At 62.0% G+C, this 56,897-nt stretch carries 52 protein-coding genes and 1 tRNA gene (2 of these 53 only partly in view); 24 read left to right on the forward strand and 29 right to left on the reverse strand.

The window, feature by feature from the left end; translation table 11 throughout:
• A protein-coding gene (locus tag FHS64_RS11545) for a M1 family metallopeptidase (protein ID WP_167178430.1) crosses the window boundary here: on the reverse strand, positions 1 to 676 show its 5' portion. Its footprint begins 1,307 nt before the window's first position; only the first 676 of its 1,983 coding nucleotides appear in the window; the start codon lies at positions 674 to 676; the stop codon falls past the left edge of the window.
• 95 nt (positions 677 to 771) lie between these two features.
• On the reverse strand, positions 772 to 2,016 hold the full coding sequence (locus FHS64_RS11550) for a multidrug effflux MFS transporter (protein WP_167178431.1): 1,245 nt from the start codon (positions 2,014 to 2,016) through the stop codon (positions 772 to 774).
• Positions 2,017 to 2,172: 156 nt separating this feature from the next.
• On the opposite strand from FHS64_RS11550, the gene FHS64_RS11555 reads away from it, so the two are divergent.
• Positions 2,173 to 3,132, forward strand: a complete 960-nt coding sequence (locus tag FHS64_RS11555; RefSeq protein WP_167178433.1) for an MBL fold metallo-hydrolase — start codon at positions 2,173 to 2,175, stop codon at positions 3,130 to 3,132.
• On the opposite strand, the gene FHS64_RS11560 is transcribed toward FHS64_RS11555, so the two are convergent.
• The gene (locus tag FHS64_RS11560; RefSeq protein WP_167178435.1) at positions 3,129 to 3,548 is read right to left on the reverse strand and encodes an META domain-containing protein; all 420 of its coding nucleotides are present in this window, start codon (positions 3,546 to 3,548) and stop codon (positions 3,129 to 3,131) included. The two genes, FHS64_RS11555 and FHS64_RS11560, sit on opposite strands and share 4 nt — an antisense overlap.
• 51 nt (positions 3,549 to 3,599) lie before the next feature.
• Positions 3,600 to 4,154, reverse strand: a complete 555-nt coding sequence (locus FHS64_RS11565) for a PadR family transcriptional regulator (RefSeq protein WP_167178438.1) — start codon at positions 4,152 to 4,154, stop codon at positions 3,600 to 3,602.
• Positions 4,155 to 4,295: 141 nt separating this feature from the next.
• Between FHS64_RS11565 and FHS64_RS11570 the strand changes: the two genes are divergently transcribed.
• The 7 genes from FHS64_RS11570 to FHS64_RS11600 all read left to right on the forward strand — a co-directional run bounded on the left by FHS64_RS11570 (position 4,296) and on the right by FHS64_RS11600 (position 19,024).
• The gene (locus FHS64_RS11570; protein ID WP_167178440.1) at positions 4,296 to 6,311 is read left to right on the forward strand and encodes an NADPH-dependent 2,4-dienoyl-CoA reductase; all 2,016 of its coding nucleotides are present in this window, start codon (positions 4,296 to 4,298) and stop codon (positions 6,309 to 6,311) included.
• Positions 6,312 to 6,337: 26 nt separating this feature from the next.
• Complete coding sequence (locus FHS64_RS11575) at positions 6,338 to 6,778, forward strand: nuclear transport factor 2 family protein (protein WP_167178442.1); 441 nt, start codon at positions 6,338 to 6,340, stop codon at positions 6,776 to 6,778.
• A gap of 187 nt (positions 6,779 to 6,965) precedes the next feature.
• Positions 6,966 to 8,288, forward strand: a complete 1,323-nt coding sequence (locus FHS64_RS11580) for a TolC family protein (protein ID WP_167178444.1) — start codon at positions 6,966 to 6,968, stop codon at positions 8,286 to 8,288.
• Between the two features lie 2 nt (positions 8,289 to 8,290).
• Positions 8,291 to 10,414 carry a type I secretion system permease/ATPase gene (locus FHS64_RS11585; RefSeq protein ID WP_167178446.1) on the forward strand — a complete coding sequence of 708 codons (2,124 nt, stop codon included), beginning with the start codon at positions 8,291 to 8,293 and terminating at the stop codon, positions 10,412 to 10,414.
• On the forward strand, positions 10,407 to 11,594 hold the full coding sequence (locus FHS64_RS11590) for a beta-barrel domain-containing protein (RefSeq protein WP_167178448.1): 1,188 nt from the start codon (positions 10,407 to 10,409) through the stop codon (positions 11,592 to 11,594). The genes FHS64_RS11585 and FHS64_RS11590 overlap by 8 nt, the downstream gene beginning before the upstream one ends.
• A gap of 26 nt (positions 11,595 to 11,620) precedes the next feature.
• On the forward strand, positions 11,621 to 13,522 hold the full coding sequence (locus tag FHS64_RS11595; RefSeq protein ID WP_167178450.1) for a LuxR C-terminal-related transcriptional regulator: 1,902 nt from the start codon (positions 11,621 to 11,623) through the stop codon (positions 13,520 to 13,522).
• A 330-nt stretch (positions 13,523 to 13,852) separates the two neighbouring features.
• Entirely contained in the window at positions 13,853 to 19,024 is a 5,172-nt protein-coding gene (locus FHS64_RS11600) for an Ig-like domain-containing protein (protein WP_167178452.1), read from the forward strand.
• A 52-nt stretch (positions 19,025 to 19,076) separates the two neighbouring features.
• Here FHS64_RS11600 and FHS64_RS11605 read toward each other — a convergent pair whose 3' ends face one another.
• The 8 genes from FHS64_RS11605 to FHS64_RS11640 all read right to left on the reverse strand — a co-directional run bounded on the left by FHS64_RS11605 (position 19,077) and on the right by FHS64_RS11640 (position 23,543).
• Complete coding sequence (locus FHS64_RS11605; protein WP_167178454.1) at positions 19,077 to 19,598, reverse strand: rhodanese family protein; 522 nt, start codon at positions 19,596 to 19,598, stop codon at positions 19,077 to 19,079.
• Positions 19,595 to 19,921: an ArsR/SmtB family transcription factor gene (locus FHS64_RS11610; RefSeq protein ID WP_208380932.1), complete on the reverse strand. Its 327-nt coding sequence runs from the start codon at positions 19,919 to 19,921 to the stop codon at positions 19,595 to 19,597. The genes FHS64_RS11605 and FHS64_RS11610 overlap by 4 nt, the downstream gene beginning before the upstream one ends.
• A gap of 148 nt (positions 19,922 to 20,069) precedes the next feature.
• Positions 20,070 to 20,154: transfer RNA gene (locus FHS64_RS11615), tRNA-Leu, on the reverse strand.
• Between the two features lie 120 nt (positions 20,155 to 20,274).
• Entirely contained in the window at positions 20,275 to 21,282 is a 1,008-nt protein-coding gene (locus FHS64_RS11620; protein ID WP_167178458.1) for a fumarylacetoacetate hydrolase family protein, read from the reverse strand.
• 84 nt (positions 21,283 to 21,366) lie between these two features.
• Positions 21,367 to 21,636 (reverse strand): hypothetical protein, encoded by a 270-nt coding sequence (locus FHS64_RS11625; RefSeq protein ID WP_243862955.1) that lies wholly within the window; start codon positions 21,634 to 21,636, stop codon positions 21,367 to 21,369.
• A 43-nt stretch (positions 21,637 to 21,679) separates the two neighbouring features.
• Positions 21,680 to 22,153: a methyltransferase family protein gene (locus FHS64_RS11630; protein WP_167178462.1), complete on the reverse strand. Its 474-nt coding sequence runs from the start codon at positions 22,151 to 22,153 to the stop codon at positions 21,680 to 21,682.
• Positions 22,154 to 23,284: an isoaspartyl peptidase/L-asparaginase family protein gene (locus FHS64_RS11635; RefSeq protein WP_243862956.1), complete on the reverse strand. Its 1,131-nt coding sequence runs from the start codon at positions 23,282 to 23,284 to the stop codon at positions 22,154 to 22,156.
• Between the two features lie 52 nt (positions 23,285 to 23,336).
• Positions 23,337 to 23,543, reverse strand: coding sequence for a hypothetical protein (locus FHS64_RS11640; protein WP_167178464.1), 207 nt, complete (start codon positions 23,541 to 23,543; stop codon positions 23,337 to 23,339).
• A gap of 164 nt (positions 23,544 to 23,707) precedes the next feature.
• Here FHS64_RS11640 and FHS64_RS11645 point away from each other — a divergent pair, with 164 nt between their 5' ends.
• Genes FHS64_RS11645 through FHS64_RS11655 form a run of 3 tightly spaced genes read left to right on the forward strand, consistent with a single transcriptional unit; the run spans position 23,708 to position 25,490 of the window.
• The gene (locus FHS64_RS11645; protein WP_167178466.1) at positions 23,708 to 24,286 is read left to right on the forward strand and encodes a YqaA family protein; all 579 of its coding nucleotides are present in this window, start codon (positions 23,708 to 23,710) and stop codon (positions 24,284 to 24,286) included.
• Positions 24,287 to 24,333: 47 nt separating this feature from the next.
• Positions 24,334 to 24,873, forward strand: a complete 540-nt coding sequence (locus FHS64_RS11650) for a disulfide bond formation protein B (protein ID WP_167178468.1) — start codon at positions 24,334 to 24,336, stop codon at positions 24,871 to 24,873.
• Between the two features lie 26 nt (positions 24,874 to 24,899).
• Positions 24,900 to 25,490, forward strand: a complete 591-nt coding sequence (locus tag FHS64_RS11655) for a demethoxyubiquinone hydroxylase family protein (RefSeq protein ID WP_167178470.1) — start codon at positions 24,900 to 24,902, stop codon at positions 25,488 to 25,490.
• Here FHS64_RS11655 and FHS64_RS11660 read toward each other — a convergent pair.
• The 4 genes from FHS64_RS11660 to lepA form a co-directional block, all read right to left on the reverse strand.
• Positions 25,487 to 26,485, reverse strand: a complete 999-nt coding sequence (locus tag FHS64_RS11660) for an esterase-like activity of phytase family protein (protein WP_167178472.1) — start codon at positions 26,483 to 26,485, stop codon at positions 25,487 to 25,489. The two genes, FHS64_RS11655 and FHS64_RS11660, sit on opposite strands and share 4 nt — an antisense overlap.
• Positions 26,482 to 28,356, reverse strand: a complete 1,875-nt coding sequence (gene cobT / locus FHS64_RS11665; protein ID WP_167178474.1) for a cobaltochelatase subunit CobT — start codon at positions 28,354 to 28,356, stop codon at positions 26,482 to 26,484. The genes FHS64_RS11660 and cobT overlap by 4 nt, the downstream gene beginning before the upstream one ends.
• Positions 28,357 to 28,458: 102 nt before the next feature.
• A complete protein-coding gene (locus FHS64_RS11670) occupies positions 28,459 to 31,308 on the reverse strand; it encodes a M16 family metallopeptidase (protein WP_167178476.1) in 2,850 nt (949 codons plus the stop codon).
• A 169-nt stretch (positions 31,309 to 31,477) separates the two neighbouring features.
• The gene (lepA, locus tag FHS64_RS11675) at positions 31,478 to 33,286 is read right to left on the reverse strand and encodes a translation elongation factor 4 (protein WP_167178478.1); all 1,809 of its coding nucleotides are present in this window, start codon (positions 33,284 to 33,286) and stop codon (positions 31,478 to 31,480) included.
• A gap of 179 nt (positions 33,287 to 33,465) precedes the next feature.
• Between lepA and FHS64_RS11680 the strand changes: the two genes are divergently transcribed.
• Together FHS64_RS11680 and FHS64_RS11685 are read left to right on the forward strand one after the other, a co-directional pair.
• Entirely contained in the window at positions 33,466 to 33,882 is a 417-nt protein-coding gene (locus tag FHS64_RS11680) for a TadE/TadG family type IV pilus assembly protein (protein ID WP_167178480.1), read from the forward strand.
• Positions 33,882 to 35,522, forward strand: coding sequence for a TadG family pilus assembly protein (locus tag FHS64_RS11685; RefSeq protein ID WP_167178482.1), 1,641 nt, complete (start codon positions 33,882 to 33,884; stop codon positions 35,520 to 35,522). Before FHS64_RS11680 ends, FHS64_RS11685 begins: the two co-directional genes overlap by 1 nt.
• 87 nt (positions 35,523 to 35,609) lie before the next feature.
• Here FHS64_RS11685 and FHS64_RS11690 read toward each other — a convergent pair whose 3' ends face one another.
• Positions 35,610 to 36,962 (reverse strand): M23 family metallopeptidase, encoded by a 1,353-nt coding sequence (locus FHS64_RS11690; protein WP_167178484.1) that lies wholly within the window; start codon positions 36,960 to 36,962, stop codon positions 35,610 to 35,612.
• Between the two features lie 377 nt (positions 36,963 to 37,339).
• Here FHS64_RS11690 and FHS64_RS14375 point away from each other — a divergent pair, with 377 nt between their 5' ends.
• The 4 genes from FHS64_RS14375 to FHS64_RS11710 all read left to right on the forward strand — a co-directional run bounded on the left by FHS64_RS14375 (position 37,340) and on the right by FHS64_RS11710 (position 41,893).
• Positions 37,340 to 40,651: an intermembrane phospholipid transport protein YdbH family protein gene (locus tag FHS64_RS14375; RefSeq protein ID WP_167178486.1), complete on the forward strand. Its 3,312-nt coding sequence runs from the start codon at positions 37,340 to 37,342 to the stop codon at positions 40,649 to 40,651.
• Between the two features lie 106 nt (positions 40,652 to 40,757).
• A complete protein-coding gene (locus FHS64_RS11700; protein WP_167178488.1) occupies positions 40,758 to 40,949 on the forward strand; it encodes a YnbE family lipoprotein in 192 nt (63 codons plus the stop codon).
• A gap of 15 nt (positions 40,950 to 40,964) precedes the next feature.
• Positions 40,965 to 41,321, forward strand: a complete 357-nt coding sequence (locus FHS64_RS11705) for a YdbL family probable chaperone protein (RefSeq protein WP_167178490.1) — start codon at positions 40,965 to 40,967, stop codon at positions 41,319 to 41,321.
• Between the two features lie 125 nt (positions 41,322 to 41,446).
• Complete coding sequence (locus FHS64_RS11710) at positions 41,447 to 41,893, forward strand: COG3650 family protein (RefSeq protein ID WP_167178492.1); 447 nt, start codon at positions 41,447 to 41,449, stop codon at positions 41,891 to 41,893.
• Positions 41,894 to 41,929: 36 nt separating this feature from the next.
• On the opposite strand, the gene FHS64_RS11715 is transcribed toward FHS64_RS11710, so the two are convergent.
• Entirely contained in the window at positions 41,930 to 42,067 is a 138-nt protein-coding gene (locus FHS64_RS11715; protein WP_167178494.1) for an entericidin A/B family lipoprotein, read from the reverse strand.
• Positions 42,068 to 42,197: 130 nt separating this feature from the next.
• Between FHS64_RS11715 and FHS64_RS11720 the strand changes: the two genes are divergently transcribed.
• From FHS64_RS11720 to rplS, 4 genes are all read left to right on the forward strand, one after another.
• Positions 42,198 to 43,862 (forward strand): thiamine pyrophosphate-dependent enzyme, encoded by a 1,665-nt coding sequence (locus FHS64_RS11720; protein WP_167178496.1) that lies wholly within the window; start codon positions 42,198 to 42,200, stop codon positions 43,860 to 43,862.
• A 79-nt stretch (positions 43,863 to 43,941) separates the two neighbouring features.
• Positions 43,942 to 45,792: a DUF885 domain-containing protein gene (locus FHS64_RS11725; RefSeq protein ID WP_167178498.1), complete on the forward strand. Its 1,851-nt coding sequence runs from the start codon at positions 43,942 to 43,944 to the stop codon at positions 45,790 to 45,792.
• A gap of 88 nt (positions 45,793 to 45,880) precedes the next feature.
• Positions 45,881 to 46,591 (forward strand): tRNA (guanosine(37)-N1)-methyltransferase TrmD, encoded by a 711-nt coding sequence (gene trmD / locus FHS64_RS11730; RefSeq protein WP_167178500.1) that lies wholly within the window; start codon positions 45,881 to 45,883, stop codon positions 46,589 to 46,591.
• 16 nt (positions 46,592 to 46,607) lie between these two features.
• Positions 46,608 to 47,015 (forward strand): 50S ribosomal protein L19, encoded by a 408-nt coding sequence (gene rplS, locus FHS64_RS11735; protein WP_167178502.1) that lies wholly within the window; start codon positions 46,608 to 46,610, stop codon positions 47,013 to 47,015.
• 72 nt (positions 47,016 to 47,087) lie between these two features.
• Here rplS and FHS64_RS11740 read toward each other — a convergent pair whose 3' ends face one another.
• The 5 genes from FHS64_RS11740 to FHS64_RS11760 all read right to left on the reverse strand — a co-directional run bounded on the left by FHS64_RS11740 (position 47,088) and on the right by FHS64_RS11760 (position 50,840).
• A complete protein-coding gene (locus tag FHS64_RS11740; protein ID WP_167178504.1) occupies positions 47,088 to 47,534 on the reverse strand; it encodes a PA2169 family four-helix-bundle protein in 447 nt (148 codons plus the stop codon).
• Between the two features lie 66 nt (positions 47,535 to 47,600).
• The gene (locus FHS64_RS11745) at positions 47,601 to 48,446 is read right to left on the reverse strand and encodes a tryptophan 2,3-dioxygenase (RefSeq protein WP_167178506.1); all 846 of its coding nucleotides are present in this window, start codon (positions 48,444 to 48,446) and stop codon (positions 47,601 to 47,603) included.
• Between the two features lie 47 nt (positions 48,447 to 48,493).
• On the reverse strand, positions 48,494 to 48,985 hold the full coding sequence (locus FHS64_RS11750) for a YciI family protein (RefSeq protein ID WP_167178508.1): 492 nt from the start codon (positions 48,983 to 48,985) through the stop codon (positions 48,494 to 48,496).
• Positions 48,986 to 49,126: 141 nt separating this feature from the next.
• Positions 49,127 to 49,648, reverse strand: a complete 522-nt coding sequence (locus tag FHS64_RS11755) for a CHAP domain-containing protein (RefSeq protein ID WP_167178510.1) — start codon at positions 49,646 to 49,648, stop codon at positions 49,127 to 49,129.
• 139 nt (positions 49,649 to 49,787) lie between these two features.
• A complete protein-coding gene (locus FHS64_RS11760) occupies positions 49,788 to 50,840 on the reverse strand; it encodes an acyltransferase family protein (RefSeq protein WP_167178512.1) in 1,053 nt (350 codons plus the stop codon).
• Between the two features lie 182 nt (positions 50,841 to 51,022).
• On the opposite strand from FHS64_RS11760, the gene FHS64_RS11765 reads away from it, so the two are divergent.
• Positions 51,023 to 51,457, forward strand: a complete 435-nt coding sequence (locus FHS64_RS11765; protein WP_167178514.1) for a YidB family protein — start codon at positions 51,023 to 51,025, stop codon at positions 51,455 to 51,457.
• Here FHS64_RS11765 and truA read toward each other — a convergent pair whose 3' ends face one another.
• The 5 genes from truA to FHS64_RS11790 form a co-directional block, all read right to left on the reverse strand.
• On the reverse strand, positions 51,458 to 52,207 hold the full coding sequence (truA, locus tag FHS64_RS11770) for a tRNA pseudouridine(38-40) synthase TruA (protein ID WP_167178516.1): 750 nt from the start codon (positions 52,205 to 52,207) through the stop codon (positions 51,458 to 51,460).
• An 8-nt stretch (positions 52,208 to 52,215) separates the two neighbouring features.
• Positions 52,216 to 53,181, reverse strand: coding sequence for a methionyl-tRNA formyltransferase (fmt, locus tag FHS64_RS11775; RefSeq protein ID WP_167178518.1), 966 nt, complete (start codon positions 53,179 to 53,181; stop codon positions 52,216 to 52,218).
• Between the two features lie 63 nt (positions 53,182 to 53,244).
• Complete coding sequence (locus FHS64_RS11780) at positions 53,245 to 53,457, reverse strand: hypothetical protein (protein WP_167178520.1); 213 nt, start codon at positions 53,455 to 53,457, stop codon at positions 53,245 to 53,247.
• Positions 53,457 to 54,020, reverse strand: a complete 564-nt coding sequence (def, locus tag FHS64_RS11785) for a peptide deformylase (protein WP_167178522.1) — start codon at positions 54,018 to 54,020, stop codon at positions 53,457 to 53,459. Before def ends, FHS64_RS11780 begins: the two co-directional genes overlap by 1 nt.
• 93 nt (positions 54,021 to 54,113) lie before the next feature.
• The gene (locus FHS64_RS11790; protein ID WP_167178524.1) at positions 54,114 to 54,527 is read right to left on the reverse strand and encodes an acyl-CoA thioesterase; all 414 of its coding nucleotides are present in this window, start codon (positions 54,525 to 54,527) and stop codon (positions 54,114 to 54,116) included.
• 143 nt (positions 54,528 to 54,670) lie between these two features.
• On the opposite strand from FHS64_RS11790, the gene FHS64_RS11795 reads away from it, so the two are divergent.
• Positions 54,671 to 54,994 carry a YnfA family protein gene (locus tag FHS64_RS11795; RefSeq protein WP_167178527.1) on the forward strand — a complete coding sequence of 108 codons (324 nt, stop codon included), beginning with the start codon at positions 54,671 to 54,673 and terminating at the stop codon, positions 54,992 to 54,994.
• On the opposite strand, the gene FHS64_RS11800 is transcribed toward FHS64_RS11795, so the two are convergent.
• Positions 54,984 to 55,685: an NAD-dependent deacylase gene (locus tag FHS64_RS11800; protein ID WP_167178529.1), complete on the reverse strand. Its 702-nt coding sequence runs from the start codon at positions 55,683 to 55,685 to the stop codon at positions 54,984 to 54,986. The genes FHS64_RS11795 and FHS64_RS11800 overlap by 11 nt on opposite strands.
• Positions 55,686 to 55,738: 53 nt before the next feature.
• On the opposite strand from FHS64_RS11800, the gene FHS64_RS11805 reads away from it, so the two are divergent.
• Positions 55,739 to 56,897 carry the 5' portion of an amidohydrolase family protein gene (locus FHS64_RS11805; RefSeq protein WP_167178531.1) on the forward strand. It continues 323 nt past the right edge of the window, so 1,159 of the gene's 1,482 nt are visible here — the first part of the coding sequence; its start codon is at positions 55,739 to 55,741; the stop codon falls past the right edge of the window.

Consider the following 56,897-nt stretch of genomic DNA (forward strand, 5'->3'; position numbering starts at 1 on the left):
CTTGGGCCGACATCACAGCGCGCAGATTGGCGGGAGTGACAATACGGGCGGTGTAGGTCTGGCGGATGCCGGGGCTGTCCTGCGTCGGGATCCATGTGCGGGTCAGGATGGCCTGACCTTGGCTGAACAGATAGGGCAGTTCACCGCCCGCCGTCTGTTGCGGGGTCAGCCATTGCAGCGCCGCCGCATCGGGGCGGGTGGCATAGGTGATGACGACCTTCTGGGCCTCGTTGCCACGGAAGGCGGGCAGGGTAATGCTCAGCGGCTGGCCCTTGATGGCGTCCGATGCACCCTGTGTGAAGGGCAGGGCGCGGCCCGAGGCATCGGTCACCGAACGGATGTCGAGGTTTTTGACATCCAGCACGACCTGCGTGGCACCGGCGCGGCCCGTGACATCCAGTGTCGCCTTGCCCGACAGGGTCTTGGCGGCAAAGTCGGCGGTCAGGTCCAGATCGACATGGGTGACACGCGCCTCGGCGGGTCGGGCATAGGAGTGGACGTCGTTCACATAGTCCGTGGCCATCGCGGTCTCCGGTGCGGCGGGCTGTACCGCCGGTGTGCCCGGGGTGAAATCACCCGTCACCAGACTGGAGGACGTGGCACAGGCACCGAGGCTGGTGGCCAAAGCGGTTGCAAGGGCAAGGGCGGATACCTTGCCTGCCAGATTGAAGGTCATCGGCAGCTCCGTAAATCAGATGCTGCCGAAGTGCCCCCGTTCTGTACTAAAGATCAAGCGTGGCGCGCGGGAGCGGCCCAAGATTAGGCCCAAGATCAAGCATGGTGCGCGGGCGCGGCGTGCTTCGCCTTGAACAGCTTGCCCTTCTCGGCCCACAGGACCAGCAACAGCGCGACCACCGACAGCACCGCAAAACCGCTGGTCAGCGGCACGGTGGTGCCATTGAACAACTGGCCGATAGTAAAACCGGCCAGCGCACCGATAATGGTCGAGATAAAGCCCTGCGCCGAGGACGCCGTGCCCGCAATATGGCCCATCGGCTCCATGGCCATCGAGCCGAAATTACCGGCCACCAGACCAAAGCAGAACATCTTGCAGCCCTGCAGGATCGAGAAGGTCCAGATGGTGTCATGGCCCGACAACGAGATCGCGGCATGGATGAAGCTGAAGACAATAAAGCCCATCAGCGCCGAGTGCGAAATCAGGCGCGAGCCCAGACGTTCGACCAGATGCGAGTTAATCAGCGACGACACGGCAATCCCGCCCGCCACCAGAGCAAAGACGGTGGTGAACAGGTGCGGGGCCTTGAACACGTCAAAGAAGATCTGCTGTGACGAGTTGATAAAGCCGAACAGGCCGCTGACGATGGCGGTCATGGCCAGCGTATAGCCCATGGCCTGACGGTTGGTGACGGCCTGACGGAAGGCATCAAGAATGGGACCGGTCTCGATGGCACGGCGATCTTCGGGATGCAGGGTCTCGGGCAGACGAAGCGCGGCCCAGATCAGGAAGCTGGTGCCGAAAATGGCAAAGACCCAGAAAATCCACTGCCACGGCCCGACCAGCAGCACCAGCTGCCCCACAGTCGGGGCCAGAATGGGCACACCCAGAAACACGAGGAAGCTCAGCGACATGACCCGCGCCATGGTGCGCCCCTCATAGCGGTCACGCACGATGGAAACGGCCAGAACCCGTGTCGCCGCCACGCCAATTCCCATGCCGATGCGCGCCAGCAGCAACAGGGTAAAGGTGTGCGAAAACGCCGCCACTACCGAAAAGGCCACATAGATGCCCACTCCGGTCAGCAAGACCGGCTTGCGCCCGAAACGGTCCGACAGCGGGCCATAGATCAGTTGCGTGACGCCAAAGCCCAGCAGATAGGCGGTGATGATCCACTGGCGGCTATTCTCGTTGGCAATGCCGAGGTCCTCACCAATGGCGGGCAGGGCGGGCAACATGGCGTCGATGGCCAGTGCGTTCAGCGCCATCATGATTGCGATTAGACAGACGAACTCGGCAAAGCCGGGGCCATTGCGAACAGTGGTCGAGGTTTGGGTCATGCCTATGCTGTGCCGCCTGCGTCCCTCTGACGCAAGCAATCAGGCCGAAGTGACGCGGAATTTGATCGGCCTGTCACACTGTTCAATGTTTATATTGATGTTAGTATCTATCGTATGGGGCACAAGAAACAGATAGGGCGCAGGTGGGTCAGGCGTTTGCTGGCGGGGCTGGCAATATGTCTGGTGCTGGTCCTTGTGGCGGTACTTTTGCTCAACCTGCGACCTTCACTGGCGCAGTGGCCCCAACTGCCGGTCAGTACAAAGCCTTCCGCCAGCGGGGTGGACATGCGCTTTATCGGCACATCGGGTGTGGTCCTGGCCGATGGTGAAACGACATTGGTGATCGACGGCTTCGTGACGCGTCCGTCCCTGTTGCAGGTGCTGACCTCGCGCGTGACGCCGGATGCAGATCGCGTGCGCAAGGTCAGGGCGCGCACCGGCGTATCGCGTCTGGATGCGGTGATGGTCACCCACAGCCATTATGACCACGCCATGGATGCGCCCGAATGGGTGAAACAGGCGGGCGGCGAGGTATGGGGCACGGCCTCCACGCGCCAGATTGCGCGGGCCGAAGGGGTAGGCGCGGTGCGGGTCGTGTCGCCCGAAGAAGATATCCGTGTTAGCCGGTTCAATGTGCGCTTTTTCCAACTGGACCATGGCCCGCCGGAAAAGATGCGCGGCGTGATAACCGAGGACTTCACCGTCCCCGCCCGCGCGACCGACTATAAGACCGGCGGTGGTCTGGGCTTTTATTTCACCCACGGATCATGCCGTATCCTGGCGGTGCCCAGCGCGGGCAAGGCCCATGCCGACCTGTCGCAATATCCTGCCGACGTCATCCTGCTGTCGATAGGCCAACTGGGGCTGCAAAGCCCCGATCATATCCGCCGCTATTGGCGTGATACGGCAGAGGCCAGCGGGGCACGGCTGGTCATCCCTGTGCATTGGGACGATTTCAGCCGCTCACTGGACCAGTCCCTTGAGCCCCTGCCCTATGCCGTCGAGCGGACAGATGTGGCCATGCGCGAGATCATGGCTCTGGCAGGAGACAAGGTGCGTGTGGCCCTGCCGGTGCTGTACGAGCCACTGGACCTGTCTGCCTCGGGGGCCTGTTAGCCGCCCGCAACCATCAGGGCGATACGCTTGCCGTCCTTGTCCAGCAGTTCCAGACCGTCCGCCGAGGTCTGGAAACGGTCGGCCTTTTCCAGCGCCAGCAGGAAGCGGTTCACGTCAGGGGCCGCATCGCAATCGAAAGCCCCCGTCTGGACATTGGTGATTTCGATATGCGGGAAGTGCACCTTGGTATCGGCATTCCAGTCATTGCCGCATTGGGTCTGGCCGATGACGATCTTGTTGTCGTCGTCCATGCGGAAAGTCGGCAGTTCGCTATTGATCTGCTTGCCTTCGAAGTCGCTGACGACCCAGCTGTATTGCAGCAGTTCGGGGGTCATCGGGACAGCCTGCTGGGCCATGGCCTGAACAGGCAAAAGAGCGGCCATCAGACCGGCAACGGCAAACATTCTGGTGTGCATCAACGCCATATTCCTTGGTTGTGGCCGATTGGTTGCGACAAGGCGACGAACTTAACTGTTTTGCACCTTAAGCCGTTCCAGCGCCTGTTCCAGTGTTTCCACCCATCCGCTTTCGTGGCGCAGACCGGCTTGCAGGATCAACTGGCGGATACGCACGGCGCGGTCGGGATCGGGATGGGCCATGTCGCGCACGGCAAAGCTCTCATATTGCGCCAGCTTGTCGCGGTGCTGGGTCAGCCGGTCTTCGATCGCGGCGATCAGGGCGGGCGTGTCGGACCGTTCCGGCCCCAGCACGGCATCGGCCCTCAGTTTCACCATCAGCGTATCGCGCAGAGGCGTGCTGGCATCGGCCTCGCCCAGCCAGTCACGCAGGGCTTGCTCGCCCGCAGGCAGGACATGATAGTTGCGCTTGCGCCCCCGCGCCTCGGCTTCGGCCTCCGACGCGATCAGGCCATCGGCTTCCAGCCGTCCCAGTTCGCGGTAAATCTGCTGGTGTGAAGCCTGCCAGAAATGGCCGATCGACTTGTCGAACCGGCGCGCCAGTTCCAGCCCCGAAGAGTGGGGGCGTTCGATCAATGCGGTCAGCAGGGCATGGGGCAGGGACATGCGATTTTCCCTAGGGGCAGCTTCTTAAAGACCGGAGAACAGCGCAGAACAATTGTTTTTGCAACCCGTTGCAAAACATCGAAAGCGATGTTCTAGATGCGGTGAAAGACCCCATTGGGGACACGGGTAAGAGCTATGGGCATGTCGCATTTTCCGCTGTTGAACCGTCCGCTGGACCTCGGCTTCACCACCTTGGCCAACCGGGTGCTGATGGGCTCCATGCACGTCGGCCTTGAAGAAGCACCGGACGGTTTCAACCGCATGGCCGCCTTCTATGCAGAGCGTGCTGCCGGTGGTGTGGGCCTGATTGTGACGGGCGGCATCGCCCCCAATGCCCGCGCGGCCCCATGGCCGGGTGCCTCCAAAATGACCACCGAAGAAGAGGCCGATCACCACAAGATCGTCACCAAGGCCGTTCACGATCATGACGGCAAGATCGCCATGCAGATCCTGCATTTCGGCCGCTATGCCTATTCGTCGGAACTGGTCGGACCGTCTGCGATCAAGGCCCCGATCAACCCGTTCGTGCCGCACCCCCTGTCGGGTGAAGAGGTCGAACAGACCATTGCCGACTTCGTCAACTCGGCGCGTCTGGCCCAGTATGCGGGTTATGACGGTGTCGAAATCATGGGTTCCGAAGGCTATCTGATCAACGAGTTCATCGCCGCCCGCACCAACCAGCGCGATGATGAATGGGGCGGCTCCTATGAGAACCGCATCCGCTTCCCGATCGAGATCGTGCGCCGTGTGCGCGAGGCGGTCGGTGCGAACTTCATCATCATCTACCGCTTGTCGATGCTGGATCTGGTCGAAGGCGGCTCGACGCTGGACGAGGTGATCCAGCTGGCGCGCGCTATCGAGGCGGCAGGGGCCACCATCATCAATACAGGCATCGGCTGGCACGAAGCCCGCATCCCCACCATCGCCACCAAGGTTCCCCGCGCGGCCTTTGCATGGGTGACGCAGAACCTGATGGGCAAGGTCAACATCCCGCTGGTGGCCACCAACCGCATCAATACGCCCGAAGTGGCCGAACAGGTGTTGGCCGATGGTCAGGCCGACATGATCTCTATGGCGCGGCCCTTCCTTGCCGACAGCCAGTTCGTCAAAAAGGCCCGCGAGGGTCGCTCTGCCGATATCAATACCTGCATCGGCTGTAATCAAGCGTGCCTGGACCACACCTTCTCGTTGCAGATCACGTCCTGCCTCGTGAACCCGCGCGCCTGCCACGAAACCGAGATCGTCATTACGCCCACGCCAGCGCCCAAATCTCTGGCCGTGGTCGGGGCCGGACCGGCGGGCCTCGCCTTTGCCACCACGGCGGCCGAGCGCGGCCACAAGGTCACTTTGTTCGATGCCGACGACAAAATCGGCGGCCAGTTCAACATCGCCAAACAGGTGCCGGGCAAGGAAGAATTCTACGAGACCCTGCGCTATTTCACCGGCCATGTAGCCAAGACCGGCGTCGATCTTCGCCTGAACACTCGCGCCACAGCCGACGACCTCAAGGGCTTTGACGAAGTGGTTCTGGCCACCGGCATCAATCCGCGCAAACCGGGCATCGAGGGCGAGGATCGCGCCAATGTCCTGACCTATCTGGATGTGCTGCGCGACAAGAAGCCGGTCGGTGAAAAGGTCGCCATCATCGGTGCGGGCGGTATCGGTTTCGACGTGGCCGAATACCTCGTCCATGAGGGCGTCAGCCCGTCTCAGGATATCGACCTGTTCTTTGAGGAATGGGGCGTCGATCAGGACTATGAAACCGCCGGTGGCCTGACCGCCCCGCAACCGCATGCCCCCGCCCGACAGGTGGCGTTGCTACAACGCAAGACCTCAAAGGTCGGGGCGGGCCTTGGCAAGACGACTGGCTGGATTCATCGCGCGGGTCTGGTGGCCAAGGGCGTCAACATGATCCCCGGCGTCACCTATGAGCGCATCGACGATGACGGCCTGCACATCACCTTGAACGGCGAAGCGCAAGTCGTCCCTGCCGATACGGTGGTGATCTGTGCCGGACAGGAACCGAACCGCGACCTGCAACAATCCCTGCTGGATGCCGGTGTGACGGTTCACCTGATCGGCGGGGCCGATGTCGCCGCCGAACTAGATGCCAAGCGCGCCATCAATCAGGGCACGCGCCTTGCGGCCCAAATCTGACGCTTGAAGGGAAGGGAGGCCCGCACATGCTGACAACCGAAACCAAACTGCACCCCAAGGCTCTGGACAGCCTCAACCGCTGGCACCGGCTGGTCGAGGAAAAGAACATGGACGAACTGGATGCCATCCTGCATCCCGACGCCGTGTTCCGCTCGCCCATGGCCTTCAAGGGCTATGCCTCGGCACCGGCGGTAAAGCTGGTGCTGGGCACGGTCATCCAGGTGTTCGAGAACTTTGCCTATCACCGCAGTTTCGCGGGCGATGACGGCCACAGCATCGTGCTGGAATTCAGCGCCGATGTCGGCGGCAAGTCCCTCAAGGGCATCGACATGATCCGTTTCGACGACGACGGAAAGATTGTTGACTTCGAGGTGATGGTGCGTCCGCTGAACGGGCTTCAGGCCTTGGGCGCAGAGATGGGCGCACGGCTTGGCCACCTGCTTCCGGCCTATAAGGGCGCGGGATAATCCCTGCCAAAATCTTGTCTCATCAAGGCCGCCGGATCCGTCCGGCGGCTTTTTTGTTTCGCGCGAGAGGGGAACCTTGGCCGGTTACTAAAGTTAAGCTGCAAACCGAAAATTGAGATTTCAGTGTTATTCATTGTGTTCGAATCACTTGTAACGGTGCGTCCAAGGGGAACCCATGAACCGGAATATGCGGAATATAGCGGGGGCTTCGACGGCCGTTCTGGCCTTGTTATTGACCGCGTCTCACGGGCTGGCCGCTACGTCTTCGACCGTTCAGGCCACAAGCGCCGCCGCCCGCGCACAGGATAATACGGGCGATATCGAACTGGCCGCTGCCGTCCGCGAAGCCCTGATGCGTGACCCCGATGTGCGCATGGCCCGCGCCGAAATAGAGGTGGCCGAGGTCGAGGGCAGTATCGCCCGCAACGGCTACCTGCCCGCCATCAATGCCTCGGCAGGACCGGAATCCTCGGGTGTCGGCTATGACGTGACCGTCTCGCAGACCCTTTATGACTGGGGACAGGTCCGCTCGAATGTGGACCGCACCGATGCCCTGACCTCGCGCCAGCAAACCCAAATGCTGATTACCCGCGACGATGTGGCCCTTCAGGTCTCCGAACAATGGCTGGATATTGCCGGTGGTCGCGCCCAACTGGCCCTGATCCACGACCATCTGGAACGCCTAGGTCGCCTCCAGAACATGGCGCAGGAACGCGTCACGGGCCGCTTCTCCGATCAAGCCGAACTGGGGCGGGCCAATCTGGCCGTCTCGATCGCATCAGCCCTGCGCGCGCGTCTGAACGGCGAACTGGCCGAGGCCGAGGAAATCTTCCGGGTTCTGGTCGGACGCGAGGCGGGCAGTGTGCGCCTGCCGCAACCCACCACCTTCCTGATCCCTCTGCGGGCACCGGCTGCACTGGAACAGTCGATTGTCGCCTCGCCCCTCTATCGCCGCTCGGTGCTGGAAGCCGAGGCCGCCGATGCCACCTTCCGCGAGTCACAGGCCGCCCGCTATCCGCGTCTGGTCCTCGAAGGCTCTGTCATGCGCCGCGAGATCGGCGGGCGACTGGTGGATGACAGCGCCATCGGCCTTCGTCTGCGCATGAACACCCAGCAGGGGTTCAGCACCTTCCAGCGTCCGCGCCTCGAAGCCGCCCGCCGTGATGCCGCCCGCCTCGGGGCCGATGGCACGGCGCGTGATCTGAAACGCACCCTTGGCTCTCTGGTCGTGAATGACCGCGCTCTGGAAGACCGGATTTCGGCCTTGTCCGATCAGGTCACCCAGTCGGGCGCGGTTCGCACCGCCTATGCCGAACAGTTCATTGTCGGGCGTCGCGACATTCAGGACCTGATCGTCATGGAGAGCGAATATTTCGAGGCCGAGCGCCAGATACTGGAACTGACGGTCGAGCGTCTTCGCAACCAGTACAGGGCGGCGGCGCAACTGGGGCAACTGGCCGACAGCTTCGTCAGCGGCTCCGGTTCTGGCAGTAATACCGTGGCGCAATAGCCATGACCCGCCCTCTTCCCCCAGAGGTTGATCCACTCAGAGAAGGCCTCAGCCTGCTGGCTGCCGAACTGGGCGTTACCGCCTCGGCGGCCATGCTGGGGGATGGTCTGCCGCTGGATGATGGCCGCCTGCCACTGGATCAGGTGCGCCGTGCCATGCGTCGTGCGGGGTTGTCGGCGCGGGTGGTGCCGATGCCGCTGGACGATGTGCCCGACGATCTGTTCCCTACCCTGATCCTGTTACGCAATGGCCGCTGTCTGGTGTTTGCCGCCCGCGAGGACGATGTGGCGGTGGTGCTCAGCCCCTTCACCCATGGCGGGGCGCAGAAAGTCTCCATGGAGAAACTGCGGGCGGCCTATGCAGGCGACATGGTGTTTGCCCGCCCCGTCTATAATGGCGACACCCGCGCCGGGGGCTATGCCCAACCCAGGAAACGCCACTGGCTAAAATCGACCGTCATCGAGGCGTGGCCAGCCTTTATCGAGGTCGGGGCCGCAGCGATCTTTGCCAACCTTCTGGCGGTCGCCTCTTCGCTGTTTGTCATGCAGGTCTATGACCGCGTGGTGCCGACCTCCAACTTCCCGACCCTGTGGGTGCTGACCACGGGCGTGGTGGTGGCGATACTGGCCGAACTGTTGCTGCGAACCTTGCGCTCGCACCTGCTGGAGGCCACCGGCAAGACGCTGGACCTGAAACTGTCCTCGCGCCTGTTTGAACAGGTCATGTCAGTGCGTCTGTCGGCCAAGCCCGCCTCGACCGGCGCCTTTGCCAGTCAGGTCAAAGAGTTCGAGACAGTACGCGAGTTCTTCACCGCCTCGACCGTCGCCGCCATCAGCGATGCGCCCTTCATCATCTTCTTCATCACCATCATCGCCATTCTGGGCGGCCCCGTGGCCATCGCGCCTCTGGTCGGCGTGATTGTCATGCTGGTTCCGGCCCTGCTGCTACAGGGCAAGATGGCCGAACTGTCGCGGGCCAATCTGCGCGAAGGGGCGGTCAAGCACGGCCTGCTGCTGGAAACCGTCGACAATCTGGAAGGCCTGAAAGCCGCGCGTGGCGAAGGCCGCAATCTACGCCTGTGGGAAGTGCTGTCCAACCAGCTGGCCGATAGCGGGCTGAAAAACCGCAACCTGTCCACGGCCATTGCGTCGCTGGGATCGTCGGTCCAGCAACTGACCTATGTCGGGGCGGTGGTCATTGGCGTCCATCAGATCGCGGCGGGCAATATGACCATGGGTGCCTTGGTGGCCTGTTCGCTTCTGGTGTCGCGCGCGGTGTCACCCACGGCCCAGTTCACAGGCATCATGTCGCGCTGGCAGCATGTGAAGGTGGCGCTGGAAGGGCTGGACCAGTTGATGCAGGCACCAACCGAGCGCCCGCAGGAACGCCAGTTCACCCGCAAAAGCGACCTTGTCGGCGACTATCAGCTTCAGGATGTCGAGGTGCGTTTGTCACCCGATGGCCCGCCGGTACTGACCCTGCCCAAGCTGAAAATCAGGGCGGGCGAAAAGATCGCCCTCATCGGCGGCAATGGCGCGGGCAAGTCCACCCTGTTGCGGCTTCTCTCGGGCCTTGGCGATGTAACAGCAGGCAGCGTGCTGCTGGACGATGTCAGCCTGCTGCAAATCGAGCCGGCGGATCGTCGCCACGCCATCGGCTTCCTGCCGCAGGATGCGGTGTTGTTCCACGGCACCTTGCGTGAAAACCTGACACTGGACGGTGGCCGCCATACGGATGCGGAACTGATCGACGCGCTGGATGCGGTGGGTCTTGGCACCTATGTCCGCGCCCACCCGCAGGGGCTGGACCTGCAACTGGTCGGACGCGGCAGTGTCTCGGGCGGCCAGCGTCAGGCCATCGCCATGGCCCGCCTGATCCTTCAGGACCCGCGCATTGTCCTGATGGACGAGCCGACCGCCGCCTATGACCAGAATAACGAACGCCGCCTGATCGAATATCTGGCGAACTGGCTGGAAGGCCGCACGGTCGTCATCGCCACCCATCGCCGCACGGTCTTCGCCCTGACCGACCGCGTCATTGCCCTGTCGAACGGCAAGGTGGTGGGCGATGGTCCGGCACGTGCGAGTGCGCCGGTCAGAAACTTGCGGAGCGTGGCCAATGTCTGACCGCAGCATTGAACGCCAGATCCGCCGCGCCCTGGCCGATACCCGCGAAGGCGCAGCCCATCCGCTGGCCCGCCCCATCCTGTGGGCCTGTGTCGGCGTGGTAGCGGCCTTTATCATCTGGGCCGCATGGGCCAAGGTGGACGAGGTCGCACGCGGCGAGGGCAAGGTGGTCCCCAATAGCCGCGTTCAGGTGATCCAGAGCCTTGAGGGCGGCATCCTTGCCGAAATGCTGGTGCGCGAGGGGCAGGTGGTCGATGCCGGTCAGCCTCTGGCCCAGTTGGACGATACCCGCTTCACCACGGCCGCCAAGGAAACCGCCTCTCAGGTCAAGGCCCTGACGGCGGCGATTGCGCGTCTGGAGGCCGAGGTTCTGGGGGCCACCACCATCACCTTCCCCGATGCCATTCCTGCCGGTGATCCGGTGATCGCCTCCGAGCAGGCCCTGTTCCGCGCCCGTCGCCAGAACCTGAATGCGACACTGGCCGCGCTGTCGTCCGAAACCGGTTATGCCCAGCGCCAGCTCAACATCGTCACGCCTCTGGCCGAGCGCGGTGTGGTCAGCGAGGTCGAGGGCCTGCGTTTGGGCAAGGATATTGCCGCCCTGACCGGTCGCCAGACCGAGGTGCGCAACACCTATATGCAGGAAGCCTATGCCGAGCTGGCCAATAAAAAGGCCGAACTGGCCGCCCAGTCGGAAATCCTCAACCAGCGCCGCGACCAGCTTCAGCGCACACGCCTGACCGCCCCCGTACGCGCCCGCGTCAACGAGATACTCGTGACCACGCGCGGCGGCGTCGTGCAGCCGGGCGAGGCCATCATGCAACTGACCCCCGTGGACGATCAGTTGTTGGTCGAGGCCCGCGTCCAGCCCCGCGATGTTGCCTTTATCCGCGAGGGTATGCCCGCCAGCGTCAAGATCAGCGCCTATGATTTCACCATCTATGGCGACCTGCCCGGACGGGTGGAACAGATCAGCGAGGACACGCTGGAAGAGGACACCCCGCGCGGCAAGATGGCCTATTACAGCGTCCTGATCCGCACCGACCGCGCATGGCTGGAAAAGAACGGCCAGCGCCTACCGATCCGCCCCGGCATGGTGGCGCAGGTGGACATCCAGTCGGGCGAGCGCAGTGTGCTCAGCTACCTTCTCAAACCTCTGTTGAAAGCCCGTCTAACCTAGGCCGTCTGGCCTGACAGTGAACCAGTATGTCTGACAAAGCTTTGCCATCTGCCCGCAAGGGGCCGCCCAAGACGGAGCGTCTTCCGGTCGCTTCTGTGCGCCCCGATCTGTTGCACCAACGGCAGGGCCTGCGTGAACTGGCCAGCGAGCTTAGCCGGCATATCCGCCCCGAAGACTATACAGACGCCTATCCCGAGGCGGGCCAACTTCAGGCGGTGCTGCGCTTCCTGCTGCCGTCGCCCCTGCCGATGGCTCTGATGTGGGGCGAGGACGAGCGGCTCTATTTCAATGCTGCCTTTGCCGCACTGCCGGGTATGGGGCACGTGTCTTTCGGCGCGATCCTGTCCAAGGCTTCACCCTTGCGCGACTGGTGGCGCAAATCCGCTCAGGGCGCGTGCGAGATTGCCCTGAGCGACCAGAAGGACGCAGACAGGGCAGACGCAGACAAGACGGATGCAGGCCCCCCGCAAAGCTACTGGTCCGTGCACTGCTGGACCTTTTCAGACGATGCCCATCCGGTAAATGTGCTGACCCTGTTGCCGCAAACCCGTCGGGTACTGGCCGAACAGGCCCTGCGCGCCAGCGAGGAAACGCTGGCCACCCTGATGGACCAGACGCCGCGTCTGTTGTGGCGCTGTACCCCCGACGGCGTCAGTGTCTGGGCGAACAAGCGGGCGCGCGATTATCAGGGGCTCGCCCCCGATCAAACGGGTTGCTGGGCCGATGTTCTGGACACGCATGACAATCTGCGTCTGGAACGGGCCTTTGCCGAGCATCAACAGGACCGTCAGGGATTTGCCCTGCACGTCCCCCTCAAGGGCGGTGATGCAAGGGCGCGTGTTCACCGGCTGCGTTTCAGCCCGATCTTCGATGCAGAGGGGCGGATCGGGGCATGGGCCGGATCGGGTCTGGAGATTGACGACTGGCACAGTGGCTGGGAGGCGATGCGCCCGCCCTTCGATCTGGTGCCGGGCCGTCACGATGTGATCTGGACCATGGGGGTGGGGGAGCGCACGATCCGTCCTCTGGACCCGCAAACGCGACAGGACTGGGGTCCGGTGCTGGAGGGCCAGCCGCTATCATGGCACGAATGGTGTGCCGCCATCCTGCCCGAAGAACGCGAACTGGCTCTGGCCATTCCCGAAAGGGTCCGCGCCGGAGAAATGGTGCAGGTCACACTGGGGCTGGCTGTCCCGTCGGAAACCTATCAGGCCGTGGCGCTCTATGTGTTTCCGGTTGATCCCGGCGCACAGGATGGTGGCCGCATCGGCGGCATGTTCCGCCCCGTGCGCCACAGGGTCGAACAGCGCGCCTATTGGGTGCGTATCGGCGGTCCCGACCTGCACGGTTTCGAGGAACAACGCGCGGCCCTGCTGCTCGATCAGGTGCGGCTGCTCCAGTTCGACGAACCGGCCACCTTCGTCGCTGTCTCGCGCGACCTGCAACCGGGGGCCGTGATTTTTCAGGCCCCGAACGAGCCACAGCGCCTGTTTGAAATCCTCGAAGAGCTGAATTTGTCGGCCCGCGAAGTGCCGTGGCTGGTCACCGGCACGCAGGCCTATCCTTTGGAAGCCATCGTGCGCCTGATGCGTATGGGGGCCGGTGATGTCCTGTCGGCCAGTACGGGGCCGCGCATTGTCACCGAGGCCATCCGCACCGTCGTCTCCAAAGTCCGTCACAAGGCACCGCCCGTACCCGAAATGGTGGTCGATAACGGGGTACAGGACAGGTTGTCGGAACTGAGCGAACGCGAGCGTCAGGTGCTGGACGGCCTGCTGGCGGGCGGCACCAACAAGACGATTGCCCTGCAACTGAAGCTCAGCCCGCGCACGGTCGAGGCCCACAGGGCACGCCTGATGGATCGTCTCAGTGCCAAATCGCTTGCGGACCTGCTGCGCGTGGCATCAGAGGCCGGCCCCGCCGCGTAAAATGCGGTGTGTTCCCGTTCGCGTCATAAAAATCACAGTGGCAAAAGGCCGCCCCCAAGCACATCCCGCGGACCGTTTCAGGCCCTAAAGGCGTGAGGGCACGGTCTTAAAGTGTCAAAAATGTGCTTAGAAATGATGCGCTTACGGCAGAGCTGAAATGCCGCCTCAAGCACAGCTTTCCGGTGGCGTTGGGCCATAAATATCCAAGTTTTCAATGCTTAGGGAGATGTACCTAGTAGTTGTACGCAGCAACGTATCGCCGTTCCGTAAGCTTTATCGGTCTAGCTGGCCTGCAATAAGGCCGATTTTAGACTGTTGATGGAGCGTTCGATGCAGACCCCCACTGCGAAACCCATGACCGTGGAAGCCAAGCTGGCCACCGCAACCCAGCCCGTATCCCAAGCGGCGACAATTGAAGGCATCGGTCGCATCGACGTCGCGTCTGCCGAGAAAATCTATCTGCGTATGTATGCGGGTACCGTCTCCAATATGGTGCGTGACGGTGCGGATCTGGTCGTGGTCGGGCCGGACGGGGAGGTTATTCGCCTCGTCGGTTTCTATGAAGGCTCCGAACCGCGCCAGCTTCTGCTGATGGATGATCAAGGCGGTCTGGTGATGATGGAAACATCACGCGCCATCACCGATGGTCCGATGCCGGTCTATTCGACGGGCGTGCTGGAACCGTCACCGTTCGAGGGCCTGACCCATGGCGAGGGCGACGGCCTCATGGGCGCTCTGGCCGGTGGTGGCGTTGGCGCGGCCATGGCCGTGATTGCAGGTCTGGGGATTGGCGGCGCGGTCTATAGTCTCGTCAATGACGACGACAAGGATCCGACCCTGCCGGAACTGCCGGACACCACAGCCCCTGCCGCGCCGGGCAATCTGCAATTCAGCCCTGACGGCAGCAAGCTGGGCGGCACGGCCGAAGCCGGTTCGACCATTACGGTCCGTGATCCCTCGGGCAAGATCATCGGCACCGGCACGACCGGCAGCGATGGCCGGTTTGAGGTCAGCCTCAGCCCGCCGCTGATCAATAATGAAAAGGTGACGGTCACCGCCACGGATCCGGCAGGCAATGTCTCCGGCCCGTCGGATGCGACGGCTCCGGACCTGACCCCGCCCGCAGCGGCCACCAATCTGGACGTCAATGATGACGGCACGGTCCTGACCGGCGAGGGCGAACCCTCCAGCACGGCCAAGGTCTATGCACCGGACGGCACCTTGCTGGGCACGGCGACGGTCGGCGAGGACGGTACGTTCAGCGTCACCTTGCAACCGGCACAGGTGGATGGCGAAACACTCAAGGTCACGCTGACGGATGCGTCGGACAATGTGTCCCCCGATGCCTCGACCACGGCCCCCGACCTGACCCCCGTGAGCGGCGCGATTGACGCGCCCGCTCTTGATATTCCCGAAGCGGTTGGCGGCATCGACGACGCCGAAATCGCGGACGGTATCCAGGCGGTTGTGACCTTCGGCAAGGGTGCCGAGGCCGGTGGCAAGCTGGTGGTGACGATTGATGGCGGTGTCTCGGTCGAGCATGTGCTGACCGCTGCGGATATCGCCGCCGGAAAGGCCACCGTGGTCCTGCCCGACAATCTGGCCCATGGCAGCTATAATGCCAGTGCCGTCGTGCTGTCCCCCACGGGTGAAAGCTCGCCACCGTCTGCCGGTTTTGCCTTCGATGTTGTGCCCGGCGGTATTGTCGGACCGGATGGTGTGGTGGTCAATATTGCCGCCATTGCCGGCGATGACATTGTGAACATTGCCGAGTCGCAAGGCTCGGTCACTCTGTCGGGCACGGTCGGCAGAGTGGGTGGCTTCAAGCCCGGTGGCACGATCGAGATCGAGGCCAACGGCACCACCTATCGCGGCCAGATCCAGTCTGACGGCACATGGTCGGTGTCCGTGCGTGGCTCGGACCTGACGGGCGGCACGCTGAGCGCCAAGGCCGATATTGTCGATAATGACGGCGTAGCCCGCGAGGGTACCGGCACACGCGACTATGCGCTTGATCTGGTGCCGCCTTCGACACAGGCCCCGACATTGGCCATTTCCGGTGCCGATGACGGCGTGGTGACCGGTGCGGAACTAAACGCCGGACTGGATGCCGAGGTCGGCCTGCCACAGGGTGCCTCTGCCGGTGACATTGTCGTCCTGACCATCACGGTCGGCGGCAATGCGCAGGAAGTCACCCACACGCTCAGCGCCGCCGACATTACGGCGGGCAAGATCACCATCGCTCTGGGCAGCGATTTTGACGATGGCGACTATGTCGTGACGGCCGAACTGCGCGATCCGGCGGGCAATCCGTCGCCATCGGCCAGTGCCGGTTTTGAAATCGACGCCGTGGCGCTGGATGTCGGCGCTTCGATTGCGGCTGTCAGCGAAGTGGACGCCTCCGTCGCTGCGGTTGGCCAGATTGCCATTACCGATGCCACGGCCAATGCCACCATCACCCTCAGCGGTCCTACCACGAGCTTCACCTCGCGCGGCGAAGCCATCAACTGGCAAACCGCAGGCAATGGTGATCTGATCGGTGTCGCCGGTGGCCGCACCGTCCTGACCGTATCGATCGCGGCGGATGGCAGCTATAGCGTGAAACTGGCGGACGGCATCGACCATCCGGTCGGATCGATCAGCATCGCTCTGCCCATTACGGTGACAGTGACCGATGGCGGCTCGACGGCCATCGGCGCGATCAATGTCGATGTCACAGACGGCGTGCCGACCGTGGCCGCACCGATGACATTGTCCCCAACCCAGCCGGGCCTCCTGAGCGGCACTCTGGTCACCGATATGGGACTGGATGGCGGCCATATGGAAACTGTCACGGTGGATGGCCTGACCTTTACCTACGCGCCCCAGAGCGGATCGGTGGCTGTCTCGGGTTCTTCCAGCACGGTCCTGTCACATAGCTTCGAAGGCCAGACCCTGACCGTCACCACCATCCGTGGCGAAACGGTCGAGATCGACATGGCCACCGGAGCCTATAATGTCACGGTCACGGGCCGCGAGGCTCAACCGGCCGGCAACAACAACCCGTATGCCAGCATGGGCGAGCCGGGCGGCCTTCTGGGTCTGGTTGATGCCAATGTGCTGGATCTGGTCAAGCTCGAGCAAAACCAGCTCTTCACGGCCTCCGATCTCGACAATAATCTCAAATCTGTTGAACTGAACTACAACGCCCTGATTGGTCTGGGTGGCGGCAGATTTGCCTATGACACCAAGCTGGCCGCCGAACTTGGCATCAAGGTCACCGAGCTAAGCTATTCTGGCCTGCCGCTGGTCGCCCATAATACCATCCTCATCGAAGCCGCGGACAGCGGGACGCTGGACAACTGGAAGCTCAACGAATTCCTTGGCACCCTGACAATGGGCGGAGGTCTTCTGGCGATTAATGCCGCTTCGACCTTCAGCATCAAGGCCACGGATACCCAGAACAACGCGACCTCCAGCTCCGACTTCAAACTGGCCGACGTCAAGGTTGGTGGTGGCTTGATCGGCACCAGTCTGCCGGAACAGTTCATCAGTGGTGACGACACCGCCAACACCATCGTGGCCACCGAAGGTGCCGCAGGCACCGGTCTGGATAACCGCATCTATGGCTATGGCGGCGATGACCGGCTGGAAGGCGGCAAGGGCAATGACATCCTGCGCGGCGGTTCCGGCAGCGACACCCTGCTGGGCGGTGATGGCAATGACATCCTGATCGGCGGCACGGGTGCCGATACCATGACCGGCGGTGAGGGCACCGATATCTTCCGCTTCGAGCGCGGCGATCAGGTCAATAGCGGTGGCGTGGTTCAAGACACCATCCTCGACTTCAACAAGGCGGGCCTGAGCCAACAGGGCGACGTCCTTGACCTCAGCAACCTGCTGCAAGGTGAAGGTCGCGTCGGCAAGAGCGCCGGTAATCTGGGCAACTATCTGCACTTTGAACAAACCGCAGATGGCACAGTGATCCATATCTCCACCACGGGTGGCTTTGCGGGCGGGTTCAGTGCCGCCAATGCCGGTGCCACCGACCAGCGCATCCTGCTCAAGGGCGTAGACCTGACCGCAGGGTTTGATAGCGACATCGCCATCATCAATGATCTGCTGGCCAGCAACAAACTGCTGGTGGACGCCAAGACCTCGGCCGATCCGGCTGGCCATGGCGACCTGCAAATCGGCGGCTCGGTCGTCGATGGTGACGGGGATCGCGGCAATAGCTCGGTCACGGTGGATGACGACACGATCGGCTCGTCGGCCAGCAATACGGCCCCGACCGTCGGTGCCGCCGCCGAGGCCACACTGGGCCTGCTGGGTGGCAGCCTGCTGGGCTTCACCCTGAGCAGCCAGGATCTTCTGGTCGCCGATGCCGATAATAATCTGGCCCGGGTTGCGCTGGAATATGCGCCTGCTGTGGCGGTCAATCTCACGCCGCTGAGCTTTGCCTATGACAAGACCATGGCCACCGCCCTCGGCTACGAGGTACGCGTGACCCATTCCGATGGTGTGCTGGGCCTGCTCGCTCCGAGTGCCAAGATCGAGATCGTCTCGACCTCGGGCGATCCACTGGACAATGCCGAGATCAATGCCTTCCTGCAGACGGTCCATGTGGTCGATCCGCAGGGCGGATTGCTCTCCAGCTCGCTGCTCAGCCTTGGTCTGCTGAACGCCATCAACCTGACCGCTGAAGACGTCTGGGGTGACAGCAGCAGCGCCACGATCGGCTCCTTCCTCGATGTGAACCTGCTGAACAGCATTGGCGGCCCACAGGGCGGCGCGGGTACACTCGGCCTGCTCTCTGCTGTGGAATGGCTGGATGACGGCACCGCTATCGGAGGCATTGACGGGCTGACGGACATGATCGAGGGCTATCTGTCCGACGGTCTGGATGCGACGCCCCTAGGTGACTTGGGTGACTTGGGTAACTTGGGCGGCTTGACCGACCTGCTGCCAAACGGCCTTGACGGCAATATCGTCAGCGACCTTGCCGACAGCCTGCAAACCGCTCTGGCGGGTGGTTTCACGCAAGGCCACATCGCGGACTTCATCACCAGCATCGGCACCCATGTCGAGAACGCGCTTTCGGGCACACCACTTGAAGATTTGGCGCAGTCCGTCCGTGAACATCTGGGCAGCAGCGCCATCTCGGATCTGGTGGCCGATGTTCAGGCCGAACTGACCGCACGTTTCGCTGACAAGGCGGACATGCTGGCCGACTTCTTCGGCGAGGTTCAGAACGGTCTGGGTGGCTTGGGTGGTCTGGGCAATCTGGGTGGTCTGGACAATCTGCTGGGCGGACTGGGCTTCTCTGCCGACAGACTGCCGCTGTCCGATCTGGCCGATAGCTTGCTGGATGCCGATGACGGCCAGTGGCTGTTCGATGCGGTGGGCGATGCCCTTGATGCGGTCGGTACGGCCTTCTCGCCGAACTTCGCGCAACAGATCGACCTGCCGGTCTTCTCTGCGGTCTTGGAGCCTCTGGACGATCTCGTCGGCCATATCCTCTAGGATCAGGCCTCATGGGGAAAGGGCGGTGCAAATCTCTTGCACCGCCCTTTTTCTATGCGTTTCTACGGTTCCACGGCGCATAGGCCAGAAGGCGCGCCATGCCACAAAAACCGGTACTGCCCGCCACAAACAGTCCGGCCCCGACAAAGGCGCTCAGACCATAAAAGGCCGGATGCACCAGCGTGCCCAGAGCCACACCCAGCAGGATCAAACCCCCGGCGATCATCTGCACCTGGCGCATCATGTCGATGGGTTTGGACCTGTCGATACGGGTGGCAAAACCTGCTTTCTTCCAGCCATCCACCCCGCCTTGCAGCACATAGGTCGTTTGATAGACGCAGGCTGCCAGACGTTCCGCATTGGCCGCCGTGCGATTGCCCGAGCGACAGGTAAAGACCACGGTTTTGCCGGAAGGCTCCAGCGTTGCGGGCAGGGCCGAAAGCGGCTGGCTGCGGGCACCGGCAATATGTTCGCGGGCATATTCGTCGGCCTCGCGGATATCGACCAGTTCCACAGTCCCCTTGGCCATCAGGTCCGAAACTTGTACGGGCGACAGGGGTGTAGGTTTGTTCATGATGCGTCCTCGGGCGGGCAATAGATGTCGGCCAGTGTGGCAATGATTTTGGCCACAGCCGGATTTTCGATGCGGTAGAAAACAGCCGTGCCCTCGCGGCGGGTACTGACCAGTTTGTCTTCACGCAGGCGGGCCAGATGTTGCGACAGGGCCGATTGCGACAGGCCGATATGCTGCTGCAACTCCGACACCTGCATTTCCCCTGCACCAAGCTGGCACAGCACCAGAAGGCGATGCGGATTGGCCAGACATTTCAGCATGGCGGCGGCTTCGCCAGCGCGGGCCTCGAACGTGTCGAGCATGGAGGGCGGGATATGTCTCATGCCTTCCATATATTCTTATGTTCTAAATTAGCAATATCTAATATTAAGAACCGCACAGGACCACAATCCTGCGGTCGCTATAGACGCCATGATCCAGCCACCGCTGGGACAGCGACGGGGCTTAAAACAGATTGTCAGGAAAATACAGTGGTGCCGGTGGTCGGACTCGAACCGACACTCCTTGCGGAACCGGATTTTGAATCCGGCGCGTCTACCAATTCCACCACACCGGCACGGTCTGGAGGAGGCGCAATCTAGCGATGGCTTCGCTGTGGTCAACGCTAAATAAACAAAGATGAAAAGAAAAACGCCGCCCATTACAGGCGGCGTTTTGGATGGGGGTGGTTTAGAGCCTAAACCTTGGTCACGGTCTGCTCGATGGCCCCGAAAATCGAGTGGTTATTGTCGTCCAGCATCTCGATGCGGACCACATCGCCATATTTGAGGAAGCCGGTTTCGGCGGCACCCTTTTGAATGGTTTCAACCATGCGCACCTCGGCGATGCAGCTATAGCCAAGGCCGCCTTCGCTGACGGGCTTGCCGGGGCCACCATCGGCATCCTTGTTGGAGACGGTGCCCGAACCGATGACCGTACCGGCACACAGGGCGCGGGTCTTGGCCAGATGCGCGATCAGGGTGCCAAAGTCGAACGTCATATCCACGCCCGCATCGGCCTTGCCGAAGGACTGGTTGTTGATATTGACCAGCAGTGCGCCGTGCAGCTTGCCGTCCTTGAAGCGATCACCCAGTGCATCGGGTGTTACAAACACCGGCGACAGGGCGCTGGCGGGCTTGGACTGCACAAAGCCGAAACCCTTGGCCAGTTCGCCCGGGATCAGGTTACGCAGCGAAACGTCATTGACCAGACCGACCAGACGGATCGCGCCCAGCGCCTCTTCACGGGTGGCACCCAGCGGCACATCGCCGGTGACGACCACGATCTCGGCTTCCAGATCACAGCCCCAGGCCTCGTCCTTCAGCGGCACAATATCGCGCGGTGCCAAAAATCCGTCCGAGCCGCCCTGATACATCAGGGGGTCGGTCCAGAAGGTCGCCGGCATCTCGGCATTGCGCGCTTTGCGAACCAGTTCGACGTGGTTCACATAGGCCGAACCGTCGGCCCATTGATAGGCACGCGGCAGGGGGGCTGCGGCATCACGCTCGTGGAAGCGGCCACGCGGCACGGCTTCGTTCTCCAAGCTTGTCGCCAGAGCCCGCAATAGCGGCTCGCAACGCTCCCAGTCATCCAGCGCGGCCTGAAGCGTGGGGGCGATCAGAAAGGCGTCTGTAAACCAGTTAAGGTCATTGGAGACGACGACGAGGCGGCCATCACGGCCATGCTTGAGCGAAGCGAGTTTCATAGATCAAAGCTAGTCGAGAGCGGGGCAAGTTTAAAGTGGCCCACCCTATGGCTCACGCAAGATGTGATGACGTGCTGCGGGCCTCTAGTTCTGGCGCGGACCGATCACCGCACGGGCCTCGGCCCCCGTTTGTAGGGCAGGGTCGCGCACCTCGACCTCGACAACAATGCCGCCACCCGGCTGGCCGTTTTCCCACAGATAGCGGCGCTCGACCTCGACCTCGCGGCCCGACGGTGCCATGGCCTCATAGGTGTCACCCCACGGGGTGATCTTTTTCATCTCGGCAAAATGCAGGCTGCACGCTGCATCCAGCTCTTCCAGAGCCATTTCCGACAGTTCGTTTTCAGTAGTCATGCGGCCCATATAGGGCGTGACGCCCCCTTGTGGAAACGGCCCGTCAGATCCAGCGGCGCACCTTTTGGCGATAGGCCTCATAGGCCGCCCCGAAGACGGCTGACAAATGGGCCTCTTCGCGCGGGATCACGAAACGGTCGACCACAATCAGGCACGGCACCACAAGACCCACAGCCACCGGCGAATCCATCGCCACGGCAAAACCCAGATAGGTCAGGGCAAAGCCCAGATAGATCGGGTTGCGCGTATAGGCGAACAGGCCATCGGTCAAAAGGTTCGACGCCCCTTTCCACGGTTCGACCGCCGTCTGGTGGCGGCGCATCTGCCCCGCCGCCAGACCGTCAAACCCCAGACCCACCACGATCAGGATAATGGCCAGTCCGCGCCTCAGCCCCTCGGTCAGGCCCAGTGTGAAATCAGGGCCGACCTGCTCGATCCCCCATCCTGCCAGCAGGAACAGCAGAAAGATCAGGGGCGGCGGAAATTTCACGCCGGGCGAGGTGCGCGGATCGGTCATTTATTTCTCTTCGTCGGCATAGATGGCCACGCGGGCCGCAGACGCGCTGGACACCGTGGCGCGGTACATACCCGAGGTGTTCATGGCAAAGGCGACTGTGCCATCGGGGGCAACAGCAATCACGCCGCCATCACCGCCCAGACGCCCGACCTCGGCAATCTCGGCCTCGGCTGCGGCTTGCAGCGACTGGCCGCCCGCCGTGCCGTGGCAGATATCGCGGGCGACGGTGGCGCGGATGAAATACTCGCCCGCACCCGTGGCCGATACAGCACAGCCATCGGCATTGGAGGCATAGGTGCCCGCGCCGATCACCGGCACATCCCCCACACGACCCCAGCGCTTGCCTGTGGTACCGCCCGTCGACGTCGCCGCCGCGATACGTCCGCTCTGGTCCAGAGCCACCGCCCCGACCGTACCGAACTTGCGTTCATCCAGCGGCGCTTCATGCAGGTTAAAGGCCAGAGGTGCCGCCGGACCCGCTCTCACTGGCGCAGGCGGCGCACCTTCGGGACGGGCCGGAACCGGCTCGCCACGATCGCGCAGGGCTTTCTCCAGCGCCTGCCAGCGGCTTTCGGTGAAATAATAGGCCGGTGCCACCTGCTCCAAGCCGACCGAGGCGGCAAAGGTTTCGGCCCCTTCGCCAATCAGCATGACGTGCGGCGACTGTTCCAGCACCGCGCGGGCCGCGCGTACCGGATTGCGCGTGCGCGTCAGGCCCGCCACCGAGGCCGCATTCAGATTGGTGCCGTCCATAATGGCGGCGTCCAGTTCGTTCTTGCCCGCCGAGGTAAAGACCGCGCCCTTACCGGCATTGAACAGCGGATTGTCTTCCAGCACCCGTACCGTGGCCTCGACCGCATCCAGCGCCGAGCCGCCCGCCGACAGCACAGCCTGACCGGCTTCCAGCGCCTGTTGAAGACCTTGACGGTAAAGCGCGTCACGTTCCGGTGACAGGCTGGCGCGTTCGATCACACCGGCGCCGCCATGCAGCGCCAACGCCCATTGCCCCTGCGGAGCCGCGTCCTGAGCCCCGTCCTGAGCATTGGCCTGTCCGGCCCCCAGAGCCATCACAGCCCCCAGCGCCAGTGCGCCGCCCACAGTGCGGGTCAGTTTCAAAGCCGATTGTTTCATCACGCGTCCCTCCGGTACCTGTCATCGGCAATAGGATGGAGCCGCAACTTTGTCACCCGTTCAGGTGTTCGCCCGAGCCCGTATTGCGCAACCGGCAGGCAATGCGGAACACGATAAAGGGCAGGACGGCACACACTATAGCCACGCCCAAAATCACCCAGAACCCGCCCTGCATGGCCCAGACCCCGATCAGCCACGCGCCGCCAATCGCGCACAGCGGGCTAAGCCACGGAAACCAGTGAGGCACTTTGACAGGCATAAAGGGGCTCGAAACGTAAAGTCCGGTAAACGGCAAAGCTATGCCCATGCTGGCCAAACGGCAAGCTGACAGTTTCGCACATAGTGACGGAACGCCGCCTCGCCCTCCCGTCTTGCGCTTGCTATGAAGGCTGACATGCGGCGCACAGGCAGGCCGGAGTATCTATGCTGCGTAAGCTTTATGACTGGGTGTTCTCGCTGGCCCGCCACCGCCACGCCACGCGTTCGCTGGCTGTGGTGTCCTTTGCCGAAAGCTCGTTCTTTCCGATCCCGCCCGATGTGATGCTGGCCCCCATGGTGCTGGCCAAGCCGGACCGCGCCTATTTCTATGCCACGGTCTGCACCGTGGCCTCGGTTCTGGGCGGCCTTCTGGGCTATGCGATCGGCTATTTCCTCGAGCCGGTCGGCATGGCCATTCTGACGACGCTGGGCAAGGCCGACACGTTCGAAGCCTCCAAGGTCCTGTTCCAGAAATATGGCGCGTGGGTGATCGTGATAAAGGGGGCCACCCCCATTCCCTACAAGCTGATCACCATTTCGGCGGGCGTGTTCCAGTTCAATCTGGCCCTGTTTGTCATCCTCAGCGTCCTGACCCGCTCGGCGCGGTTCTTCCTTGTCGCCTTTGTTCTAAAGCGTTGGGGGCCGCCCATGCTCAAGATCGTGGAACGGCGTCTGGCCCTGTTCACCGTGCTGTTCCTGATCGTGATGGTCGGGGGGCTGGTGGCTGTGAAATTCCTGCACTGATGCAAGATGGATGACGGCATGAAAATAGCCGTCTAAGACTGTCCGCCATGAAGCGCCTTTATTCCATTCTGATGCGCTGGTGGACGGTGTTCGCCTTTGTGATCTCAGCCGCCATGCTGGCTGCCGCCCATGCGTTCGAACGCTTTGGCGGGCTTGATCCGTGCAATCTGTGCCTCAAGCAACGCGAGGTCTACTGGGCGGCTCTGGCCGTATCGGGGGCAGCCACCGCTTGGCATATGATCAGTCGTTCGCGTCGCGGCACCCCGCGTCTGGCCGCCTTTGTGCTGGCTCTGGTCTTTATTGCAGGGGCCATTACGGCGGGCTTCCATGCCGGTGGCGAACAGGGATGGTGGGCGCTTCCGGCCACCTGCATGGCGGGAAATCCTGCCGATGTCGATTACGGCAATCTTGCCGGTATCCTGAACGGTACGGTCGAGATTGATCCCATTACCTCGTGCGGCGATATCGCATGGAGCTTTATGGGCCTGTCGATGGCGGCATGGAATTTCATCGCACTGGTGCTACTGTCGGTCTTGAGCCTTCTGGCGGCCAAGCGTCCCAAAGACGCCCGCGCCCCTAGAAACTAGGCCGAAGGCGTAGATAGAGTGTCCCGATGACCCAGACCCCTGACAGCATAGCCGATGCCCGCCGCGTGCCCCTGCCGCGTCCGGGACCGGGTGCGCCGCAGCGCCGTATGGCCGAGATGCTGCGCGTGGATCATGCGGGCGAGTTTGCGGCCGTACACATCTATCGCGCCCAGCGCGCCATTCTGGGCGACCGCAAGGGCATGGAGCAGATCACCGGTGACCTGACCGAGATGGAAGGCCACGAGCAGGTCCATCTGGATCGCTTCAACGCCCTTTTGAATGAACACAAGGTGCGCCCCACCGCGATGATCCCTGTGTGGAAGATCGCCGCCACGGTGCTGGGCGCAGGGACCGCCCTCATCGGTGAAAAGGCCGCCCATGCCTGCACCGAGGCCGTCGAGAGCGTGATCGAAGAACATTATGCCGACCAGATCAAAGAGATCAGCGACCGTGATCCCGAACTGGCCGCCGAGCTGACCCAGTTCCGCGAAGAAGAACTGGCCCACCACGATCACGCCATCGCCCATGGCAGCCGCGAGGCTCCGGCCTATCGCCTGCTCAGCAGCGTCATCAAGGTCGGCTGCAAGGCCGCCATCAAGATCAGCGAACGTATCTAGGGCGTAACGTCAAAGGCCAGCATCAGCGTGCGCTGGAGCGGGTTCTCGTTATCGTCCGACAAGATATAAAGACGGGTCTTGCCGTCTCGTTTCGTGGCCGCAATACCCTCGAAATTATCGGTGGTGGCGGGCAGTTTCAGCTCGACCATAACCGGACCCAGAGTGCCGTCCTCGTCCATGCGCCGCACCCGCGCCCGCGCATCCATTGGCGGCGTATAGGCACGCTGCACGATCCACCAACCCCGACCATCCGGATCACGATCCATGCCGGTGGTGCGATAGTCACTAACCTTTAGCGGCTGATCGGGCGGCATCCGCACCAGCGTACAAGTCGGCTCCACAATGGCGTGACAGTCCCAGATGCCGCCGGTTTCGCCACCGACGCGCCAGCCCAGTCCTGCGCCCGAACCCGAGGAGGCCAGCGCCTCCATGCCCTCATTGTCGCCAAACGGCCAGACCGGGCGCACCACACTGACGGGCAGGCGCATATCGTCCAGCGGCCCATAGTTCCAGATGCGGTGATGGCCCTCGAAACTGACCAGCAGATCGCCATTGGAAAGGATGGCCAGACCCTCGGCATCGCCATCGATCTTTTCGGTAATCGGCTGCCCGTCGCTCAGCGTCAGGCGACGGCTGCGCCATTGGCCCAGCCCGACCAACTGGCCCGCCGCATCCAGTTCAATCCGGCCCTGTACCAGTTCGCCCTTGTCGGACACCGTGACAAAGCCGTCAGTCCCGATCAGTTTCAAATCCGACAGACTGCGCACCGGCGACAGGGTGGGGGTCAGTACCTGCACCCCGCCTGCAAAGCGGACACCCTCGGCCAGACGGCTGCCCAGTGGCAGACCAAGACCGATGGTGCGCGTATCCACCTCGACGGCCTGCCACGGTGAATCGGGGATGGCATTGCGCCATGGCTGGCTGGTGATCGCCGCGCCCGCACAGGCCGCCAGTGTCAGACAGGACAGGGCCGCCAGATAAAGTCTGCGGTTCATGCCGCCTTCTTGCGCCGCGTCGCCGCCTTGCTGGCCACTGTCTTGGTCTCAAACAGTTCGGCCAGTTTTTCGGTCATGGCACCGGCCAGTTGCTCGACATCGGTGATTGTCAGGGCGCGTTTGTACCAGCGGGTCACATCGTGGCCGATACCGATGGCCAGAAGCTCGACCGGCGAACGGTCCTCGATCTCGGCAATGACGTGGCGCAGATGCTTGTCCAGATAAAGCGCGGCATTGGCCGACTGGGTGGAATCATCGACGGGCGAGCCATCGGAAATCACCATCAGGATACGGCGCTGCTCGCTGCGGGCCATCAGGCGGTCATGCGCCCATTGCAGGGCCTCGCCGTCGATATTTTCCTTCAGCAGGCCTTCGCGCATCATCAGGCCAAGGTTCTTCTTGGCGCGACGCCACGGCGCATCGCCGGCCTTGTAGATGATGTGACGCAGGTCGTTCAGACGGCCCGGATTGGCGGGCTTGCCCTCGCTGATCCAGCGTTCGCGGCTTTGACCGCCCTTCCACGCACGGGTGGTAAAGCCCAGAATCTCGACCTTGACCCCGCAGCGTTCCAGCGTACGCGCCAGAATATCGGCACAGACCGCCGCCACCATGATCGGGCGACCGCGCATGGAACCGGAATTGTCCAGCAAAAGCGTCACAACCGTATCGCGGAACTCGCTCTCGCTCTCCATCTTGAACGACAGCGGGCTGGTCGGATCGGTAATCACGCGGGTCAGACGCGCCGTATCCAGCATGCCTTCTTCAAGGTCGAACATCCACGAGCGGTTCTGCTGGGCCATCAACCGGCGTTGCAGCTTGTTGGCCAGACGCGACACCACACTGCCCAAGGATGCCAGTTGCATATCCAGCATGGCCCGCAAACGGTCCAGCTCCATCGGGTCACACAGTTCGGAGGCATCCACCACCTCGTCAAAGGCGGTGGTGAAGGCTTTATAGAAATCGACCGCGCGACCGTCATCGGCATTTTCTGTGCGATTGGGCATAGCCCCTTCGCTCAACTCGGGGTCTTCCTCGCCGGGTTCCCCTTCGGGATCGGAAGGGCGGCCGTCGGGGCGGGTCTGGCGCTCGTCTTCGGCGTTCTGGTCGTCGCTGGATCCATCCAGTGATTGACCGCCTTCGGCCTCGCCATCCTCTTCTTGCTCGTCCTCGTCGGGCGCGTCCTGCTGGGCCTCGTCCGGTTCGTCCTCGCCCTCGTTCTCGCTATCGTCCGGCGTGTCTGCCGAAGAGGCCTCAAGGTCCAGCGCCCGCAGCAGATCGTTCAGACGACGCGCAAACAGGCTCTGGTCATTGGCGCTTTCGGCCAGCGCATCCAGTTGTGCGCCCGCCCGACCTTCCAGATCGATACGGATGCGGTCCACCATATCGCCCAGACCATCCGGCGCGCGTGTACCCAGCAACCGCTCGCGCAACATGATGGCGACGGCCTCGGCCAGTGGTACCTTGTCGGCCTCGGCCCGTAAGGCCCCTGTGCGTTCCAGACGGCTGACCAGAGCCGCCCGCAGGTTCTGGCGCACACCGGCCAGCTTGCGCGCGCCAATGGTTTCCACCCGCGCCTGTTCCAGCGCGTCAAACACTTCGGCGGCGGTGCGATCGACAGGCCGTGCCTTGGCGTCGATTGCGGGGTCGTGGTTGGCGAGTTTCAGCGCAATCCGGTCGGCCTGACCGCGCGCGGTCGCCTCTTCGGCGGCGCTCGGATTACGCGGCGGGTGCGGCAGGGTCAGGACATTGCCAACCAGTTTTGGCCCGTCCGAGGCAAAATGAACCTCCAGCTCCGGCTGTTCTGCCAAAGCCCGCGCCGCATGCGCCAGCGCCCGCTTAAAAACTTCCTGTGGTGTCTCTGGACCGGCCATGGCCCACACATAGACGATGCCACGCCAAGGGGAAGGGGGCAGATCGCAAAAGGGGCCAGCCTTGCGACTGACCCCTTCCGGTATCTGTGGCCTTGAAGACCCTTAGTCGATGGCGCGAACCTCGACCGGCAGACCAAGGGCCTCCAGTTGCGGCTTCACCTTTTCGGCGTCACCGACAACAACCCAGACGAACTTGGTCGGGTCGATGGCGGCCTTGACGGCAGCATCCATCTGGGCGGCGGTGGCGGCGTTGATACGCGTGGCCATAGCTTCCTGATAGCCGTCGGGGCGGCCATACAGGCTGTTGGAACGCAGGGCACTCAGGACGGCACCGCCCGTTTCATACGAACCGGCCAGCGAGCGGGTATCACCCTTGAGGGTGCGCTCGTGTTCGGCTGGCGTCACGCCTTCACCGCCGAGGAAGCGGTTATATTGGTCCAGCAGGGCCTGGACCGAGTCACCCGTGCGGTCGGCCTGAACCGGCGCATTGATGAGATAGTGCATGCGGTCCTGAACAACCATGAGCATGCCACGCACACCATAGGACCAGCCCTTGGTTTCACGCAGATCGGCATTGATGCGGCTCAGGAAGTCCGTACCCAGAACCGTATTGCCGAGGTTCAGAACCAGATTGTCGTCCGTTCCCGAAACCGGCAGCACCTGACCGCCCATGATGATCGACTGCGGCGATTGCGGACGGTCGATCAGCACAATACGGGCCGATGTCTGCGGCAGAGCTGCCGAGAAGTCCTTCACGCCCTTGGCTGCCGATGGCGCACGCCAGTCACCGAAGGCTGCGTTCAGCTGAGCTGTCACTTGCGCCAGCGGCAGGTCCGAAACCACGAACAGCTTGGCATTGTCCGGACGGATCCAGCTCTGGTGTTCACCCACCAGATCAGCCCGCGTCAGAACGGTGATCACTTCCGGCGTACCCGAACCGCTGTTCGGTCGGCCATAAGGATGCGTCTCGCCATAGACCAGCGACGGGAAGGCGCGGCTGGCCAGAGCGGCCGGCTGGGTCTTCTCGCTGGCCAGACGGGCCAGACGCTGGGCGCGGATACGCTCGACTTCCGACGGGCTAAAGGCCGGATTACGCAGCACATCGGCAAACAGGGTCAGCGACGGCTCCAGATTGGTGCTGACGCTGCTCAGGCTGGCCACAGTACGGTCCATGCTGGAGCCAAAGCCGAGCGTTGCACCCAGACGTTCCTGCGCCTCGGCCAGAGCCAGCGAGTTGCGCGTGGTCGAGCCTTCTTCCATGACGTTCAGCATCAGGGTGTGGGCACCCAGACGGTCGGCACGGTCGGCGGCAATACCGGCATCGAATTCCATGGCGATACGCGTCACCGGCACGGCGGTCGAGTGGGCATAGACCACCTCGATACCGTTCGACAGAGTGGCGCGTTCCACATCGGGGAAGTCCACATTCTTGACGTCGCCAATGCTTGGGGCCGGATCACGTTGGACACGCACAATCTCGGCCGCTGGTGTCGGGGTTGCGCCCGACGGCGTCGCAGCCGCATCGACATAGGCCTCGCGCTCGCCCGGCAGAACGGTCTGGCTATAGACCGGACGGGTCAGCCAGCGCTGCATGGCATCACGCACCTGTTGCGGCGTTACGGCCGCATAGCGCTCCAACTGCTTCTTGTAGTGGTCCGGATCACCGGCATACAGCTGGCCCTCGGCCAGAACCGAAGCCTTGCCATTGGCCTGTTCCAGACCCTGAATGGTGCGCGACGCATATTGGGTCACCACGCGGTCGATCTCGTCCTGCGTCGGGCCATTGGCCATCAGGTCGTTGAAGGCAGCGTCCATCTTGGCGGCCACGGCTTCAGGGTCCTGACCTGGTTTCACCGTCACCGAATAGGAGAACATGCTGACGCGCTGGAACACCTGATTGCCCGCCGACACGCCCGACGCCGTCTGCTCGCCACGCACCAGAGCATTGTCCAGACGCGAGCTGTTCAGACCGCCCAGAACCGAGGCGGCGATGCTCAGCGGCACCGTATCGTCATGCAGCATACCCGGCGTGACCCAGTTGCGGCTGACGCGGGCCTGCGCCACGCGGTCGTGCAGGGTCTCGGAAACCGGCGCGGCCAGTGTCGGCACATCTGCGGCCGCAGGTGTGTTCACCGGACCGGCCTTGATGCCGTTGAAATACTTGCCGACCAGTTCGCGGGCCTTGGCCTCGGTGATGTCACCCGACAGCACCAGAACCGAGTTGTTCGGACCATAGTTGTCGATGAACCACTGGCGCACGGTGTCCATGCTGGCCGCATCCAGATCGGCCATCGAACCGATGGTCGAGTGGCGATACGGATGGCCCTCGGGGAACAGGGCTTCCAGAGTGGCATAATAGGTCAGGCCATAGGGCTGGTTGTCGCCCTGACGCTTTTCGTTCTGCACAACACCGCGTTGCAGGTCCAGAACCTCCTGGCTCACCTGACCCAGCAGGTAACCCATACGGTCCGATTCCAGATACAACGTGTATTCCAGCGCGGGCGTCGGCACGGTCTGGAAATAGTTGGTGCGGTCAAACCAGGTCGTGCCGTTCAGCGCGGTCGCACCGGCTGCATTCATGGTCTGGATGTGCGAAGACGGGCTGTTTTCCGAACCGCCGAACATCAGGTGCTCGAACAGGTGGGCAAAACCGGTCGAACCCTTCGGCTCGTCTTTAGAGCCAACATTGTACCAGACGCTGACGGCCACGACCGGTGCCTTGTGGTCCTCGTTGACCAGTACGGTCAGGCCGTTATCCAGCTGGAAACGCTTCCACGGAATATCCACACGCGCGATCAGATCAGCCACCGGCGCACCGCGCAGCTCCTGCGCCTGAGTGGTGCTGGCCGGAGCCGGAGTGGTAGCCGTTACCGCCGCAGTATGGGCAAAGGCCGCCGGCGCAAAACCAGCCATAAGGGCCGCAACAGCGGCAGAAGTCGCAAGACGACGCATAGATTCCCCCTCGGAAATAGATTTGTCGCGACCTTACCTGCCTTATTTCTGCCCGCAATGCGACATGACGTTTCCTGTCCAAAAGTTCATGTTTGCCCGCCTGACAGACGTAAAGAAAAAGCCCCGACCAGATGGTCGGGGCTTTTCAATATCATTCGCCAAAGGCGGATCAATCGTCGTCCATTTTGAGGGCGGCGATGAAGGCTTCTTGCGGGATTTCTACCTTGCCGAACTGACGCATGCGCTTCTTGCCCGCCTTCTGCTTTTCAAGCAGCTTCTTCTTGCGAGTGGCGTCGCCGCCATAGCATTTGGACGTCACGTCCTTACGCAGGGCGCGCACGGTTTCGCGGGCGATGATCTTGCCACCGATGGCGGCCTGAATCGGGATGGTGAACATGTGCGGAGGGATAAGCTCCTTCATCTTCTCCACCATGCCACGGCCACGGGTCTCGGCGCGGGCGCGGTGCACCAGCATCGACAGGGCGTCCACGGGCTCGGCATTCACAAGGATGCTCATCTTGACCAGATCGCCGACCTTGTAATCGGTGATCTCGTAGTCGAACGAGGCATAGCCCTTGGAGATCGACTTCAGGCGGTCATAGAAGTCGAACACCACTTCGTTCAGCGGCAGCTCATAGACCACCAGCGCACGCGAGCCGACATAGGACAGCTCGATCTGGTTACCACGACGGTCCTGACACAGCTTGATCACGCCGCCCAGATATTCGTCCGGCGTCAGGATGGTGGCCTTGATCCACGGTTCCGAAATGGTTTCGATCTGCATGACGTCCGGCAGGTCGGCCGGATTGTGCAGGTCGATATGGGTGCCGTCGCGCAGACCGATCTTGTAAACCACCGACGGGGCGGTCGCGATCAGGTCGAGATTGAACTCGCGGCTCAGGCGTTCCTGAATGATTTCGAGGTGCAGCAGCCCAAGGAAGCCACAGCGGAAACCAAAGCCCAGCGCCGCCGAGCTTTCCATCTCATAGGTGAAGGACGCATCGTTCAGACGCAGCTTGGCAATGGCCGAGCGCAGATCGTCAAAGTCTGCAGCATCGACAGGGAACAGGCCACAGAACACCACCGACTGGACTTCCTTAAAGCCCTTCAGCGGTTCTGAAGTCGGTTTCTTTTCGTCGGTAATGGTGTCGCCGACGGCGGCGTGGGCCACTTCCTTGATCTGTGCGGTAATAAAGCCGACCTCGCCCGGACCAAGCGCCTCGACGGGCGTGTTCTTGGGCAGGAAGACGCCGACGCGGTCGACAAGGTGGGTCGTGCCCGACTGCATCATCTTGACGCGCATACCCGCCTTCAGGACGCCGTCGAACACGCGCACCAGCAGCACAACGCCGAGGTATGGATCGTACCACGCATCGACCAGCATGGCCTTCAACGGGGCATTCACATCCCCCTTGGGCGCGGGCAGACGCGCCACAATGCCTTCCAGCACGTCCTCGATGCCGATGCCCGACTTGGCCGAGCACATGATGGCGTCGGACGCGTCGATACCGATCACATCCTCGATCTGGGCGCGTACCCGATCCGGTTCGGCAGCGGGCAGGTCGATCTTGTTGAGGACCGGCACAATCTCGTGATTGTTGTCGATGGCCTGATAGACGTTGGCCAGGGTCTGGGCTTCGACGCCCTGCGACGCATCCACCACCAGGATCGAGCCTTCGCAGGCGGCCAGCGAGCGCGACACCTCATACGCAAAGTCGACGTGACCCGGCGTGTCCATCAGGTTCAGGATATAGGTCTCCCCATCCTTGGCCTTGTAGTTCAGCCGCACGGTCTGCGCCTTGATGGTGATCCCGCGCTCTTTCTCGATGTCCATATTATCGAGAACCTGTTCCGACATCTCCCGCGCGGTCAGCCCGCCGGTGAATTGGATCAAGCGGTCAGAGAGCGTGGATTTGCCATGGTCGATGTGGGCGACCACGGAGAAATTCCGGATGCGTTCAATAGGAGGCGTCGTCATGTAGCGGCGCTTAGCATCGCCTGAGCTCAAACGCTACTTCTGCGATGGGATGACGTAGTCGATAGGCGGGCTGTGTGCGGCCAAAATCCTGCTTAACGCCGGTTTACCATGCTTGTTGTGGAACTCTTTAAGCGTAGCTGCGCCTTATTGATAACGTTGGTATTTGGAGGCATCCCCCCATGCTTCGAATAGTAAATCGTAATCAAGACGAGCGACGTGGCTCGATTGCCGTTGAATTCGCACTCATTGCGCCGATCCTGCTGTTCATGATGATCGGTATGATTGTCTATGGTGGCTGGTTCTGGCTGGCCCACTCGGTGCAATCTCTGGCCTATGAATCTGCCCGTGCATCGCTGGGCGGTCTGGATGCAGCCGAGCGGCAGCAATTGGCGCTGGATTTTGTCTCCACGCGCGGAAACCAGATGGGCGTACCGGTCAGCACCAATGATGTCGTTGTGGTCAGTGACGCGCAGGTTGTATCCGTCAAAATCGACTATGACATCAGTAATCACCCCATCATGGCTCTCAAAAGCCTGACCGTGCCGCCGCCGCAAACCATCAAACGCGAGGCCGTTGTTCGTCTGGGCGGATATTGATGAAGGCTTTGCTGCAAAAGCTGCGGGCGTTTCGCCAGAATACGCAAGGCGGCGTCGCCATTATCGGCGCGGCGGCGATCGTTCTGTTTGTTGTGCTGGCCGCTTTGGCAATTGATCTGGGATCTTTGACGCTCAAGGCGCGCGAGGTTCAGGGAGCGGCCGATCTGGCGGCGCTTTCGGCTGCGCGTAACCTGCCCGCAGCCAGCGCAGCGGCCAGTGCGACGGCAAAGGCCAATCTGGGACCGGACATTACCGTCACCACCCAGACCGGCGTCTATCTGGCCGAACGCACGATCCAACCGAAAAACAGGTTTACCGTTGGCGGTGCCACACCGAATGCCGCCCGCGTGACGATCAGGGGCGAGGCCCCGCTTTTCTTTGCCGGTATTTTCGGGGCCAAGACCGCACCTGTAACCCGTACGGCAACAGCAGCCCTGCCAGGATCAAAGCCGAGCGCAGTCTTCTCGATCGGCTCGCGTCTGTTGGGATTGAACCGGGGTCTGGTCAACGGCCTGCTTGGCTCGCTGCTGGGCTCGAACGTCAGCCTGTCGGTGATGGACTATAACCGCCTTCTGGGGGCGGATGTGAACCTGTTGCAGTTTGTGGATGCGCTTGCCGTCGATCTGGGCGTAGAGGCGGGCAATTACGACCAGTTGCTGACGCACAATGTGACGACTGGCCAGTTGCTGCGTGTATTGAGCACGCTTGCCGATGATGGTGACAGGGCCGTGCTGGGTCAGTTGACGGGCGCGAGTCTGGATATACCGATCAAGGTGGGCCAGTTGGTCGGTGTGGATGCCAATGCACGCGATGGACTGCGTCGCGCGCTGGATCTGGACGTGGCGGCTCTGGACTTGATTATGGCCAGTCTCGAAACGGCCAATAGCAACCGGCAACTGGCGTTGAACGGTGATGTGAACGCCATACTGGCCGATATCCGTATTATGGCGGCCATCGGAGAGCGTCCGAACAACTCGTCATGGATAACGGTTTCGGCAGGTGGAACCCCGATCATCCGCACCTCGCAAACGCGCGTGTTTGTGCGTGCCAAGACTAAAAATCTGGTGGACGAACTGGTCTCGGTTGATCTGCAACTGTTTGCCGAAGTCGCCTCTGCCGAGGCCAAGATCAAGGACATCCAGTGTGCGCCCGCCAAGCGTGTGGACGTGGATGCCCGTACGGGACTGCTCAGGCTAAGCGTGGGGCGCGTCACGAACCCCCAGGATTTGCAGAATTTCAAAATACGTATCAACACCGAGGATCTGGTGTTGGCCGAAGTGCTGCTGCTGCCGTTGAAAATCTACGCCAATGTCGAAAGTAACGACACGAAATGGCAGACCTTACGGTTCTCGGATGCACAGATCAGCGCGAAGACACCGCAAACCGTGCGTTCCAAGGAAATCGGTTCCAGCCTTCTGGCGACGCTGGGTCAACAAACGAAGATCACCTTCTTGGGCCTGCAACTGGGCTGGATCGTGAATCTTCTGACCCCGCTGCTGGTGCCGCTGGGTTATCTTCTGGATGTGATCCTGAACCCGTTATTGCGCCTGTTGGGGATCGGGCTGGGCGAGGCCGATGTGGTGGTTCTAGGCATCAACTGTCCGGGCGGCATTGGCGGCATTCCCTATCTGGTGGGCTAGGGCGCGGGAGCAAAAAGAAGCGCGGGAGCCAAAGAAAAAGGCGCGGGAATCAAAACCCGCGCCTTTTGATTTTTAGATGTGCCGATCTTAGCTTTCGATCGGACGTAGGCCGCTCGAAGCGTTCTGCACGACCGGACGGCTTTGGCCGCCGGCGGCGATGATACGGTCAATACGGGCCTTTTCGGCACGGAAGGCAGCCAGTTCGGTGCCTGCCAGAATAGTGCCTTCTTGCGTGCGGACGCTGGCCGGATTGATACGCTGGCCGTTGCGCCACATTTCATAGTGCAGGTGCGGACCGGTCGAGTTGCCGGTATTGCCGACATAGCCGATCACCTGACCTTGGGTGACGCGCTGACCGGCGCGGGCACCGGCGGCAAAGCGCGACAGGTGACCATAACCGGTCTCAAGACCGTTGGCGTGGCGCACGCGAATCCAATTGCCATAGCCACCCCAGCGGCGCGCTTCGACGATCACACCATCGGACGGAGCCACAATGGGGGTGCCGGTCGAGGCGGCAAAGTCCATCCCCTGGTGCATCTTGCGATAACCGGAGATCGGGTGGGTACGGTAGCCGTAGTTGGACGAGACGCGGCGGAAATTCTGCAGCGGGGTCCGCATCATGGTGCTGCGGACGTTTTTGCCGGTGGAGTCGAAATACTCGACCTTGCCCGTACCGGGGCGCTCGAAGCGATAGAAGACCTGGCCTTTAAGCTCGGCATACATCAGGTCGCCGGTTTCGATCGTGCGGCCCGATTCGGTGACCGAGCGGTCGAAGACGAGGGTGAACTCGTCGGCCGAACGGACATCGCGTTGCATGTCGAACTTGTGGGCGAACAGCTGGCTGGCGCGGCGCACAACCGCCGAGGTCGCACCCAGCTCACGGGCCGAAGCCGACAGCGAGCCTTGAACCTTGTCACGGGCGACGACGGTTTCGTGCGTAATCTTTTCGTCCAGCGAACGCAGGCGCAGGGCACCGTCGAAGCTGCGCGAGACGGTCAACTGGCTGGCAGGACCGGTACGCATGGTCAGGCCGATCAGGCGGGCCTCGCCTACGCCACCGCGCGGACGCGAGACAGCGGTTTCAAACTTGGCACCGGCGCGAATGTCTTTGAGGTCGAAGGCGCTGGCGATGGTGGCGGCAACGGCGCTGGCGTCTTCGGCGCGGACGCCGGCGCGGCGCACGGCCTGCTCGAAGGTTTCGCCGCGACGAATTTGAACCGGAACGGCTTCCGGTGCGTTAAGTCCTGCAGGAGCCGCAGCAGCCGCATAGGCCTGCGTTTCCAGATAGGCTGTCTGTTGGGGCGTAAGAACCGGCAGTTCCTGGGCCTCGGACGCAGCGAAGGGTTTGCCCGCCAGCAGGGCAATGCCAATGGCAGCCGCTGTAGTCAGCAGGTGAGGGGCAAGCCGCAACGGTTGGCGGCGAGGATCGAACTGGGTCATTGTTCCCCGGTATTCGACGACGCACGAATGCGCCCAACGAAGTTTGAACTCATGCCTTCTTCCCTTCAAAGGCACGAAGCGACCTGTATAGACCGACTGTGCCAGTATGGGAAGCAGGGATGTTACATTGATGTAACAAGCCGATTGCTCGTTAGGGTTGCAGTCTTTTACGGAACCTTTTGGCGAAAGTTGGACGCCGGAAATTTTGTCGGACAAACTACCAGATGCTGTGGTGCCTCGATAAGGCCACTACTAAACCTTAGCGAGGCGGACTGGATATGAGTATGCTGCCCTATACGTTAAGGCGAGGTTTTGAACCTTGGCCGCACCAGGGGATTTGTATCTAGGTTGTGTCGAAACGATCGAAAAGCAGGCCTGTGAGCAGCAATATTCCTGAATCTTCCACAGAAACGTCGCCAGAAACGTCACCAGCGGGCCAAAAGGCCAAGCGTCAGTCCAAGAGATTAGCCTTGGGCTGCGTCGGCACGGGGCTGACGGTTGGCGCTCTGGCGGTGATACTGGGGGCAGGTGCTCTCTATGTAGGGCGCCGGGCCGTGGCCGAAGAGGTTCTGGTTGGCTGGTTGCACCGGCGCGGGATCGCAGCCGATGTACAGGTCGAGCGTATCGAGTGGGACGGCTTTACCGGCCGTATTATTGTCGGCAATCCCGATGATCCGGATGTGCGCATCGACAGGGTCGAGGTTGATTATCTGATCGGCCTGCCGTGGATGCAGGAGGGCCTTAGTCTGACCCCCAAGCGGGTCTTGCTGTCCCGTCCGGTCATCAAGGCGGAATGGACCGGCCAGAAACTGTCCTTCGGGGCACTGGACCCGCTGATCGAAGAATTTACGACCAAGCCGCAGGGGGCAAAGAAACCCGGTCCGCTGATTATCGTCGACAAGGGACAGGCCGTATTGGCCACGCCCTATGGGCAGATCACGGCGCTGGCCGATGCCCGCATCAACGATATGCGGCTGGAATGGCTGAAGGCGTCGCTTAATCCTGCGGCCCTGACGCTGGATGATATGAAGGCGACGGGCCTGAAGGCCCAGATCGAGGCCCGCAGCACCGGCGATGCCCTGACCTTTAGCGGCGAAGCCTCTGCAGACACCCTGTCCACGAGCGACCTGTCGGGAACCGGTACTACACTTTCGCTAAAGGGGCAGGTTCCCTATCCGCAAAAGGATGTGCTGCAAGCCAAGGGGCCTGTCACGCTGGAGGGGCAGTTTAATCTGGCCTCTCTGGAGGGCGAAGCCGTCACAGCACAGGCCATGAGCGGTCGTCTGGACTGGAGCGGTCAACTGACCGGCTGGATCGACAGTTTTGTGTTGAACGGGCGCGGCTCTGTTGATGCGGCGGCGCAGGAACTGGTGGCAAACGGACAGGCGCTTTCGGGTGTCCGCATGGCCTCGCAGGATACGGCCTTGAGCATCAGTCGCGGCCAGATGGCGGGCGAAAGCACAGCGCCGGATCAGGGCACGGCTTTCAAATGGAAGTTGGAAGGCCCGCTCCAATTGGCGGCGGCGCGTCTGCGTTCAGGCGAGAACCGTCTGAATAATGTGCAACTGGTGTCCCCGCGCCTCAAGGCAGGCGGCGAAGACGGCCAGATGGAGGTGCAGGCACCTCTGACATTGCTGGCATCCGAGGTGGTGGCGGGTGATCTGCAGATGCGTCAGGTGCGCGGCCAGTTTGTACTGGATGGCCAGCGCGGCTTGGTGACGCGCATTGCCTTGAACGGCAGTCTGGCGGCGAATGGCCGCTTTAACGGACTGGGGCCGGTCAAGGCGGATGATGCAGTCCAGATCGAGCAACTGAAACGCGCAGCGAGTGATTTCACCCTGTCGGCGCCTGCACTGTCTCTGGTGCAAAATAACCGTGGGCTGGGCGTACAGCTTGATGCGCCGGTCCAGATTCGGGCGCGCAACGGGGTCGAGGTGCGTTTGGCGGCGCTGGGTGGTCCCGTACTGCGCATGGCGGGCGGTGCACCTGAAGGGGCCATACAGCTCAGCGTGACGGGACAGGATATCCCGAACCTGAATGTGGATGTCACGTCGTGGCAGGCGGCCAATGGCGGACTGACGGCACAGTTGAAGGCGAACGGCCAGACCGATTTTGACCCGCTGCGGGGTGTGGCGCTGCAAACGGCGGGTACATTGAGCCTTCGCAATGGTATTACGACCTATCAGGTCCGTGACTGTGCCAGCCTTCAGGCGCGTCAGGTCCAGATCGGCGAGAACAATCTGGATCAGTTGTCGGCCCGTCTTTGTGCCGACGGTCGCCCGCTGTTCACGGCCCAGCAAGGTCGGTGGGAACTGGCGGGCCGCTTGGCCGATACGCAGTTGCAGGCCAGCTTCCTTGAGCTGGACCTCGACAATGGCGCAGGGCGTTTGCGCGTCTCGGGCCAGCAAGACGATCTGTCCATGCGCCTGTCCGATATTGCGGCCACGGTTAAAGACAGCCCCGATATTGCCGAGGCACGGATCAATCCGCTGGGCGTGGGCGGCGAGGTGTCGCTGACACGCGGGGTGTGGAACGGGGCTTTGAACCTGTCGCGCGAGAATGACCGTCTGGCGACGGTAAATCTGGTGCACGCCAATGCCACCCATGAGGGGCGGCTGGACTTGCAGGCCGGACCTCTGGCCTTTGCTGCCGATGGACTGCAACCGGGGGCCATCAGCCCGCTGTTGCAAGACTATATCGTCAATGCCAGCGGGGATGCCATCGGCATGGATGGCGAGGTGGTCTGGTCGGCCAAGAGCGTGACCAGTCAGGGACGGATCATCATCGGCAATGGTCTGGCCGAGGATAAGCAAAGTGCGGGCCTGTCGTTTGATACGCCGATGGGGCGTCTGGTGGGGCTGCGCGGCACGGTGCAGGTGACAGACCTGCTGAAGCTGGAAACGGCATCGGACCAGATGCTCAGCGCCGAACGCCTCGACAGCGTGATGCCGATTACCGATCTCAAACTGACCATGGGTCTGGGCGAAGGTGCGCTGAATATTTCGCAGGCCTCGCTAAAGCTGGATGCAGGCGGTGTGAGCGTTCGTGATGTGGTGGTGCCGCTCAACGCGGTCGATCCGGTCCATGGTCTGATCCAGGTCGACAATCTTCAGGTGAACGACCTGCTGATTGCGGCCAGTCTGGGCGAGAAGGCCAAGCTGGACGCCCGCCTGAACGGCCAGATCCGGTTCGACTACCAGCGCCAGCGGGGCTGGCAGTTCCATTCGGTCGATCTGAGGGCGCAGGGCGGCCACCTGTCGGTCCAGCCCGAAGTGCTGACGGGCATGTCTGCCGAGGGCGGCGATGTACACACCGCCAGCGGCCCCGATATCGAAATACCGCCCAATGCGGTGCAGGGCTTTGCCTATCAGGCGCTGGAAAATCTGGCGATCAATGATCTGAGCGCCGACGTTTACACCCTGCCCGAAGGGCGTCTGGCCGTGAACTTCCGTATTCAGGGCTATCACGCCCCGCCGCAGAAACAGGAATTGCGGATTTCGATCATGGACCTGTTCAATGGCAAGCTGATGGAGCGCAAGCTGCCCTTGCCGTCCGGCGCGCCGGTGATCCTCAATCTGAGAACCGACTGGAATGCCAACGAGCTGGCCACCGATATCTATCATCTGATGCAGCGCCGCTTTGCCGATTTGAGCGTGGTCGGGGCTGACGAGGGTGACGAACAAAAATGACGGCGACAGCACACGCAAAAAGATGCAACTGTTGCCGTTCACAACCCGTTCAGGCGTAAACGGGTCTATAAGCTATACGTGTACTGGACTAACCGGAGAAATCGTTATGTTGGACAAACGACAGTTCACCCTGTTTGCCCTTGCCGGGGCAATGGCGGGTACTGCGGCCTGTACACCTACGGTAAGAATCGCTTTCGACAAGCCGTTGGAAATCAATGCGAACCTGAGAGCGGATATTGTTATCAAGCTTGACGAAGAGCTGAAGAAGCTCTTCCAAGAAAACCCGAACCTGTTCTAAGTCAGGAGGCATAGAATGGCCTATCGTAAACTCTTTATCGCTGTTGCCGCCGCTGCTGCACTGGGTGTGGCTGGTGGTGTGATGGCGCAAACCTCGGGCCAGAAGGCTCTGGTGGATGCCGCCAAGGCCGAAGGCCGCGTCGGCGAACAGGCCGATGGCTATCTGGGCATTCGCACCACGGTCGAGGCCGATACGCGTGCGGCTGTCGATGCCATCAATAATGGTCGCCGCGATGCCTATGCCCGTACGGGCAGCCAGGCCGGTACCTCGGCCGCTGTGGCTGGCGAGCGTATGTTTGAAACCCGCCTGTTCCCGAACGTGTCGTCGGGCCAGTGGTACCGCAATGCTGCGGGCCAGTGGGTCCAGAAATAACCCGCACGAAAATGCGGAGCGTACAGCGCTAACCAACAGGGCCGATTTCCGTAACGGGGATCGGCTCTTGGCGTTTTAAGGGCGGCGATTCTGCTGCCGCAGCTTTGAAAACTGGGAGAGGGCGAATGCGCGCTTTGGTAGGTTTGGGACTGGTTCTGGCACTGGGTGCCTGTGATACGTCCGCGCCGGTAAAACCGGCTGGCGAAAAGGCCCCCGAGGCCAAGCTGGGTTCGGTGGTTCTGGATGCGCCGATCCGCGCACTGGGCACCGAGCCGTTCTGGCATGTCGATATCGAGGCGACGGGTCTGGTTCTGACCCGCATCGACCAGCAACCGCTGACGGCCCCGAACAAGGGCTTCGAGATCAAGGGCAATGTGGCGCATTGGGCTTCGGCCCTGCCGGACCAGACACCGTTTAAAGTCACGCTGACCGGCGCGGACTGCTCGGACGGTATGAGCGACCGCATTTATCCGCTGAGCGCCATGCTCGAGGTCGGCACCGAGACCCTGACCGGCTGCGCGGCCTCGGTCGAGGCTCTGGGACGTGCCAGTGAGGCCGGGCGCGTCGAATAGCGCCCGCCTCTATTGGCCCGTTACGTGCGGGACAGCTTAGCGTTTAGCCTGTTCCGAGCCATTGGTGACGGCACGGCCCGCGGCCTGAACGTCGCGGCCGATGCCGGCAACCGTATTGCAGGCCGACACGGCCAGAGCGGCAGCGATCATGCCGAGGGCGATAATCTTGCGCATGATAATTCTCTCGATAAGGGGTTGATCCGGTTGGCGACCATCGTTCTATGCGGGTATGACAGCCAGTGGTCGCCAGCATAAGGGCGACTGTACAATATTCGAGCCTTAACCGGTATCCTGACAGGTAAACATGATCCAGCCCGCCGCCAACTCCGCCCGCCGACTGGTTGAAACCCTTGTGCTGAACGGCGCGGACAAGGTGTTCTGCGTACCGGGCGAAAGTTATCTGGCGGTGCTGAACGAGCTCTATGATGTACGCGACAAGATCGAGGTCATCATCTGCCGTCACGAGGCCGGTGCCGCCAATATGGCCGAGGCCTATGGCAAGCTGACGGGCAAGCCGGGCATCTGCATGGTGACACGCGGGCCAGGCGCAACGCAGGCGGCGGTGGGCATCCATACGGCCCAGCAGGATTCCACGCCGCTGATCATGTTTGTCGGCCAGATCGCCCTGTCGGACCGTGGCCGCGAAGCGTTTCAGGAAGTCGATTACCGCCAGACCTTTGGCTCTTTGGCCAAGTGGGCAACCGAGATCGAAAGCCCCGAGCGCACAGTTGAAATCGTCGAGCGCGCCTTTGCGACCGCGCTTCAGGGCCGCATGGGGCCGGTGGTTATCGCCCTGCCGGAAAACCTGCTGCACGACGATGGTGGCCCTGCGCCCGTTCGCGCCGTCAAACCGGCCCGCGCTGCGCTTGATCCGGCCTTTGTCGAGGAATTGAAGGCCAAACTGGATCAGGCGAAAAGCCCGCTTCTGGTGCTGGGCGGTTCGGGCTGGACCGATGAGGCTAGCCACGCCATTGCAGGCTGGGCGGAAAAGAACGGCATCCCGACGGCCCTGTCATTCCGCCGCAAGGACCTGATCCCCAATAGCCACCCCGTCTATGCGGGTGATCTGGGTATCGGTTGCGCCCCCAAGCTGATCGAGCGCGTCAAACAGACGGACCTGATGATCGTCATCGGTGCGCGTCTGGGCGAGAACGCCACCCAAGGCTACACCACGCTGTCGCGTACCGGTACGGCGCAAAATCTGGTTCACATCCATCCGGGGGCCGAGGAACTGGGCCGCGTATGGACCCCGCTGATGTCGGCCTGTGCCGATAACAGCCTTGCCGCTCTGGCGATCTCGCAGATCGAAACGACCGGCCAGTGGCACGATCAGGCCAAGGCCGCGAATGAGGCCTATCTGGCCTTCTCCTCGCCGATCGAAACGGTGGGCGATGTGAACCTGTCGGAGGTGGTGCACCATCTGACGACGGGCCTGCACAGCGATGCGGTTCTGACCAATGGCGCGGGTAATTTCGCGGCATGGCTGCACCGTTTTTATCGTCACCAGTGCCGCCGTGCGCAACTGGCACCGACCTCGGGGGCCATGGGCTATGGCTACCCGGCGGCGGTGGCGGCCAAGGTCATGATGCCCGAGCGTCAGGTGGTCTGCTTTGCCGGTGACGGCGACTTTATGATGAGCGCTTGTGAAATGGCGACGGCGGCCCAATATGGTCTCGGCGTCATCGTGATCGTGGTCGATAACGCCACCTACGGCACCATCCGTATGCATCAGGAAACCCAGTATCCGGGTCGCGTGATCGGCACCGACCTCAAGAACCCCGATTTTGTGAAATATGCCGAGGCCTTTGGCGCATTTGCCACCAAGGTCACCCGCACGGCAGACTTCCCTGCGGCCTTGGCCGAGGCCTGCGCCGCCAGCGCCAAGGGACAACCGGCCCTGATCCATCTGATCGCCGATACCGAACAGATTTCGCCCGCCAAGACCATCACCCAGCTGCGTGGCGGCTGACCGACATCACGGCGTAATCTTGTAAGCGCGGCCGATTGCTGAAACTGTGCCCCCCACTGTTTGTGAGGGGGAGTGTTTTATGCGTCGTATTTTGATCTCATCGGTGGCGGCACTGGGCTTTGGGGGTTTGGCGTTCGGGGCGCTGGCACCAGTGGCCATGGCGGCCGAGCCGCCTGTCGTTGTGGCAACGGCGCAGGGCGAGGATGCCCGTCTGGCCGAATGGTTCGAGGCCGCCTATCAGGCCCGTCTGGCGCTCAGCCCGATGGGCATGACCTCGATGGGCATGAAGACCGACTATGACAAGCTGGACGACAACTCGGCGGCGGCACAGGCCCGCGCCATGGCCATGTCGGAAACCCAGCTTGCGGCCCTGAAGTCGTCGTTCGACACGACCAAGCTCAGCCCGCAAAGCCAGCTTTCGGTGCGTCTGTTTGAATATCAGGTGCAGCAGGGGCGTCTGTCGAACCAGTGGCGCGACTGGGGCTTCCAATTTGCCGCCAACGGCAATCCGACCACCAGCCTGCCGGTATTCCTGATCAACACCCACCGCGTGGACAGCGTGGCCGATGCCGAGGCCTATGTTGCGCGTCTGGTCGATACCGAACGCTATATGGGACAGGTCGCCACCACCCTGCGCGAGCGCACGGCCAAGGGCATTGTCTCGCCGATGTTCGTGTTCGAGCCGTCGTTCGACAATACCCGCGCGGTGATCGCGGGTGCACCGTTCGATACGGGTGCCGATAACCCTGTCTGGGCCGACATCAATAAAAAAGTGGCGGCACTGGATACGGATGCCGCGACCAAGGCCCGCCTTCTGGACGAAGCGCGCGCCGCCCTGACCGGACCCTATAAACGCGGTTTCGATACTGTGCTGACCGCGCTGGGCGAGGCGCAGGCCAAGGCCGACAGCAATGACGGCGTGTGGCGTCTGCCGGATGGCGAGGCGTATTATAATGCCCGTCTTCAGCTTTCGACGACGACCGACCTGACCGCCGACCAGATCCACAATATCGGTCTGGCCGAAGTGGCGCGTATTCAGGCCGATATGGAGGTCATCAAGCAAAAGGTCGGCTTTACCGGTACCCTGCAAGAATTCTTCACCTTCATCAAAACCGACCCGCAGTTCCAGTATCCGAATACGCCTCAGGGCAAGGAAGCCTTCCTGACCGATGCGCGTGGCTATGTGGCGCGGGTGATGGATATGGCCCCGCAATGGTTCAGCACCCTGCCCAAGGCGGCGCTGGAAGTTCGCGCAGTCGAGCCGTTCCGCGAGGCCACCGCCTCGGTCGCCTTCTATAACCGTCCGGCACCGGACGGCTCGCGTCCGGGCATCTATTATATGAACCTGTCGGACATGACGCAGGTTCTGAAGCCGCAGGTCGAGGGTATCAGCCTGCACGAAGGCGCACCGGGCCACCACTTCCAGATCGCCTATGCCCAGGAAATGGAGGGCGTGCCGTCCTTCCGTCGCTTTGGCGGCTATGGGGTCTATTCGGAAGGCTGGGGTCTGTACTCCGAGCAACTGGGCAAGGAGATGGGCTTCTATCAGGACCCCTATTCCGACTTTGGCCGTCTCTCGACCGAGTTGTGGCGCGCGGTGCGTCTGGTGCTGGATACGGGCCTGCATGCCAAGCAGTGGAGCCGCGAGCAGGCGATGGACTATTTCCGCCATAACTCGCTTCTGTCGGAGCGCGACATCCAGAAGGAAACCGAGCGCTACATCACCAATCCGGGGCAGGCGACCAGCTACAAGATCGGTGAGCTGAAGATTTTTGAACTGCGTCGCAAGGCCCAGAGTGCACTGGGTGACAGGTTCGATATCCGCGACTTCCACACGGTGGTGCTCGGCTCGGGTGCCGTGCCTCTACAGGTGCTGGAGGAACAGGTGGATGCATGGATCGCCCAAGGGGGCGGTGCGCCAAACCTGTAAAGACGGACGGTTCCTATAGGGCGGGGGCGGAAAGGTTCAGACCTTCCGCCCCTCGCTTTTTGAGGGTGACGGCGCTAAAGGGCGCGGCATGGCTTTTACCGCAACCGTCCTGACCATGTTCCCCGAGGCTTTCCCTGGCCCGCTCGGCGTTTCGCTGATCGGTACGGCGTGGCGCGAGAAGGGGCTGTGGAATCTGGAAACGCTGGACATTCGTGCGTTTTCCGAGGATAAGCGCGGCTTCCTGGATGACACCCCTGCGGGTGGCGGTCCGGGTCAGGTACTCAAAGCGGACGTGGTGGCGCGGGCTCTCGATAGCTTGCAAGGTCCCCCTCGGCCGCTTTTGTACATGAGCGCACGTGGCAGACCCCTGACACAGGCGCGAGTGAAGGAATGGGCGAAGGCCGACGGTATCGTCGTGCTGTGCGGCCGTTTCGAGGGGGTGGACCAGCGGGTGCTCGACGCACGCGGGTTCGAGGAGGTCTCCGTCGGAAACGCGGTCCTTGCCGGTGGCGAGGCGGCGGCCATGGTGGCGATCGAGGCGTGCGTCCGGTTGGTTCCGGGGGTCTTGGGTGCGGCGGAAAGCCTGTCGTCCGAGAGCTTCGAAGACAACCTGCTTGAACATCCGCAGTACACAAGGCCGCGGACATTCGAGGGGCACGACATTCCGGAAATCCTGCTGTCCGGCGATCATAAAAAGATCGCAAAGTGGCGTCAGGAGAAACGGGAAGAGACGACGCGGGAGCGACGCCCAGACCTCTGGGAGCAGCATCTCGCCAACTTACAGCTAAAGAGCAAATAAGCTCCGGAGATAGACCATGAACATCGTTCAGCAGCTCGCTGCAGAAGAAAAAGCCCGCCTGCTCGAAGGCAAGACCATTCCTGACTTCCAGCCGGGTGACACCCTGCGCGTGAACGTCCGCATTAAGGAAGGTGAGCGCGAGCGCATCCAGGCCTTCGAAGGCGTCTGCATCGCCCGTGACGGCGGCGGCATCAACGAGACCTTCACGGTCCGCAAGATTTCGTTCGGTGAAGGTGTGGAACGTCGCTTCCCGATCCTGTCCCCGAACGTCGACTCGATCGAAGTCAAGCGTCGCGGCGTCGTCCGTCGCGCCAAGCTGTACTACCTGCGCGACCGTCGCGGTAAGTCGGCACGTATCGCCGAGCGTCAAACCGCTCGCAAGGTTGTCGTTCCGACCACCGGCGAAGGCTCGACCGAAGCTTAAGTTTAGCCCTCGGCTGAATGTGAAGAACCCCGCTGCGATGCAGCGGGGTTTTTTGTTATCGCGGTCGCGCGATCAGACTTGCGGATCGGCCAGATCGCCAAGCTGGCTATCGCTCAGGGGCGGCTGTTCCAGACCCCGGCGCACAATGTCGCGTGTGGTGACCGACAGCGCCGTGTCGGCGGCGGCATTTTCGAAACGCTCGCGCACATGGGCCTCTGCGGAATGGGTCAAGGTGTAGATGCTGTCATGATTGCCCAGCAGGGCTTGTTTGAAGCCGCTGAAGGCGCGCTGGGCCTTGGCGAGGATCGAGCCATTGTCCTCGGGCGAACCACCCCGTTCACGCACGGCCACTTTCAGGGTTTCGGCCAGTTGCAGGTGTTGCGAGGCGCGGCGGTCCAGCCACTGGCTGTGGCGCGGCTCTATGGTGTCGCGGGCGGCCTCGGTATAGCCGTCTGCGCAATCGATCAAGGCCTCGATCAGGCCGTTCAGAACCTTGATGTCGTGGGCGTTGGCACTCATGGATTACTCCGGTGACGGGGCTGAAGTCGGTATGACTTCAACTCCCGTCGCCGGATAAAGGTTGCCCTAGAGCTTGGTGCGCAGGGTCCATAGCTCGGGGAAGCAACGGCGTTTCAGCGTGTCGACCAGATAGCCGACGCCGTCGGTGCCGCCGGTGCCCATCTTGCGGCCGATGATGCGTTCCACGGTCACCACATGCTTATGGCGCCATGTCAGCAGGGCATCGTCCAGATCGACCAGTTTTTCAGCCAACTGGTACAGCGGCCACCATTTTTCGGTGTTGCGGTAAACTTCCAGCCATGCCGCCTCGACACCCGGATGGGCCTCGTAGGTGGCCGAGACGTCGCGGTTCAGAACCTCGGCCGGAATGTCCAGACCGGCCAGCGACATCTGGCGCAGGGCATCGTCATAGAGGCTGGGCGCATTCAGGGCTTCGACCAGCGCGGCGTGTGCCTGAGGGCGTTCGGCGTGGAAGCGCAGGAAGCGCGGGTCTTTCAGACCCAGCATGGTTTCAAAGCGACGGAACTGGTCGCTCTGGAAGCCCGAGGAGGAGCCCAGATCGCCACGGAATTTCAGATAGTCGGCGGGCGTCATGGTGGCGAGGATGTCCCAGCTCTGGGTCATCACGGCCTGAATGCGGCTGACGCGGGCCAGCGACTTATAGGCGGGGACCAGATCACCGGCGCGGATCAGGCTTTGGGCCAGCGCGACCTCGTGCAGGATTTGCTTGAGCCACAACTCCTTGGTCTGGTGGATGATAACGAACAGCATTTCGTCATGCTGGTCACTGCGCGGGTTCTGGGCCGACAGCAGGGTGTCGAGGTCCAGATAGCCCGCATAGGTGATGCCTTGCGGTTCGTGGCGGGCGGTCTCGATGGCGTGACCGCGGATGTCGTCGGTGGGCGATGTCATGGGGCGAATATCGCCTGTTCGCGCGGCGAGAGCCAGTGCCTAGATGGTTATTGCGGTGCCGGTTTTTGCAAGGTCGCGTGCAGGTCATTGACCGTCATCAGAGCCGCCGAGCCGTAATAGCGGCTATATTCGACGACAAAGACACCGGCCTCAACCGTGGGGTCTGTATCGACCCACTGGCGGGCGGTTTCGATATCGGGCGTGGCCAGAATGAACAGGCCTCGGCGTCCGTCCTCGCCGCCCAGAGGCCCCGCCAGCACCAGATGGCCTTCATCGGCGAGGCGGGTCATGTTGGCGAAATGGCCCGCAAACAGGGCGGCGCGTTGCTCGCGATCGGTGATCTCGGCGTCACGCGGGCCGGTTTTCAATATGGCCAACACAAAGGGGCGCATGCCGCGTTCATCCGCGCCCAGCTTTTCGGCCAAGGCTGCATCATAGGACGGCGTGGCGGGCGTGGCCTCCTGTGCCACAGCCGACAGGGGTGCGGTGCCCAGAAGCAGGGCGCACAGTATCGCAAGGATAGAGGAACGGCTGGACATGGCGGGCTCCTGTAGCAAGGTCTGCACAATGCGCTCCATGCCGGAATGCGACAAGCGCCCGTCCGATATAACCACTGCCGATACAACAAGAGCCGGTGCGATATCCCGCACCGGCTCTTGTTTGAAATCTGGGTGTTTGGCCTATTCGCCTGCGGTGTCTGTGACTGTCGCGGCAGCCTGTTGGCCTGCTGCCGAAGCCTCGGCGGCGCTTTGATAGATAAAGCCGTAGGTCGGGTATTCGGTGGTGCCCAGATCGTTGATCGGGTTGTACCAGACCTTGACGCGGCTCCAGTCGCCACTGCCGGACACATCGACGACGGTGACATTTTCTTCGACCTTGCCACGGCTGCCGCCCCAGTTGGCATGGGTCACGCGGATAACGCGGTCGGTCAGAACATCGGAAACAACCGCGACGTGGCCTGCCTGCATACGGCCATGCGGCTGGAAGACGAGGACGGAGCCGGTTGCCGGTGCGTCGCCGGTGCGGAAACGGTCAACGGCTTGGCGCCACCAGGTCCAGGCATCGCCGAAGATCTGGATGCCCGAGAACATGCGCGCGAAGGTCACGCACTGCCAGTATGGGTCTTTGGCTTCCACCTGCGCAGGGGCAAGGGTGAAGAAGCCGAGGGTTGCCGCGAGAGCGGCGGCAGTGAGCCGTTTCATGAACTGGCGTGCTCCGGACTTATTTAAGGTCTGTGGCGACAGTCCTAGAGTATGATCACCAATAGTTGAAGCTTTGTTTCAATCTGTATCTAAAAAAATCGGCAAGTTCCGTGGGTAAATCGGGCGTTCAGCGGGAATTTCAGCGGCGCAGAAACTGTCGGGCCGGACGCTCGATCAGGTGATGGGCGAGGGCTGAAACCACGATGAGGCCGATGATAATCCCGAGCCAGATCAACAGATTGAACTGCTTGTCGGCATCGCCCGTCAGACGCGCCACCAGATTGGTGGACACCATCAGCCACGGCGCACAGCACATATAGATCGCATAGCTGATCTCCCCCAGCCACACGGAGGGTTTGGATGATAAAAGCGGGATGTTGCGATCCGACAGGCTGGCCAGTGCAACAATCAGACTGCCGCAGGACAGCACGGTCAGGGTGTCGGACCCCAGCCATCCGGCGCTGAGCAACACAAGGACGACGGCCAAAACTGTCCCTGCCAGCGGGCGGTGCAACGGGCCTTGACGATAGGCCAGATAAAGGGCGCAGCCATAGGCAAAGCACGGCACGATCCGCAAAGCGCCCCAGTGATAGGTCGCCTGTGTCAGCGAAAATCCGGCCCAAAGCGGAAACAGAAGATGCAGCGCGACCAGAAAATTCGCGGCCAGAAGGACCGCCAGCAACGGCCTGTTTCGCAGTCGCCATGCGCCAAAGGCATAGGCAGGGAAGGTCAGATAGGCGAACCATTCAGCGGATATGGACCATGACGGATGGTTCCAGCCTGCCTCATGGGTGAAACCCCATGCGTGGACCATCAACAGGTTGGGAATAAAGCTCTGCCAGTTCAGCACATTGTGGCTGATGGCTATGCCCGCAGCCCCCGCAGCCAACCCCAGCGCCATGACGGCCAGAAGCGTGGCCAAGTGTAGCGGGTAAATGCGTGCCAGCCGTGCCCGGATAAACGCCTTGTAGGAAAACTGACCCGCGCCGAACCGCTCTAGATAGACGTGGCAGAGGATGAAGCCGGACAGCACAAAGAACAGATCGACGCCCAGATAGCCCTTTTCGACCAGAAGCGGAGCCAGCGTGGTGTCCAGATGCGGCCAGAAGCTGAACAGCACCACCCACAAGGCGGCAACAAAACGTAAGCTGGTGAGCGGGCGCAGGTTTTTGGGGGCAGGAATCTGGGTCATCTTGGGCCGGATGGATTGATTGCCCCGATTTTATGCAGTTACGGTGCCAGCGTTATGCGTGCGTGGCGCGATGTCCCTGTCTGTCACGAAAGTTTGCAAAATACATATCGGCCCGTCCGCTGGGGCAGGTCATAGTCACGCTTGAAATACGGGCGAATGCTCGCCCCTTGGGAGACAAAGATATGAGCTTTCTGGATGGATTGCTGGGCAAGGGCGGAATGCCGGGCGGAGCGGATGCTCTGGGCGGCGTGCAGGACCTGATTGAATCCCAGGGCGGTGTTCAGGGCCTGACCCAGAAACTGGGTGCCGGTGGTCTTGGCGACATGGCCGCATCGTGGATCGGCAAGGGCGGCAATATGCCGATCTCGGCCGAACAGATCGAAAATGTTCTGGGGTCTGGCCCGATCGGTGATTTTGCCAAGCGTCTGGGCGTCTCGCCGCAACAGGCCGCCGGTGTCATCGCCATGGCCCTGCCGATGGTGATCGACAAGCTGACGCCGGATGGCGATGCCGCCAATGCCAAGTCGGGCGTGGATGCCGGTGATCTGCTGGGTGGACTTCTCGGCGGCGGTGGCGGCGGTCTTGGTGGCCTGCTGGGCGGACTGCTGAAGAAGTAATCAGCTTTCCGTGTCGTAGGTGACGCCGGTCAGATAAAGGCCGTCCGATGGTGCAACGGGTCCGCAGCGAATGCGGTCTGCGGCATCGAGGGCGGCCTTGAACTGTTCCGGGCTCCAGCGGCCCAAGCCCACCTCGGCCAGTGATCCGGTCATGGAGCGGACCTGACGGTGCAGGAAGCTGCGTGCTTCGAACACCAGATGCACTTCGGCCCCGACGCGGGTCACGCGGGCCACATCCATGCTTTTGATCGGGCTTTGCGCCTGGCACTGGGCATCGCGGAAGGTGGTAAAGTCGTGCTGTCCTAACAGGTACTGGGCCGCGACATGCATCGCCTTGGCATCCAGCTCTTTCTTCACATGCCAGACATGGCCCTGCTCGATGGCGGGGCGACCGGCACGGTTGAGGATGCGGTACAGATATTTGCGCCCATTGGCGGTGAAACGGGCATGCCAGTCGTCACTGACGGGCACGCAGTCCAGCACCGAGACCCGCTCAGCCAGCATATGCGCGTTCATGGCGTTCATGACGGTGCGGGCGGGCCAGTCCTTGTCCAGATCGACATGGCAGGTCTGGCCGGTGGCGTGAACGCCCGTATCGGTGCGGCCCGCCGCAGCAATCCGCACATCCTGACCGCTGAATGCCTTGATGGCAGCCTCCAGCGCGCCCTGAACCGTCGGCTGGTCCTTCTGGGCCTGAAAGCCGTTATAAGACGCGCCGTCATATTCGACCGTGAAGCGGTAGCGGGGCATGGCTAGGCTCAGGCGTGTCGGGTCGAGAAGGCGGAGCCTTCTGATCGCGCCGAACTCAAAATGGTACCAGTGGCGATTTTGAAGCCATTGAGCAGTTCGGCTGCCGACTGCTGGGCCTTACCTGCACGCTGCACGCGGATTAGGCGCACGGCACCGGTGCCACAGGCAATGGTCAGGTCCTGATCCAGCAGTTCGCCCGCTTGGCCCGAACCCTCGACGGTTTCGGACAGCAGCGCCTTGATACGGACCAACTCGCCCTCATGCTCGACCTCGAACCACGCGCCGGGGAAGGGCGACAGGCCACGGATGTGGCAATCCACTTCAGATGCCGAACGGGTCCAGTCGATGCGGGCTTCCGCCGGAGTGATCTTCTTGGCGTAGGTCACTTCGCCGACCTGTTCGACTTCTTGCGCGCCACCGCGCTCGATGGCGGCAAGGGCGCGGGGCCATAGGGCCGCGCCCGTATGGCTCATACGCTCGGTCAGGGAGGCTGCGGTATCGGTCGGATAGATGTCCATGACTTCGGACAGGATGATCGCGCCCTCGTCCAGACCTTCGCTCATTCGCATGATCTGGGCAGCGGTCTGTGTGTCACCGGCCATGATGGCGCGCTGGATCGGGGCGGCCCCGCGCCAGCGCGGCAGAATCGAACCGTGCAGGTTGAAGCAGCCCAGACGCGGCGCTTCCAGCACTTCGGTTTTCAGGATCTGGCCATAGGCCACAACGACGGCCGCATCGAGATCAAGTGACTTGAACGTCTCGATGGCGTCATCGGATTTCATGCTTTCGGGCGTGAAGACCGGCAGGCCCATGGCCTCGGCAAAGGCATGAACAGGCGAAGGGGTCAGCTTCTGGCCACGACCCTTGGGGCGCGGCGGCTGGGAATAGACGGCAACGATCTCGTGACCGGCGGCAATCAGCTCGGCCAGTGACGGCACGGCAAATTCGGGGGTTCCCATAAAGGCGAGGCGCATAGATGACTCCTTAGCCCGCGCGATTATGCGCGGACGCGCCCTGCCTTTAAAGGAAGGTGCGGCTTACTGCCAGCGGGTGTGGGTGGAACCGTCCAGATCCCACGCGCCACCGGCGTCCAGAGCGTCGTCAAAGTCCAGCAGACGATCCAGCAGCAGACCGGCCACCACGCCAATGGCAGCAACGCCCAGAATGGTGGCCGCCGAGGCGACGCCAACCTTTTCGGCGCGGGTCATCGGGCGGCGGGTGCGGACTTCACGACGTTGGCGACGGGACATCAGGCAGCCATCCTCTGGTGTTTTTTGACCTTGGTAACCGCACGGTCACGACGCAGGCGCGACAGGTGGTCGATAAACAGGACACCGTTCAGGTGATCCAGTTCGTGCTGGAAACATACGGCATAAAGACCGTCGATTTCCTCTTCGATCTTTTCGCCCTGATAGTTCAGGTACGACACGCGCACGCGGGCCGGACGCTCGACCTCGTCATAATAGGACGGCACCGACAGGCAGCCTTCCTCGTAGGTGAAGGTTTCTTCGGACGACCACAAAATCTCGGGGTTCACAAAGAAGCGCGGATTGCGGGCCGCCAGTTCGGCTTCCTCGCCTTCCAGACCCTCGGCGATTTCCTTGTCGCCAAGGTCCATCACCACGATGCGGTCCAGCACGCCGATTTGCGGCGCGGCAAGGCCGATGCCGGGGGCGTCGTACATGGTTTCCAGCATGTCATCCATCAAGGCGCGGTGCGCGTCAGTCACGCCGCCTTCGACCGATTTTGCAACGGTCTTGAGGATGGCCAGGTCGGCCGGAATGTCGATGGTCAGTATGCGTCGGATAGCCATGATCGGGAGGTAGGGTCTGTGGGGGCCAAGGTCAAGAAATGCAGGTCTTGGCCCCGTTATATCACAAAGTGTGTGGCGGAAGTGGCGCGGCTTTTAGCCCTGTACTTCGGGCAGAACGCGCGGCTTGCGGTCTTCGTCGATGGCGACATAGGTGAAAATGCCCTCGGTCACGCGGACACTCTCGATTTCCGCCTGACCACGCGCGCGTTTCCATGCCTCGACGTGAACACGGATCGAGGTGCGACCCGTATGGATGATGCGGGCATAGATGGTCACTTCGTCGCCGATGGTCACCGGCTGGTGGAAGACCATGCCGTCCAGCGCCACAGTGGCGCAGCGGCCACCGGCACGCTCGAACGCAGGGGTCGCGCCGTGCAAGTCCATCTGGGCCAGCAGCCAGCCACCGAAGATATCACCATCGGGGTTGGTGTCGGCGGGCATGGCGATGATGCGACCATAGGGCTTGGTAGTCGGCAGGCTGGGTGGATTGATAGCGTCTGCGGTCATGAGGGGCTTCCGTGAGGCTTTAAGGACAACCGTCCGATATTGCGTTGCAACATGAGCACGGATTTATCCGCAGGCAAATCACCTTGGGTATCGGCATGAAACGCCGTCTTGCCGTCAAGGTTGCCACATGCTTGATCGGGGACATGAAAACAGCCCTCGTCTATCCGCTAGCCGCCATTGCCGAGATTGCCGGATGCTTTGCCTTCTGGGCATGGCTGAAGCTGGATCGCTCGCCCTTATGGCTGGTGCCGGGGGTATTGAGCCTGATCGCCTTTGCGTGGCTGTTGACGCTGGTGCCGTCAGATGCCGCAGGGCGCGCCTTTGCCGCCTATGGCGGGGTCTATATCTGTGCGTCTCTGGTCTGGATGGGCGTGGTCGAAAAGACGACGCCCGACCGCTGGGATATTCTGGGCGGGGCCGTGTGCCTGCTGGGGGCGGCCATCGTGCTGTTCGGACCTAGAGGCTAGCCAGAAATGGCGGCAGAACCTCAGTGGCCGGACCATAGAGGTGTTCGCCGAACAGGTTGCGCCCCACGGTCGGCTCCAGATTGATCTCGACGGTTCTGGCCCCTGCATAACGGGCCTGTTCGACAAAGCCTGCGGCCGGATAGACATTTCCCGATGTGCCGATCGACAGGAAGATGTCGCAGCGATCCAGCGCCTCGCTAATGCGGTCCATCCGTAACGGCATCTCGCCAAACCAGACGATGTGCGGGCGTAAAACCCCTGCCGGATGGTGGGGTGATGTGTGGTGAGGTTCCAGATCATCGGACCAGTCCATGACCTTGCCCGTGCAGGTACAGCGCGCCTTTAATAGCTCGCCATGCATGTGGATCAGTTCAAACCCGTCCCGAGGTGTAATGGCCTGATGGGCGCGATCGTGCAGATCATCGACATTTTGCGTCACCAGCAGGAAATCGCCCTCCCACCGCGCGGCCAGTTCGGCCAGCGCCAGATGGGCGGCATTGGGCGCAACCTTGGGCAGGAAGGCGCGGCGTTGGTTGTAGAAGTCCTGCACCAAGGCCTGATTGGCGGCAAAGCCTTCCGGCGTGGCCACCTCTTCGACGCGGTGTCCTTCCCACAGGCCGTCACTGGCGCGAAAGGTCGGCACGCCGCTCTCGGCGGAAATACCGGCTCCGGTCAGAACAACAAGATTCATGGGGCGGCTCCAGAGCCAGTAGATTCGGCAAGACGATAGGATATAGCTATCGCATGTTTTCGTTCGTATCCCGTCTGTCCGCAACGGCCTCGATGGCCTTGGTGGCGCTCGCCCTACCGGTTATGGCCCATGCCCAGACTCTGGCCCAGACGCCGGTGGATTTGATTATCCGTGATGCCCGCGTGGTGGATGTAAAGACGGGGCAGGTCGCATCCGATCGTGCCGTCATCATTTCGGGCGATACGATTATTGCGGTCATGGCCGATGCCGATGTGGCCGGTGCCTATAGCGCCCCTGAAACTGTCGATGTTGATGGCCGCTGGGTCATGCCGGGCTTGTGGGACAACCACGTCCATTTCGGCGGTGCGGGTCTTGAGGAAGAAAACGCCGATCTGATGCCGCTCTATGTCCTGAATGGTGTGACGGGCGTGCGCGATGCGGCGGGCGATCTGGCACAAACGGTTCTGGACTGGCGCGCAAGTCCACCGCGCGCGATTGGCCCGAACCTGTTTACCTCCGGTCCCAAGATCGAGGGTATTGCCCCCGTCTGGAAGGGGGTGATCGAGACCGGCAGCGAGGCCGATATCGATGCGGCGCTGGATCGTCTTCAGGCGCTGGGCGCGGACTTTGTGAAGATCACCGACAATACCTTAAAGCCGGAGCTGTTCCTCTATGCCGTGCGCGAAGCCAAGAAGCGCGGCATGAAGACCTCGGGCCATATCCCGATGAGCCTGACGGTACTGGAAGCCGCAGAAGCGGGCCTATCGACCATCGAGCACCTGAACTATCTGATGAAGGCTGGATCGCGCGACGAGGCGGGTATTTCGGCCGATTATCTGGCGGGCAAATATACCTATGCCCAGACCATGGCCCGCTATGCCGAGACCTTTGATCCCGAGGTGGCATTGCGTGTTTATCGCCGTCTGGCGGAACTGGGCGTGATGGCCTCACCGACCCAGCACGGTTCTTCGACCTTGGCGTGGCTGGACCGTGATGACCACAGCCACGATCCCGAACTGGCCTATATTGGATCGGGTATTCGCGGCACCTATGGCTGGCGTGTGGAACGCGCCGCACAGGCAACGCCGGAAATGATCGAGGCCCGCCATTTTGTCGAGGCGACCACGCTCAAAACCTTCCCGCTGCTGCGCGAGGCAGGTGTGCGGATTCTGGCGGGGACCGATGCCGGGTTCCTGAACTCGTTCAACTATC

Source organism: Brevundimonas terrae (assembly GCF_011761985.1).
Lineage (GTDB): Bacteria > Pseudomonadota > Alphaproteobacteria > Caulobacterales > Caulobacteraceae > Brevundimonas > Brevundimonas terrae.

Bases quoted from the DNA above. Each gene is read 5' to 3' on its own strand.
- FHS64_RS11550 (WP_167178431.1), bottom strand. From the start codon at position 2,016: ATGACCCAAACCTCGACCACTGTTCGCAATGGCCCCGGCTTTGCCGAG.
- FHS64_RS11560 (WP_167178435.1), bottom strand. From the start codon at position 3,548: ATGCACACCAGAATGTTTGCCGTTGCCGGTCTGATGGCCGCTCTTTTG.
- FHS64_RS11565 (WP_167178438.1), bottom strand. From the start codon at position 4,154: ATGTCCCTGCCCCATGCCCTGCTGACCGCATTGATCGAACGCCCCCAC.
- FHS64_RS11570 (WP_167178440.1), top strand. From the start codon at position 4,296: ATGTCGCATTTTCCGCTGTTGAACCGTCCGCTGGACCTCGGCTTCACC.
- FHS64_RS11575 (WP_167178442.1), top strand. From the start codon at position 6,338: ATGCTGACAACCGAAACCAAACTGCACCCCAAGGCTCTGGACAGCCTC.
- FHS64_RS11580 (WP_167178444.1), top strand. From the start codon at position 6,966: ATGCGGAATATAGCGGGGGCTTCGACGGCCGTTCTGGCCTTGTTATTG.
- FHS64_RS11585 (WP_167178446.1), top strand. From the start codon at position 8,291: ATGACCCGCCCTCTTCCCCCAGAGGTTGATCCACTCAGAGAAGGCCTC.
- FHS64_RS11590 (WP_167178448.1), top strand. From the start codon at position 10,407: ATGTCTGACCGCAGCATTGAACGCCAGATCCGCCGCGCCCTGGCCGAT.
- FHS64_RS11595 (WP_167178450.1), top strand. From the start codon at position 11,621: ATGTCTGACAAAGCTTTGCCATCTGCCCGCAAGGGGCCGCCCAAGACG.
- FHS64_RS11600 (WP_167178452.1), top strand. From the start codon at position 13,853: ATGCAGACCCCCACTGCGAAACCCATGACCGTGGAAGCCAAGCTGGCC.
- FHS64_RS11605 (WP_167178454.1), bottom strand. From the start codon at position 19,598: ATGAACAAACCTACACCCCTGTCGCCCGTACAAGTTTCGGACCTGATG.
- FHS64_RS11610 (WP_208380932.1), bottom strand. From the start codon at position 19,921: ATGAGACATATCCCGCCCTCCATGCTCGACACGTTCGAGGCCCGCGCT.
- FHS64_RS11620 (WP_167178458.1), bottom strand. From the start codon at position 21,282: ATGAAACTCGCTTCGCTCAAGCATGGCCGTGATGGCCGCCTCGTCGTC.
- FHS64_RS11625 (WP_243862955.1), bottom strand. From the start codon at position 21,636: ATGACTACTGAAAACGAACTGTCGGAAATGGCTCTGGAAGAGCTGGAT.
- FHS64_RS11630 (WP_167178462.1), bottom strand. From the start codon at position 22,153: ATGACCGATCCGCGCACCTCGCCCGGCGTGAAATTTCCGCCGCCCCTG.
- FHS64_RS11635 (WP_243862956.1), bottom strand. From the start codon at position 23,284: ATGAAACAATCGGCTTTGAAACTGACCCGCACTGTGGGCGGCGCACTG.
- FHS64_RS11640 (WP_167178464.1), bottom strand. From the start codon at position 23,543: ATGCCTGTCAAAGTGCCTCACTGGTTTCCGTGGCTTAGCCCGCTGTGC.
- FHS64_RS11645 (WP_167178466.1), top strand. From the start codon at position 23,708: ATGCTGCGTAAGCTTTATGACTGGGTGTTCTCGCTGGCCCGCCACCGC.
- FHS64_RS11650 (WP_167178468.1), top strand. From the start codon at position 24,334: ATGAAGCGCCTTTATTCCATTCTGATGCGCTGGTGGACGGTGTTCGCC.
- FHS64_RS11655 (WP_167178470.1), top strand. From the start codon at position 24,900: ATGACCCAGACCCCTGACAGCATAGCCGATGCCCGCCGCGTGCCCCTG.
- FHS64_RS11660 (WP_167178472.1), bottom strand. From the start codon at position 26,485: ATGAACCGCAGACTTTATCTGGCGGCCCTGTCCTGTCTGACACTGGCG.
- cobT (WP_167178474.1), bottom strand. From the start codon at position 28,356: ATGGCCGGTCCAGAGACACCACAGGAAGTTTTTAAGCGGGCGCTGGCG.
- FHS64_RS11670 (WP_167178476.1), bottom strand. From the start codon at position 31,308: ATGCGTCGTCTTGCGACTTCTGCCGCTGTTGCGGCCCTTATGGCTGGT.
- lepA (WP_167178478.1), bottom strand. From the start codon at position 33,286: ATGACGACGCCTCCTATTGAACGCATCCGGAATTTCTCCGTGGTCGCC.
- FHS64_RS11680 (WP_167178480.1), top strand. From the start codon at position 33,466: ATGCTTCGAATAGTAAATCGTAATCAAGACGAGCGACGTGGCTCGATT.
- FHS64_RS11685 (WP_167178482.1), top strand. From the start codon at position 33,882: ATGAAGGCTTTGCTGCAAAAGCTGCGGGCGTTTCGCCAGAATACGCAA.
- FHS64_RS11690 (WP_167178484.1), bottom strand. From the start codon at position 36,962: ATGACCCAGTTCGATCCTCGCCGCCAACCGTTGCGGCTTGCCCCTCAC.
- FHS64_RS11700 (WP_167178488.1), top strand. From the start codon at position 40,758: ATGTTGGACAAACGACAGTTCACCCTGTTTGCCCTTGCCGGGGCAATG.
- FHS64_RS11705 (WP_167178490.1), top strand. From the start codon at position 40,965: ATGGCCTATCGTAAACTCTTTATCGCTGTTGCCGCCGCTGCTGCACTG.
- FHS64_RS11710 (WP_167178492.1), top strand. From the start codon at position 41,447: ATGCGCGCTTTGGTAGGTTTGGGACTGGTTCTGGCACTGGGTGCCTGT.
- FHS64_RS11715 (WP_167178494.1), bottom strand. From the start codon at position 42,067: ATGCGCAAGATTATCGCCCTCGGCATGATCGCTGCCGCTCTGGCCGTG.
- FHS64_RS11720 (WP_167178496.1), top strand. From the start codon at position 42,198: ATGATCCAGCCCGCCGCCAACTCCGCCCGCCGACTGGTTGAAACCCTT.
- FHS64_RS11725 (WP_167178498.1), top strand. From the start codon at position 43,942: ATGCGTCGTATTTTGATCTCATCGGTGGCGGCACTGGGCTTTGGGGGT.
- trmD (WP_167178500.1), top strand. From the start codon at position 45,881: ATGGCTTTTACCGCAACCGTCCTGACCATGTTCCCCGAGGCTTTCCCT.
- rplS (WP_167178502.1), top strand. From the start codon at position 46,608: ATGAACATCGTTCAGCAGCTCGCTGCAGAAGAAAAAGCCCGCCTGCTC.
- FHS64_RS11740 (WP_167178504.1), bottom strand. From the start codon at position 47,534: ATGAGTGCCAACGCCCACGACATCAAGGTTCTGAACGGCCTGATCGAG.
- FHS64_RS11745 (WP_167178506.1), bottom strand. From the start codon at position 48,446: ATGACATCGCCCACCGACGACATCCGCGGTCACGCCATCGAGACCGCC.
- FHS64_RS11750 (WP_167178508.1), bottom strand. From the start codon at position 48,985: ATGTCCAGCCGTTCCTCTATCCTTGCGATACTGTGCGCCCTGCTTCTG.
- FHS64_RS11755 (WP_167178510.1), bottom strand. From the start codon at position 49,648: ATGAAACGGCTCACTGCCGCCGCTCTCGCGGCAACCCTCGGCTTCTTC.
- FHS64_RS11760 (WP_167178512.1), bottom strand. From the start codon at position 50,840: ATGACCCAGATTCCTGCCCCCAAAAACCTGCGCCCGCTCACCAGCTTA.
- FHS64_RS11765 (WP_167178514.1), top strand. From the start codon at position 51,023: ATGAGCTTTCTGGATGGATTGCTGGGCAAGGGCGGAATGCCGGGCGGA.
- truA (WP_167178516.1), bottom strand. From the start codon at position 52,207: ATGCCCCGCTACCGCTTCACGGTCGAATATGACGGCGCGTCTTATAAC.
- fmt (WP_167178518.1), bottom strand. From the start codon at position 53,181: ATGCGCCTCGCCTTTATGGGAACCCCCGAATTTGCCGTGCCGTCACTG.
- FHS64_RS11780 (WP_167178520.1), bottom strand. From the start codon at position 53,457: ATGTCCCGTCGCCAACGTCGTGAAGTCCGCACCCGCCGCCCGATGACC.
- def (WP_167178522.1), bottom strand. From the start codon at position 54,020: ATGGCTATCCGACGCATACTGACCATCGACATTCCGGCCGACCTGGCC.
- FHS64_RS11790 (WP_167178524.1), bottom strand. From the start codon at position 54,527: ATGACCGCAGACGCTATCAATCCACCCAGCCTGCCGACTACCAAGCCC.
- FHS64_RS11795 (WP_167178527.1), top strand. From the start codon at position 54,671: ATGAAAACAGCCCTCGTCTATCCGCTAGCCGCCATTGCCGAGATTGCC.
- FHS64_RS11800 (WP_167178529.1), bottom strand. From the start codon at position 55,685: ATGAATCTTGTTGTTCTGACCGGAGCCGGTATTTCCGCCGAGAGCGGC.